Raw genomic sequence first — 41,891 nt, 5'->3', positions numbered from 1 at the left:
CTGGCGCGGAATCGGTTTCTTGGTGAGTGGGCGGTGTTGACGCGCCAGACGCTGCGGGCGGACACCCCCGTCCCGTCCCCTTGCCGCCGTGGGCGGGTGCGGCCACCACTGCGACATCGGTCCGGCGGTCGGCCGTTCTGATCTCCGTGCACTCGCGGGGGCCTCCGACGGCGGGGGTCTGGGGGCGGCAGCCCACAGGGCAAGGTCCGCTTCTTGTCCCACCGAGTCGGGTGGGTGTGCTGGGCGAGAACGGGGGTCTGGGGGCGGAGCCCCCAGGGCGCTCGCACCAGCGCGGGGTGCCTGGAAAAGCGGCGTCAGCGCAGCGCAGCGTTCCGCTCTCGAACATCCGCGCGTCACGAGATAGCCTCCGCCCATGGCAAACGGGCAGTGGTATCCCCGGGACTGGCCTGACCTCATCCGCGCTCTCGCGGACGGCACGCTCGCCCCGGTCACCCCCAGGCGCGCGGCCACGGTGATGCTCCTGAAGGACGCGGAGACCGGCCCCGCGGTCCACATGCTGCGCAGACGGGCCTCCATGGCCTTCGCGGGCGGCGCGTACGCGTACCCGGGCGGCGGTGTGGATCCCCGCGACGACGACCACCACGTCCGCTGGGCGGGCCCCACGCGCGCGTGGTGGGCGGACAGGCTGGGCGTGGCGGAGGCCGAGGCCCAGGCGATCGTCTGCGCGGCCGTACGGGAGACGTACGAGGAGGCGGGCGTCCTGCTCGCCGGCCCGGCCCGCGACTGCGTGGTCGGCGACACCACGGGCCCCGACTGGGAGGCCGACCGTGCCGCCCTGGTCGCCCGGGACCTCTCCTTCGCGGAGTTCCTGGAGCGCCGCGGCCTGGTCCTCCGCTCGGACCTGCTGGGTGCCTGGACCCGCTGGATCACCCCGGAGTTCGAACCCCGCCGCTACGACACCTGGTTCTTCGTGGCCGCGCTCCCCGAGGGCCAGCGCACCCGGAACGCCTCCACGGAAGCGGACCGTACGGTGTGGATCCGACCGGCCGAGGCGGCGGCGTCGTACGACAAGGGCGAGCTGCTGATGATGCCGCCCACCATCGCGACCCTGCGCCAGCTGACGCCGTACGCCACGGCCGCCGAGGCGCTCGTCGCGGCGCCCGAGCGCGACCTGACGCCCGTGCTGGCCCAGGCGCGCCTCGCGGACGGCGAGATCGTGCTCTCCTGGCCGGGGCACGACGAGTTCACCAAGCACATCCCGACCGACCTGCCGACCGGTGGAGCCCCCGCATGACGGACGCAGCAGCACTTCCCGGCCAGCCACGGGGCGGGGTCCTCTCGGGCACCGCCACCCCGCGGGCCGTCAACGTCCTCGCGCCCAACGCCTCCGCCATGACCCTGGACGGGACGAACACCTGGGTCCTGTCCGAGCCCGGCTCCGAGCTGGCCGTGGTGGTCGACCCCGGGCCGCTGGACGAGGGACACCTGCGCGCCGTCGTAGACGTGGCCGAGAAGGCCGGCAAGCGGATCGCCTTCACCCTCCTCACCCACGGCCACCCGGACCACGCCGAGGGAGCCGCCCTCTTCGCCGAGCTGACCGGCACGAAGGTGCGGGCCCTGGACCCGGCGCTGCGGCTGGGGGACGAGGGGCTGGGCGCCGGGGACGTGGTCGAGGTCGGCGGTCTGGAGCTGAGGGTCGTAGGGACACCCGGGCACACCGCGGACTCCCTGTGCTTCCATCTCCCGGCCGACCAAGCGGTCCTGACCGGCGACACCGTCCTGGGGCGCGGTACGACTGTCGTGGCGCATCCTGACGGCCGTCTCGGGGACTACCTGGACTCGCTGCGGCGGCTCAGGTCCCTCACGGTCGACGACGGGGTGCACACGGTGCTTCCGGGGCATGGGCCGGTCCTGGAGGACGCCCAGGGTGCCGTCGAGTTCTATCTCGCCCACCGTGCCCACCGCCTCGCCCAGGTCGAGACGGCCGTGGAGGATGGCTACGGGGCCCCTGCCGAGGTGGTTGCCCACGTGTACGCCGACGTGGACCGGTCCCTGTGGCCGGCGGCCGAGCTGTCGGTACGGGCACAGCTGGAGTACCTGGAGGAGCACGGGCTCATCTGAGGAGACGAGCACGTCGATGAGGTCCCGTCTCGCTGGGAGACGGGACCTCATCGACGTACGGTCAGGGGCGGTGTCAGCGCGAGCGCTTGGCGAGTCGCTCCACGTCCAGCAGGATCACGGCCCGTGCCTCCAGGCGGAGCCAGCCGCGGCCCGCGAAGTCGGCCAGTGCCTTGTTCACGGTCTCTCGGGACGCGCCGACCAGCTGGGCCAGCTCCTCCTGCGTGAGGTCGTGGACGACGTGGATGCCCTCCTCGGACTGCACGCCGAAGCGGCGGGAGAGATCGAGCAGTGCGCGAGCGACACGGCCGGGGACGTCCGAGAAGACCAAATCGGACATCGCGTCGTTGGTGCGGCGCAGGCGGCGGGCCACGGCGCGCAGGAGTGCGCCGGCCACCTCGGGGCGCACGTTCAGCCAGGGCTGGAGGTCGCCGTGGCCGAGGCCGAGCAGCTTGACCTCGGTCAGCGCGGTGGCGGTCGCCGTGCGTGGGCCGGGGTCGAAGAGGGACAGTTCGCCGATGAGCTCACCGGGGCCGACCACGGCCAGCATGTTCTCGCGGCCGTCGGGGGAGGTGCGGTGAAGTTTGACCTTGCCCTCGGTGACGACATAGAGGCGGTCTCCGGGGTCGCCTTCGTGGAAGAGCGAGTCACCGCGCGCGAGGGTCACCTCACTCATGGAGGCGCGGAGCTCGGCGGCCTGCTCGTCGTCGAGAGCCGCGAAGAGCGGGTTGCGCCGCAGAACATCGTCCACGAGTTCTCTCCTTGTCGACCTGCTCAGGGGATCTTGCTCCCCCTGTCTACCAGGGGTCCGTGTTCCCCATTTTGCCGGACGGTCCAAACAGTGTGATCTGTCACAAGGATGCCGCACAGGTGTGCCGGGGTATGCGGCAGGGGTCCAATTGGGGGCCGATCTTCCAGGTCCGGGGCGGATGTCAGTGCCGGGCTCTAGGCTGGCCGGGTGTCCAAATCGCCGGTGAGAGCACAGGCCAAGGGGGCTGTACGGGTGGTGGGGCATCGAGATTCCGCTGTGGGCGAACAGGGCTCCGGCGGCGGTAAGGAAAAGGCAAAAGCGACAAAGAAGGCTCCGGTGAAGAAGGCGACTTCCAAGAAGACTTCCCCGGCGGAGAAGGTCACGGACGTGGAGAAGGCCGCCGAGGCGGAGAAGGCCGACGAGGCGGAGAAGGTCGTCCCGGCGAAGCGGGCTGCTCCGGCGAAGAGGAGGGCTCCGGCGAAGAAGGGGGCTCTGGCGAAGAAGGCCGCCCCGCTGAAGCAGGGTGCCTCTTTGAAGAAGGCGGTTGTCGCGCCCGAGAAGGCCGCCGTCTCGGTCAAGAAGGCGGCCCGGGTGAAGACCGTCGCGGCCGAGCCGCCGAGTGGCGAGTCGCGCACCGCTCTCGTCCGCCGTGCCCGCCGGATCAACCGCGAACTCGCCGAGGTCTATCCGTACGCCCACCCGGAGCTGGACTTCGAGAACCCCTTCCAGCTGATCGTCGCCACGGTCCTGTCCGCCCAGACCACCGACCTGAGGGTCAATCAGACGACTCCCGCCCTCTTCGCCAAGTACCCCACGCCGGAGGAGCTGGCCGCGGCCAACCCGGAAGAGGTCGAGGAGATCCTGAGGCCCACCGGCTTCTTCCGGGCCAAGACCAGATCGGTCATAGGGCTGTCCAAGGCCCTCGTGGAGGACTTCGGGGGAGAGGTCCCCGGGCGGCTCGAAGACCTCGTCAAGCTGCCCGGCGTGGGCCGCAAGACCGCCTTCGTCGTGCTCGGTAACGCCTTCGGGCGGCCTGGCGTGACCGTGGACACGCACTTCCAGCGGCTGGTGCGGCGCTGGCAGTGGACCGCCGAGACCGACCCCGACAAGATCGAGGCCGCCGTCGGCGCGCTCTTCCCCAAGAGCGAGTGGACGATGCTGTCGCACCACGTGATCTTCCACGGCCGCCGCATCTGCCACGCCCGCAAGCCCGCCTGCGGCGCCTGCCCCATCGCGCCGCTCTGCCCGGCGTACGGCGAGGGCGAGACGGACCCGGAGAAGGCCAGGAAGCTGCTCAAGTACGAGAAGGGCGGCTTCCCGGGCCAGCGCTTGAAGCCCCCGCAGGCCTATCTGGACGCCGGTGGGAAACCCGCGCCGCCACTGGGGGCCGGATGACACGGCTCCGGATCCACCCTTGTGCACGTTCCCAGGAACGATCCGGGGACCGTGGGGCGTTGGACCGGGCAGGACGACGGGGGTGGCGATGACGCGCGCGAGCAATACGCGGGGCGGTCCGGTGACGGTCAGCAAGGAAGGCCTGCCGGGCTGGCTCGCTCCGGTGGTGCACGCCGTGGAGACGGTCGAGCCCCTGCAGCTCAGCCGCTTCCTGCCGCCCGCGGACGGCGCGGGGCGGCAGTCCGCCGTCCTGATCCTGTTCGGCGAGGGTGAGCGCGGGCCCGAGCTGCTCCTCATGGAGCGGGCGAGCTCGCTGCGGTCACACGCCGGACAGCCGTCCTTCCCCGGAGGCGCGCTGGATCCGGAGGACGGCGATCCGAAGGGCGACGGGCCCCTCAGGGCCGCCCTGCGCGAGGCCGAGGAGGAGACGGGGCTCGATCCGGCCGGCGTCCAGCTCTTCGGCGTGCTGCCCAGCGTGTACATCCCGGTCAGCGGCTTCGTCGTGACGCCCGTACTGGGCTGGTGGCGCGAGCCGTCCCCGGTGGGAGTAGTCGACCCGAACGAGACGGCGAGGGTTTTCACCGTCCCCGTGGCGGATCTCACGGACGCCGGCAACCGCGCCACGGCCGTTCACCCCAGAGGGCACGCGGGTCCGGCATTTCTGGTCGAATCGGCCCTGGTGTGGGGCTTCACCGCCGGGATCATCGACCGTCTGCTCCACTACTCGGGCTGGGAGCGCCCCTGGGACCCGGAGAAGCAGGTCCCTCTCGACTGGCACGCATGACAGGGTGTCTGCCGTGCTGTGCAAAGTGACGAGGCGAGGCTCGAACCGGTGAATGTGCTGGACATCCTGTTGCTGGTCGCCGCCGTGTGGTTCGCGATCGTCGGCTATCGCCAGGGTTTCGTCGTCGGCATCCTGTCGGTGATCGGGTTCCTGGGCGGCGGTCTCGTCGCGGTCTACCTGCTGCCCGTCATCTGGGACGCGCTGACCGACAACGCCGAGGTCGGCACCACAGCCGCCGTCGTCGCCGTCGTCGTCGTCATCGTCTGTGCCTCCGTCGGCCAGGCCCTGACCACTCACCTCGGCAACAAACTGCGCCGGTACATCACCTGGTCCCCGGCCCGCGCCCTGGACGCCACCGGCGGCGTCCTGGTCAACGTGGTCGCGATGCTGCTGGTCGCCTGGCTGATCGGCTCCGCCCTCGCCGGCACCACCCTGCCGACACTCGGCAAGGAGGTCCGCGACTCCAAGGTGCTCCTCGGGGTCGCCCGGGCGCTGCCCGACCGGGCGGACACCTGGTTCGCGGACTTCTCCTCCGTCCTCGCGCAGAACGGCTTCCCGCAGGTCTTCAGCCCGTTCTCGGACGAGCAGATCACCGACGTCCAGCCGCCCGACCCGGCCCTCGCGAACAGCGCGGTCGCCACCCGCGCCCAGCGCTCCATCGTGAAGGTCATGGGCACCGCCCAGAGCTGCGGCAAGGTCCTGGAGGGCACCGGTTTCGTCTTCGGCGACCGCCGCGTCATGACCAACGCGCACGTGGTCGGAGGCGTCGACGAGCCCACCGTCCAGATAGGCGGCGAGGGCAGGAAGTACGACGCCACGGTCGTCCTGTACGACTGGGAGCGCGACATCGCCGTACTCGACGTACCGGACCTGAGCGCGCCCGCGCTGAAGTTCACCTCGCAGGACGCGACCCGCGGGGACGGCGCGATCGTGGCGGGCTTCCCGGAGAACGGGTCGTACGACGTTCGGGCCGCGCGCGTGCGCGGACGCATAGAGGCCAACGGCCCGGACATCTACCACCGCGGCACCGTCCGCCGCGATGTCTACTCCCTCTTCGCGACCGTCCGCCAGGGCAACTCGGGCGGCCCGCTGCTCACCCCCGAAGGGAAGGTGTACGGCGTGGTCTTCGCGAAGTCCCTCGACAGCGCCGAGACCGGCTACGCGCTCACCGCCGACGAGATCCAGCAGGACATCGTCAAGGGGCGCACCGCGAACCAGCAGGTGGACAGCGACAGCTGCGCACTCTGAGACCGGAGTTCGAGGAACGCGGCCCCAGAGCGGGAGGTCAAAAAAAGGGGGGCGTCAGCCTCGCGGATGACGCAGCCGTACCGAAACCCAGCGGGCTCGGCGGCGCAGGATGCGCGGAATGCCCACCCGCAGGTCCGTGCCGCCCGGCATCGCCGGGGCACCGCCTCGCTGGTGGGAGCTCAGGCTCGAGGCCGAGCGTCGATTGCGTGCTGCGTCACTGTAGTCGTGCGTCCAGCCCATACCTCGACCTTTGCCCCCGCCCCAAGGTCGATAACCGCCCCCAGGGCCCCCAATTGGCCTATGCGCCAGGCAATTGGCTGTTCGTCGGACAGGTGTTCAGGCTCCGGATACCGGGCGCAGCGGCCCGGTCACCGATCGGGTTCGGGATCCTTCAGCCAGTTGACCAGTTCGGTGGAGAAGGCGACCGGGTCCTCCTCGTGCGGGCTGTGCTGTCCCGGGGGATGACCCCCGGACCCCCAGCCGGGCCAGGCGCAGCCGTGCTTCACCGATCGGGTTCGGGATCCTTCAGCCAGTTGACCAGTTCGGTGGAGAAGGCGACCGGGTCCTCCTCGTGCGGGAAGTGCCCCAGCCCGTCGAACAGCCGCCAACGGTACGGCGCTTCGACGTACTCCCCGGAACCGGCCGCGCTGCGCGTACGCATCACGGGGTCGAGGGAGCCGTGCAGATGCAGCGTCGGCACCCGCACCGGACGCTTCATGCGCCGGTTGAACTGGATGCCGTCCGGGCGGGCCAGGGAGCGGACCATCCAGCGGTAGGGCTCGATCGAACAGTGCGCGGTCGACGGGATGCAGATCGCGCGACGATACGTCTCCACCGCCTCGTCGTCCGGCAGCCGAGGGCCCGACCAGTCCCGGATGAGACGGGCGACGAGCGCGCCGTCGTCCGCGGTGAGCTGCCGCTCGGGGACCCAGGGGCGCTGGAATCCCCAGATGTAGGAGCCGGCGCGCGTCTGCTTGACGTCCGCGAGCATCGCCGAGCGCCAGCGCCGGGGGTGCGGCATCGAGGAGACCGCGAGCCGCCGTACGAGTTTCGGGCGCATCGCGGCCGCCGTCCACGCCAGATAGCCGCCGAGGTCATGGCCGACCAGCGCGGCGTCCGGCTCGCCGAGGGAGCGGATCACGCCGGTGATGTCGAGGGCGAGGTTGGCGGGGTCGTAGCCGCGGGGGGTCCGGTCGCTGCCGCCGACGCCGCGCAGGTCCATGGCGACGGCCCGGTAGCCCGCGTCGGCGAGCGCGGTCAGCTGGTGCCGCCAGGTCCACCAGAACTGGGGGAAGCCGTGCAGCAGCAGCACCAGCGGCCCGTCACCCAGCTCGGCGATGTGGAAGCGCGCGCCGTTGGCGGCGACGTCCCGGTGGATCACCTCTTGCCCGCCGGGGATGTCGACACGTACGACCGAGGCTGGTTGCGCCGAAGAGCCGGCGGGGTCCGTCATGAGGATGAGCGTGTCACAGCCTCGACGGCCTTCGTGCCGGAGACCCGGTCCTCCAGCGCCGGCCGCGGGTGCGGCTTGGCCTTCTGCAGGACGCCCGCCGTCTCCTTCATCGACGCGGCGACCTTCTGCGGTCCCTTGCTCTTCTTGGCCTTCTTCGCGAAGACCACGCCGATCAGGGCGAGGAGGCCGGCCACCAGCACGTTGGCCGCGAAGGACAGCAGGAAGCAGACCGCGAGGTTCCAGCCGCTCCAGGTCCGGATGCCGTACGCCAGCGCGAAGTTCAGCATCGGCAGCGAGAACACCAGCACCGCTCCGGCCACCATGAAGGCGCCGCCGCTGGTCGCGCCGCGCTTGACGTCGTGCTTGAGCTGGGCCTTCGCCAGTGCGATCTCGTCGTGCACCAACGCGGACATCTCGGTCGTCGCCGAGGCGAACAATTGGCCGACGCTGCGTTCGGCGCCGACCGGGCTGCCGTCGGGTGCGCTCATCGCGGTCTCCCTCTTCTGCCTGACGTCCGTCGGGCTGGTGCCCGACCTCCGCCCGGCTTGTGCCTGACTGGGAACGGTCCTTTTGTACTGTCCTTTTGTACCGTCCCGTCAGATCATGCCGGACGGCCGTTCTCCTCGCCTGCCCCGCCCGTCACTTCGGCAAGCCCACGTCGCTGGGCGGCCGTCCGTTCGGCTGCCTTCTGTTCGGCGATCCGGCGGTGCTCGGCGGCCTTGCGGTCGTAGATGTCGGCCATCCGCAGGTGGTAGGCCGGGTCGTCCTCCTCGTAGATGTCCGGGATGCCGTCGAGGTCGTCGTCGCGCTCCTCGGCCTCCCACAGCCTGCGGTACTTGGCGTTCCGTATCTTCAGCAGCACCGTCGCCAGCAGGGCCGCGATGACGGACGAGGTCAGGACGGCGGCCTTGACCTCGTCCGTCAGCGCCGCGTCGCCCTCGAAGGCCAGCTCGCCGATGAGCAGCGACACGGTGAAGCCGATGCCGGCCAGTGTCGCCACCGCGAACACGTCCGCCCACTGGAGGTCGTCGCTGAGCGAGGCCCGGGTGAAGCGGGCCGTCAGCCAGGTTCCCCCGAAGATGCCGACCGTCTTGCCGACGATCAGCCCGAGGACCACACCTAGTGTCTCCGGCCGGCCGAACACCTCGCCGAGCGCCCCGCCGGAGAGGGCGACACCTGCGCTGAACAGCGCGAACAGCGGCACGGCCAAGCCCGCCGACAGCGGCCGTACGAGGTGCTCGATGTGCCCGCCGGGGGAGTGCGCCTCGCCCTCGCGGGTCGTGCAGCGCAGCATCAGCCCCATCGCGACGCCCGCGATGGTGGCGTGGACGCCGCTGTTGTACATGAGCGCCCAGTTGACCAGCGCGAGCGGGACGTACACGTACCACCCGCGCACGCCCATCCTCAGCAGCAGCCAGAAGACGGCGAGGCCGACGGCCGCGCCGCCGAGTGCGGCGAAGTCGATCGTGTCGGTGAAAAAGACCGCGATGATCAGAATCGCGAACAGGTCGTCGACGACGGCGAGCGTCAGCAGGAACGCGCGCAGGGCGCTCGGCAGGGACGTACCGATGACGGCGAGCACCGCCAGCGCGAAGGCGATGTCGGTGGCGGTGGGGACGGCCCAGCCCTGGAGCGAGCCGCCGCCGGTGACGTTGGTGAGCGTGTAGGCGAGCGCCGGTACGGCCATCCCGCACAGGGCCGCCACGACGGGCAGGGCGGCCGCCCTGGGGTCGCGCAGATCACCGGCGACCAGCTCACGCTTGAGTTCGATGCCGGCGACGAAGAAGAAGATCGCGAGGAGTCCGTCGGCCGCCCAGTGCGCGATCGAGAGGTTCAGTCCAAGGGCCTCGGGGCCGAGGTGGAAGGTGCTGACGCTCTCGTAACTCTCGTGCAGCGCCGGGACGTTCGCCCAGGTCAGGGCGGCGACTGTGGCGATGAGCAGCAGCACACCACCGACGGTCTCGGTGCGCAGCGCATCCGCCACATAGGTCCGCTCGGGCAGGGACAGACGTCCGAGAACCTTGCGGGTGGGTGTGGTGCGGGGCGCGGCCACGGGGGAGACCTCCGGTCGACGGGCAGGGCGGAACACTTGCCGACCAGACTTCCCGGCGCACCTATATCGCCAATCTACCTAAGATGCGCGAGAAGGAATACGGCGATCCTTACATTAGGCGCGAAAGGGGCACCCGGCGCACTGGTCGCCGGGTGCCCCTCACCGCCGTACCTCTGCTCAGTCCTCGCTGGGCGCGGCCGGGAGCTTGGTCTGGATGAGGTCCATAACCGTCGAGTCCGTCAGGGTCGTCACGTCTCCGAGCTGGCGGTTCTCGGCGACATCCCGCAGCAGCCGACGCATGATCTTGCCGGAGCGGGTCTTCGGCAGCTCCGCGACCGGCAGGATCCGCCTGGGCTTGGCGATCGGGCCGAGGGTGGTACCGACATGGTTGCGCAGGTCGGCGACGAGACCCTCGTCATCGGCGTCGGCCGTGCCGCGCAGGATGACGAAGGCGACGATCGCCTGGCCCGTGGTCTCGTCGGCGGCCCCGACCACGGCCGCCTCGGCGACCGACGGGTGGGACACCAGGGCCGACTCGACCTCGGTGGTGGAGATGTTGTGCCCGGACACGAGCATCACGTCGTCCACCCGGCCCAGCAGCCAGATGTCGCCGTCGTCGTCCTTCTTCGCGCCGTCACCGGCGAAGTACTTGCCCTGGAAACGCGACCAGTACGTGTCGAGGAACCGCTGGTCGTCGCCCCAGATGGTGCGCAGCATCGACGGCCACGGCTCGGTGAGCACGAGGTAGCCACCGCCGCCGTTGGGCACTTCGTTCGCCTCGTCGTCGACGACGGTCGCGGAGATGCCCGGCAGCGGGGTCTGCGCGGAGCCGGGCTTGGTCGCGGTGACGCCGGGCAGCGGCGAGATCATCATCGCGCCGGTCTCGGTCTGCCACCAGGTGTCGACGATCGGAGTCCGGTCGGCGCCGATGTGCTTGCGGTACCAGATCCAGGCCTCGGGGTTGATGGGCTCGCCGACCGAGCCGAGCACCCTGAGGCTGCTGAGATCGAACTTCGCGGGGATGTCGTCGCCCCACTTCATGAACGTACGGATCGCGGTCGGCGCGGTGTACAGGATGGTGACCCCGTACTTCTGCACGATCTCCCAGAAGCGGCCCTGGTGCGGGGTGTCCGGGGTGCCCTCGTACATGACCTGGGTCGCGCCGTTCGCCAGCGGCCCGTAGACGATGTACGAGTGCCCGGTGACCCAGCCGACGTCGGCGGTGCACCAGTAGACGTCGGTCTCCGGCTTCAGGTCGAAGACCGCGTGGTGGGTGTAAGCGGTCTGGGTGAGGTAGCCGCCGGAGGTGTGCAGGATGCCCTTCGGCTTACCCGTCGTACCGGACGTGTACAGGATGAACAGCGGGTGCTCGGCCCCGAACGCCTCGGGGGTGTGCTCGGCGGACTGCCGCTCGACGATCTCGTGCCACCAGACGTCGTGGCTGTCGTTCCAGGCGACCTCCTGGCCGGTGCGGCGGACCACCAGTACGTGCTCGACGTTGCCGGCCTTCTCGACCGCCTCGTCGACGGCGGGCTTCAGCGCGGTCGGCTTGCCGCGCCGCCAGCCGCCGTCGGTGGTGATGACGACCTTGGCGTCGGCGTCCTGGATACGGGTCGCGAGGGCATCGGCCGAGAAACCGCCGAAGACGACGGAGTGCGCGGCACCGATCCGGGCGCACGCGAGCATCGCGATGGCCGTCTCGGGGATCATCGGCATGTAGACGGCGATCCGGTCGCCCTTCTGAACTCCCAGCTCCAGCAAGGCATTCGCGGCCTTGGAGACCTCGTCCTTGAGCTCGGCGTAGGTGATCGCGCGGCTGTCGCCGGGCTCCCCCTCGAAGTGGATGGCGACCCGGTCGCCGTTTCCGGCCTCCACATGCCGGTCCACGCAGTTGTACGCGACATTGAGCTCGCCGTCCTCGAACCACTTGGCGAACGGCGGGTTCGACCAGTCCAGTGTCTCGGTCGGCTCCTTGGCCCAGGTCAGCCGACGGGCCTGCTCGGCCCAGAAGCCCAGCCTGTCAGCCTTGGCCTGCTCATACGCCTCCGCAGTGACGTTGGCGTTCGCGGCCAGGTCGGCGGGGGGTGCGAACCTGCGCTCCTCACGGAGCAGGTTGGCCAGGCTTTCGTTGCTCACGACTTCTCCCGTTCTCAGGGTTGTCCGTTGTGTCCCAGGCCACAGCTCATCAGACCTGGAGGTCCGGTGACAAGGGGCGACGGACAATTGGTTTAGACCTGTGGGGTGGCGATTTCGATGGCCGGGGTCATCCGTACCCACGGACGCCGATCAGGCAGAGTTCAGCGCCTGTAACGCCTTTCACACTCCGGCTCCCTAGGTCCAGTGCCGTGACCGAGGCGTGGGGTGACGGAGGACGTGGGGTGACCGAGTCGTGGGGTGACCGTGACCGAACGGCGGTCATGGTCACCCCGGTTCTCCTCACACCGACAGGTCCGCCGCCCGCACATGGTGGAAGACGCCGTCTCCGTCCGTCCCGGTGAGCAGATACGCCTGGGCCTCGCCCACGTGGAAGTACATCCCCTGCAGTTCCAGCACCCCGTCCCGCAGGGCTCGGGTCACCGACTCGTGGGCGCGCAGGTGTTCCAACTGCTGGACCACGTTGGTCAGACAGAGCTGTTCCACCGCGTCCGCGGGGGCCCGTCCGGCCAGCCGGGCCCACGGCCGGCTGTCGTCGGCCATGCGCTCCAGGCTCGGCAGCCCGTGCCGCAGCCACCGCTTGAGCGGGGTCCGGGCGCCGCCGGGCTCGGAGTTGATCAGCGCCTGCACGGCCCCGCACCCGGAGTGCCCGCACACCGTGATGGAACGCACCCGCAGCACGTCCACCGCGTACTCGATCGCGGCCGCCACCGAGTCGTCCCCGCTCTCCTCGCCGGGCGGGGGGACGAGGTTGCCCACGTTGCGCACCACGAAGAGGTCGCCGGGACCACTGGAGGTGATCATCGAGGTGACCAGTCGTGAGTCGGCGCAGGTGAGAAACAGCTGGGACGGCCGCTGCCCCTCGCGTGCCAGCCGGGCCAGCTCACCCCGCACGAGCGGTGCGGTGTCGCGCTGGAACGCGCTGATGCCGCGCGCCAGGTCATGCCCGCTCGACTCTGCGGACGGGCCCGGCCCGCCCGGGTGTCCGTCATGGGTCGGCGAGGAGGCGGACCGCGGACGGTCGCACTGGTGGTTGCGCCAGGGTGTCCACGGGCGGCAACGGCACCCGGCGGTGTTGGCCGCCGCCAGAACGCTCCCGTCCTCAACGAGCCGGCCGGCCCTGCTTCCGGGCTCGCCGATCCGGACTCCGGCGCGGCGGCCGGTGAGTTCGACGGAGCCGCCCTGCGCGGTGTGTGTCTTCTGCCAGTCCTGCAGTGACTCGTATGCGGCGTGGTCCATGAACGAACCGTCCAACTCCACGACGGCGTGGGTGCCTTGGGGTACGAGATGCAGGGCCCGGCTGAGCCGGGGCACCGCGAGGAACGTCAACTGGCCTCGTACGTGGACGTAGTGGACTCCTTCCTTCTCGTCGTGTGCGATGCGGGTGCGGGTCAGGCGGTGCAGGGCGACGGCGACTGCGACGGCGACGCCGAGGGCCACGCCCTCCAGAACGCCGAGCATGACCACGCCGAGTGTGGTGACGGCGTACACCAGCACCTCTCGGTGGCGCGTCACCGTGCGGATGTGGTGCAGGGACACCATCTGGATGCCGACGGCCATCACCAGGGCGGCGAGCGAGGCGAGCGGGATGAGCTCCAGGATCGGGACCATCAGCAGCGCGGCGACTACTACGAGAACGCCGTGCAGCATCGTGGAGTTCCGGCTGACGGCACCGGCGTTCACATTCGCGGAACTCCGGACGGCGACCCCTGCGACCGGAAGTCCGCCGAGCGAGCCGGAGACGATGTTGGCGGCGCCCTGTCCGAGCAGTTCGCGGTTCAGGTCGCAGCGACCGACGCGAGCGGGCAAGCCGGGGCGACCGGCCACCAGCTTGTCCACGGCGACCGCGCCGAGCAGCGACTGCACGCTGCATACCAGCGTGGTGGTGAGTACGGCGGCGACCAGGCCGAGCACCGGGCCCTCGGGCAGTCCGGCCAGTGCGTGGCTGCTCCAGGACGGCAGGTCGACCCTGGGCAGGGCGATCCCGGCGAGGGAGGCGGTGATGGTGGCCCCGCTGACGGCGACGAGCGCCGCGGGGACCTTGCGCAGCAGACGCCCCGCCCGGCCGGGAATCCGCGGCCAGAGCAGCAGCAGGGCCAGAGTCAGCGTGCTCACCGACGCGGCGGCCGGATGCAGGTTCGCCAACTGGGCCGGCAATGCACGGAGGTTGTCGAGGACGACGCTCTGCGGGGTCCCGCCGAGGACGATGTGCAGTTGGGCGACGGCGATGGTGACGCCGATACCGGCGAGCATGCCGTGCACGATGGCGGGGCTGACTGCCAGGGCCGTGCGGGCCACGCGCAGGCAGCCGAGGCCGAGTTGGGTGAGACCGGCGAGCACGGTGATCGCGCAGGTCGTCCGCCAGCCGTAGCGGTGGATGAGGTCGGCGGTGACCACGGTGAGCCCGGCGGCGGGGCCGCTGACCTGGAGCGGGGAGCCGCCGAGCCGTCCGGCGACGATCCCGCCGACGGCGGCGGCGACGAGGCCGGCCTGGAGCGGCGCGCCGGTGGCGAGCGCGATGCCGAGGGACAGGGGGAGGGCGATCAGGAAGACCGCGACGGATGCGGACACGTCGGCTCCCGCGATGCGGAAGCGGCGTGGTGGGGTCGGCGGCGGGCTGTGGGGTGGATGGACGTGCTTCGTTGGACTCGGGTCGTTGGTGCGGGTGGGGACGCAGGCTGACATGTTCCCGTCTCCTCCGGGGCGGCGCGGTCGCGGGTGTGCGGCCGTGGGCGGCGTACAGCGGCGGGATGGATCAACTCTTGGTAAACGAATCGTAATGCAGAGTAAAGGTCAAGCATGGACTTTACCGGCAAATGGGTTAACCAATCACTTCGATGAGTGAACCGAGCTTTTTATCGGCTTGTCATATTAATTCGCCTTCTTTCCTATGCGACCTTGGCGGCGCATCACACCGCACACGCCCTCATCGGCGTCGGCCCGAGAGAAGGAAGAAGGTGGGCGGACATGGCCGCCACCCAGAGGATCATCGCGGGCACCGTGGTCACAGCGGCCTGTGCCGCGTCGCTCGCCGGTTGCGCGATCGGTACCGACGGCGCCGAGGCGGGGGCGCAGGGCGTGCGGAAGGCGAAGCCGGCCCAGGCGCCGCCCAAGAGCATGGTCCGCCTGATCGGCGACGGCTCCACCGCGTACACCGGAGCGCAGCCGCATCTGCCCAGACCCGAACGCCTCAAGTCCGGCCAGAAGCCCCCGCAGTTCGTGGTGTTCTCCTGGGACGGCGCCGGCGAGGACAGCCAGCGGCTGTTCTCCCACTTCCGCCAGGTCGCCAAGGCGAACAAGGCGACGATGACTTACTTCCTCAGCGGTGTGTACATGCTGCCGGAGGACAAGCGCGACCTCTACAGACCGCCGCAGCACTCCCCGGGTCGCTCGGACATCGGCTTCAACGACGAGCAGGGCATCGCCGACACCGTGAAGCAACTGCGTCTGGCGTGGCTGGAGGGCAACGAGATCGGCACCCACTTCAACGGCCACTTCTGCGGCAATGGCGGCGGGGTCGGCGAGTGGTCGGTGGAGGAGTGGAAGGACGAGATCGCCCAGGCGAAGCAGTTCGTGAAGTCCTGGAAGACCAACACCGGCACGAAGACGGCCGAGCCGCTGCCCTTCGACTACGACAAGGAGCTCGTCGGCGCCCGCACGCCCTGTCTGGAGGGCCAGGAGAACTTCATGAAGGCGGCCGGCGAACTGGGCTTCCGGTACGACACCAGCGGCGTCAACAGCCAGGTCTGGCCGAAGAAGAGAAATGGCCTGTGGGATCTGTCGATGCAGCTGGTGCCCTTTCCCGGGCACTCCTACGAGCAGTTGACCATGGACTACAACTTCATGGTCAACCAGTCCGGTACCAGTACCCAGGCTGACCCCGGCAAGTACGCCTACTGGGGCGACCAGATGCGCGACGGCCTGCTCAGCGGCTTCGGTCGGGCCTACCACGGCAACCGCGCGCCCCTGATCATCGGCAACCACTTCGAGTCCTGGAACGGCGGTACCTACATGCGGGCCGTCGAGGAGGTCGTCGAGCGGATCTGCAACAAGGCGGACGTGCGCTGTGTGTCCTTCCGGCAACTCGCCGACTGGTTGGACGCCCAGGACCCGAAGACCCTGCACAAGCTGCGCGCCCTGAACGTCGGCGAGGCCCCGACGCAGGGCTGGACGTCCTTCCTGTCGGGCCGCCCTGCCCCGGCGCCGAAGGGCGTGCCCGGGGCGCCGGCGGCCAAGCAGCGGTAGCCCACGAGGCGTTGCCGCGAGCGGCTGCGGCCGTCAGGCCGTCGCCGCGACGCTCTCGCCGAGCACGAAGGAGGGGTCGACCTGCGCCGCCAGGTCGACCCCGGTGCGCTCGTTGCCCCACGACTGGGCGTTCTTCAGGTGGAAGTGCACCATCTGGCGCGTGTAGCGCTCCCCGTCGCGCAGTTCGTACGTCGCGTCGGCGGCCGTCCGCAGCCGGTGCAGGGCACGGCGGTTGACGTCCTCCAGGAGCTCGAACCGGGGCGGCCGGCCCTTCTCCAGTGCGCGCACCCAGTCCGAGTGCCCGACCGTCACGAGGAGGTCGTCCCCGACTTCGGCGCGGAGGAAGTCGAGGTCGTCCTGGCCGTGGACCTTGTTGCCGACGACTTTCAGGACGACACCGAAGTCGCGGGCGTACTCCTTGTACTGGCGATAGACGGAGACCCCCTTCCGGGTCGGCTCGGCGACGAGGAACGTGATGTCGAAGCGGGTGAACATGCCGGAGGCGAAGGAGTCCGAACCGGCCGTCATGTCGACCACGACATACTCGTCGGGGCCGTCCACCAGGTGGTTCAGGAACAGCTCCACCGCTCCCGTCTTGGAGTGGTAGCAGGCGACCCCCAGGTCGGCGTCCGTGAAGGGGCCCGTGACCATCAAACGGACGGTGCCACCGTCGAGTTCCACCGGCCGCGCGCAGGAGTCGTAGACCGGATTGTCTCCCCCCACCCGCAGCAGCCGGGAGCCCTCACCGGGCGGAGTCGTCTTGATCATCGTGTCGGCGGAGGCGATGCGCGGGTTCGATCCGCGCAGGTAGTCCTTGATCAGCGGCAGCCGTTCACCCATGGCGGGCAGCGCCGCAGCCTGCGCCTCGTCCAGTCCGAGAGCCGGCCCCAGATGCTGGTTGATGTCGGCGTCGACGGCGACGACCGGCGCGCCGGCGGTCGCGAGGTGGCGGATGAACAGGGAGGACAGAGTGGTCTTGCCACTGCCGCCCTTCCCGACGAAAGCAATTTTCATGTTCACCAAGAGTAGTCGCGCGATAGCTTTACGTGGTGGGCTGGCGTGAAGAAGACCACTCCTTCGTGGGGTGCGACGCTGGGATGCGTAGGGTCGTACTTATGAGTACGACAGGCGCGGCCGCCGATCCGCTCGCGGCCCTGGGCTCGCTGCCCGGTGTGGACGAATCCGTGGAATCCATGCGCAAGTCCGTGGACCGGGTCTACGGACACCGGGTCATGCGGCGCCGCAGCAACGAGATCACTTCCGAGGCGGCCTTGCGCGGAGCTCGCGGCTCGGCAGCGCTGTCCGGTGCGGACTGGGCCCTCGAAGAGGTGCGTCGGCGCACCGACTTCAGCGGTGACGACGAGGCGCGCGTCGTTGGCGCGGCCCTGCGGCTGACCGCCGAGGCGGGTCAGCTGCTGTCCATCTGGCGGCAGTCGCCGCTGCGGGTGCTGGCCCGGCTGCACCTGGTGGCGGCCGCGGGCAAGGGTGACGAGGTCGGGCGTCCGCGGCAGGAGGGCGAGCCGGTCGACGAGCCGCTCATCGAACTGCCGCCGCCGAGCGCCGCGGAGGTGTCCGGCCGCCTGGAGGGGCTCGCCGCGCTGATCATCGCGGGCAGTTCGGCCCCCGCGCTGGTCACGGCCGCCGTCGTACACGGCGAACTCCTCGCGATCAGGCCCTTCACCTCCCACAACGGCCTGGTCGCGCGCGCGGCCGAGCGCATTGTCCTGATCGGCAGTGGTCTGGATCCCAAGTCCGCGTGTCCGGCGGAGGTGGGCCACGCCGAACTGGGGCGCGCCGCCTATCTCGCGGCTCTCGACGGTTATGTCTCCGGCACTCCGGAGGGCATGGCCCTTTGGATCGCCCACTGCGGTCGGTCGATCGAACTCGGCGCGCGCGAGTCGACGGCGGTGTGCGAGGCACTGCAACGCGGGGCGGCGTAGGGGAAGTCCGGGAAAAGGGTTGCGGCGGTACGAGGATTCGTACCGCCGCTGGCATGTTCACCGTGTTACCAGGCGTCCTCGATGTATTGCCCATCAGGTCGGGAACTTTGCCCGTCACCTGGTGTGGCTGGCCCGTAATCGACGGGTCGACGTCGCGTGGGTGCTCGGTGTTCATGCTCGGTCCGTGGGGCCGTGTGCGTGTTTGAAGGTGATCCTCTCGGATGCCTCGGTCTCGCGGGCCGTTAACTTCTTTGTACTCCAGGGCCGGAGCAAGCGGAAGCCCTGACTGTGGTTCTTTACTTTCAGGTTCGAAAAGCCGCTAAACGGGCGCGAACGCGGGCGTGGGTGCGGGCAATGGTGCGGGCACCGTCAGGCCGGAGCCGAACGGCGCCGGTTCGCATACCAGACGAGCCCCGCGGTGGCCGCCGCGGCACCTATCGCGGCGACCGCGACCAGTGCCGGACGGGGCGGTACGGAGAAGGTGGGGAACCGCTGCTTGAGCCGGACCGGCCGGTGGAAGTCCAGAATCGGCCACCCGCGCGCGAGTGCCTCGCGGCGCAGCGCACGGTCCGGGTTCACCGCATGGGGGTGGCCGACGGCCTCCAGCATGGGCAGGTCGGTCGCCGAATCGCTGTAGGCGTAGCAGCGGTCGAGGTCGTAGCCCTCGGACTCGGCCAGCTCCTTGACCGCCTCGGCCTTCGTCGGGCCGTACGCGTAGTACTCCACCTCTCCGGTGAAGCAGCCGTCGTCGCCCACCACCATGCGGGTCGCCACCACGCGGTCCGCGCCGAGCAGTTCGCCGATCGGCTCGACCACCTCGGTGCCCGACGTGGACACGATCACCACGTCCCGGCCGGCCGTGTGGTGCTCCTCGATGAGGGAGGCGGCCTCGTCGTAGATGATCGGGTCGATGAGGTCGTGCAGGGTCTCGGCGACGATCTCCTTGACCTGCTGGACGTTCCAGCCACGCACCATCGCGGACAGATACTCGCGGGTGCGTTCCATCTGGTCGTGGTCCATACCGCCCACGAGGAAGACGAACTGGGCGTAGGCGGTGCGCAGGGCGACCCTGCGGTTGATCAGTCCGCCTTGGTAGAACGACTTGCTGAAGGTGAGCGTGCTCGACTTCGCAATGACCGTCTTGTCCAGGTCAAAGAAGGCCGCTGTGCGGGGCAAGGAGTGGTTTTCCACAACCCCGAGCATAGGCGCAGCCCATTCGGCGTAAGGTGGGCGCGTTGGTTTGCCTGGGAGGGCTCTCGGGTACACCATGGAAGTCACGGATCGTTCGCGACCGTGCTAACGCGGTCCGACTCCTCCCCCCCCGAGTCGGCCGTGAAGGCGACCCCCGCTCTCCCCCCCGGCGGGGGTCGTCGCATGTCCGGGTGGGTTTTCCCCTTCTGTGCAGGGCCGTGAGGCCGGACCGAGGCGGCTGCGGCCGCCTCTTTCGCATGCCCATAATCCGTCACTGTGCGTAGTCGATGCGCTGCTCTGTGGAAGTCGCACAGGGGGTGGTACAGGGGTCACCGGTAGGGGTGAGGGCGATATTCACAACCATCTGGTTGTCCACAGTTATCGACCAAGATCCACACGATTTCCGGAAGCGCTGCACCGTGATTCCAGCGCGTCCCGCTCGTGCCGAGTTCATGGCTGGTTCTGGTTAGGCGGGCGGGTTTGGCCGGTTCGTATCGGCCGTTCATATGGAGGCCGGTTGCCGGTTCTTCACACGTTTGGGAATCGCGGGGCCGCAGGGGTTGCGCGAGTCAGACCGATGGCGGGGCCGAGGGGCTCCGGAACAGAGGCGGATCCCGGGGTCCTCGGGCCGCCGGAAAAGCAGCGAAGGGGGATGAGGGCCGTGGCCGCAGCCGTCACACACGAACCACCGTCCGCCGCCGGAGGGCGGCAGGGCAAACCGTTGATCCTCACGGAGGACACCGATCTGCTCGACGACCTGTTGCGCCTGTGCGCGGCGGCCGGTGCCACGCCCGAGGTCCAGCACGGGGTACCGGCGCGCAGAGGCGGCTGGGAGTCCGCGCCGCTCGTCCTGGTCGGCGACGACGCCGTACGGCGGGTGCGCGGGGCCGCCCGCAGAAACGGAGTGGTGCTGGTCGGTCGCGACCAGGACGACCCCGGGGTCTGGCGGCGGGCCGTCGAGATCGGCGCCGACCACGTCCTGATGCTGCCCGACGGTGAGCAGTGGCTGGTCGACCGCATCGCCGACGTGGCCGAGGGTGTCGGCCGACCCGCCCTCACCGTCGGCGTCATCGGCGGCCGAGGCGGGGCGGGAGCGTCCACGCTCGCGTGCGCCCTCGCCGTCACCTCCGCACGCGAAGGGCTGCGCACGCTCCTCGTGGACGCCGATCCGCTGGGTGGCGGACTCGACGTCCTCCTCGGCGGCGAGACGGTCGAGGGGCTGCGCTGGCCCGCCTTCGCCGCCTCACGCGGGAGGGTCGGCGGCGGCGCCCTGGAGGAGTCACTGCCCGAACTGCACTCGCTGCGGGTACTCAGCTGGGACCGCGGCGACTGCGTCGCCGTCCCGCCCCAGGCGGTCCGGGCGGTCCTCGCCGCGGCCCGACGGCGGGGCGGCACGGTCGTCGTCGACCTGCCCCGCCGGATGGACAACGGAGTCGCCGAGGTCCTCGCCCAGCTCGACGTGGGGCTCCTCGTGGTCCCCGCCGAACTGCGCGCCGTCGCGGCGGCCGGCCGGGTGGCCTCCGCCGTCGGCATGGTCCTGCGCGACCTGCGGGTCGCGGTACGCGGCCCGTACGCACCCGGACTCGACGACCGCGAGGTGGCCCGTCTGCTGGGGCTGCCGCTGGCCGGCGAGGTGCCCGTGGAGTCCACGCTGCTGCGTCCCCACTCAGGCAGGACGCCTCCCGGCGCGGCCGGCCGAGGGCCACTCGCGCGCTTCTGCAAGGAGTTCTGGGAGCGGGCGTTGCTGGAGGTGAGGGCGGCGTGAGCGCGAGTGCCGGACTTGGGCGGGGCGAACGGATCGGAGAAATCGGGGGGATCGGAGGAGTCGGAGGAATCCGGGGGACCGAGGGCTTCGCGGGGTTCGGAGGCTTCGAGCCGGGCGGAGGGGTTGGAGGGATCGGAGCGATCGGGGGACAGGGTGTCGGCGTGGTGAGTCGGGCAGTCGAGGGCGAGGGATGGAGGGCTGGTGGCGGGCCGTCAGGGCGATGGTCGTCCGGTGGTGCCGCTGTCCCGCCGGTGTCCGGTGTGGACACGACGCCGGGGCTGCTCGACGGTGTCCGGCAGTGGCTCGCCGAGAGCGGGGGCGAACCGACACCCGCGCGCGTGGCGCAGGCGCTGCGCGAACAGGGGCGGGTGCTCGGAGACGCCGAAGTCCTCGGCGCGGCCGAGCAGTTGCGGTCCGAGCTGATCGGCAGCGGCCCGCTGGAACCCCTGCTCGCCGACCCGTCCGTGACCGACGTACTGGTGTCCGCCCCCGACCGGGTCTGGGTGGACCGGGGCGGGGGACTGGAACTGACCGCCGTCTCCTTCCCGGACACCGCCGCCGTACGACGGCTGGCGCAGCGCCTGGCCGCGGTGGCCGGACGTCGACTCGACGACGCACGGCCCTGGGTCGACGCCCGGCTGCCCGACGGGACCCGGCTGCACGCGGTGCTGCCCCCGGTGGCCGTCGGCTGTGCCTGTCTGTCCCTGCGGGTCGTACGGCCGCGAGCGTTCACGCTCGACGAGTTGGTGGCGGCGGGCACGGTACCGCCAGGTGGGGACCGGGTGTTGCGCGCACTGCTCGACGCACGGCTGTCCTTCCTGATCAGCGGTGGTACCGGTAGCGGCAAGACGACGTTGTTGAGCGCGCTGCTGGGGCTGGTCGGGCCGGACGAGCGGATCGTGCTCGCCGAGGATTCCGCGGAACTCAGGCCGGAGCATCCACACGTCGTACGGCTGGAGAGCAGACCCGCCAACCAGGAGGGCGCCGGACTGGTCACCCTCCAGGACCTGGTGCGGCAGGCGTTGCGGATGCGGCCGGACCGGCTGGTCGTGGGCGAGGTGCGCGGGCCCGAAGTGGTCCATCTGCTGGCCGCGTTGAACACGGGCCACGAGGGCGGGTGCGGAACCGTGCACGCCAACGCCGCGGCCGATGTGCCGGCTCGGCTGGAAGCGCTCGGCACGGCCGCGGGACTGGACCGGGCCGCCCTGCACAGTCAGGTGGCCGCCGCCCTGGCGGTTGTCCTGCATCTCGTTCGCGACCGGGCCGGACGGCGGCGGATCGCCGAGGTGCACGTGTTGGAGCGGGACCCGTCGGGGCTGGTGCGGACGGTGCCGGCGCTGAGGTGGGGCGCGGAGGCGTTCGCGTACGAGCGGGGCTGGGAGCGGCTACGGGGGCTGCTCCGTACCGAGTCCTTCGGGGAGGGGCGGCGAGGTGAGCGGGATGGGTGAGGTTGAGATGTCGGTGGTGGCGGCCGCGGTGTGTGGCGGGGCGGCTGTCTGGCTGATGGGAGAACGGCGCTCCGGGGCGCGGCGGGCGCAGTTGTTGCTTGCCGGAGGCGAAGCGGTGGGTGTCGGACCGCCCTCGTGGCGGAACCTCGCGGGTGAGTTGCGGCGGATCCGTGAGCGACTGCGGGCCGAGTGGTGGTCGGCGGTCGTCGGGTTGGTGCTGTCGTTGCTGGGCGCCTCGGTGGTGCCGGTGGTCGCGGGACTGGCCGGGGTGCCGTTGCTGCGGCGGATGCGGCTGGCCCGGGAGGCGAGGCGCGCGCGGGAACGCCGGGGGCACGCGGTGATCGCGCTGTGCGGGGCGCTCGCCGGGGAGGTGCGCTCGGGGCGGCAGCCGGGCGAGGCGTTGCTGCGGGCCGCTCACGACTCCGGTGGGCTCGGTGACACGCAGGCGGCCGTACTGGCGGCGGCGAGGTTCGGCGGGGACGTCCCGGGCGCCCTCGCGACGGCGGCGCGGCAACCGGGCGCCGAGGGGCTGCGTGGACTCGCCGCGTGCTGGCGGGTGGCCGTGGACCAGGGGGCGGGCCTCGCGGCCGGACTCGACCGACTCGAAGGCGCGTTGCGTGCCGACCGGGACCAACGGGCCGATCTTCGCGCCCAGTTGGCGGGCGCCCGGTCGACAGCGGTGATGCTCGCGGGCCTGCCCGCCCTGGGTCTCCTCCTCGGCACCGCTCTTGGCGCCGACCCGCTCCACGTACTGCTGCACACCGGGCCCGGTCTGGGGTGCCTGCTGGTCGGGGCGGTGCTGGAGGGCCTGGGGATGTGGTGGGCGACACGGATCGTGCGAGGAGCGGAGGCGACGTGAGCGCGGAAGTTGTCCACAGGCTGGGGGTAGTTGTGGGGACGGTGTTCGCTCTCGGCTGGCTGGCGCGGTGGGCGGGAGTGGCGCGGCGCGAGCGGAGGGTACGGCGGCGGCTGGCCGCGGTGTTGCCCGTAGCTGAGGAAACCGCAGCCGTCGGATCGCGCTTCGACGTGCGGGAGTTCGCGCGACGGTGGCTTCCCGTGACAGGCGTGGCAGGAGCCGTGTGGGTTCTGGTCGGCGGGGTCGCGGGTGCCGTGGCCGGGCTGGCTGCCGGGGCGGGGCTGTGGCGGTGGCGTATTCGGCAGGCGGCTGTCGTCGGGGCTGGTCCCGGGGTGGACATCGAAGCCCGCAAAGCGGCTCGACAACTGCCTCTGGCCGCCGATCTGTTGGCGGCATGTATCGCGGCGGGCGCCGGGCCGGTGATCGCGGCGCAGGCCGTCGGTGAGGCCCTCGGCGGCTCGGTCGGGGAAGCGTTGGCGCGCGGTGCTGCGGAGGTACGGCTCGGCGGTGAACCTGGCGAGGCCTGGCGCCGGCTCGCCGCGACACCGGGAGCGGGTGCCCTGGCTCGGCTGCTGGAACGGGCCGACGTCTCCGGGCTGCCGGCCGCCGCACCGGTCGCCAGGCTCGCTGCCGACGCCCGAGCCGACTGGACGCGCACCGCGACGGCACGGGCCAGGCGGGCGGCCGTGATGGTCACCGCACCGGTGGGGCTGTGCTTCCTGCCCGCGTTCATCACGGTCGGAGTCCTGCCCGTGGTGATCGGGCTGGCGGGCGGGGCGCTGGGAGGGGGTGGTGGATGAGGTGACACGGCGCGGACGTGGTGGCAGGCAGCCGATGACGAACAGCGGGCAGTCGGCGGCGAACGGCAGGTAGTCAACGAAACGGATCCTCACGGGGGTTGAGATGTACAAGACGGTATGGGCGCGGATGTGTGCCCTGGTGTGCAGGGCGCGTGCGGCGCGGAGGGACGCGGGAATGGTCACCTCGGAGTACGCGATGGGAATCGTCGCGGCAGTGGCGTTCGCGGTGGTGCTCTACAAGGTCGTCTCCAGCGGAGAGGTCAGTGCGGAGTTGCAGAGCATCGTGAAGCGGGCCCTCAGTGCGCAGATGTGAACGAGGGGCGGACAGGGGGTTCGTCACGGCGGAGGCGGCCGTGGTGCTTCCGGTGCTGGTGATGTTCGCGATGGCGTTGGTGTGGGTGCTGCTGGCCGTGGCCGCGCAGATCCAGTGCGTGGACGCGGCGCGGACGGGCGCTCGCGCGGCGGCTCGCCAGGACCCGGTCGACGCGGTCGTCGAGGTGGTCCGCGGGGTGGCGCCGCGCGATGCGAAGGTCACGGTCAGTCGGGAGGGCGATCAGGTTCGTGTCGCGGTCGTGGCGAGGCCACCGGCACTGCACGGCCTGCCCTTCGAAGTACGGGAGGAAGCCGTGGCCTCGGTGGAGGAGACAGTGGGGGAGGGGAGGTGAGCGCCGGCTGCTCGGGCCGCCTGCGGCAAGGAGTCCGGCAGGTGACCGCCAGGCGTGCGGTCGCCCGAGGCGGGGGCGGGGATCGAGGCTCCGCCACCGTGTGGAGCGTCGCCGCGATCGCCGTCCTGTGTGTGGTGGTCGGTGTGGTGCTCGCCATGGGACAGGCCGTCGTGGCCCGGCACCGCGCGGCCGGCGGCGCCGATCTCGCGGCGCTCGCGGCGGCGGACCACTGGGCGGACGGCGGTACGGCGGCCTGCGCCCGGGCGGACCGCCTGGCACGGGCCCAGAGTGCCCGGCTGGTGAGGTGCGTGCTCGTGGGCGAGATCTCGGACGTGACGGCGGCGTCGGGACGGGGGCCGTTCACGGCGGAAGTCAGGGCGCGGGCGGGTCCTGCGGAGGCGGATCCGGGGCCTGTAGCGGGGCCTGCGGGGCCTGCGGGACGTGTGCCGGGGCCGGGGCCGGGGCCTGTGCCGGCCTCGCCGGTGGCCCCTGCGGAGCCTGCCCCTCAGCCGGCTCCGGCTCCGGCTCCGTAGCCGGCCCTTCCTCAGCCCGAGCCCGAGCCTGAGCCCGAGCCCGAACCTGTGCCGGCCCGATCGGGGCCCTCTGCGGACCCACTCGGGGTCGCCTCCTCCGCGGGCGGAACCTCCGTACGCCAGCCCTCCGGCGGAGGCGGAGGCCCTGCCGGCCGGGGCCCGGTCTCCGCCTCCCCGGTCTCCCCCGCCTTCTCCCCCGCCTTCTCCTCCGGCGCCCCCCGCAACAGCACCGTGAGCAGCCCTACCGCTCCCCTCTTGTGCAGCGGGTCGTTGCCGTTGCCGCACTTGGGGGACTGGATGCAGGACGGGCAGCCGGCCTCGCACTCGCAGGACGCGATGGCCTGGTGAGTGGCGGTGAGCCAGGCGCGGGCGGTGTGGAAGGCGCGCTCCGCGAAGCCCGCGCCGCCGGGGTGGCCGTCGTAGACGAAGACCGTGGGCAGCAACGTGTCGGGGTGCAGCGGGATGGACACGCCGCCGATGTCCCAGCGGTCGCAGGTGGCGAAGAGGGGCAGCATGCCGATCGACGCGTGCTCGGCGGCGTGCAGGGCGCCGCCGAGGATCTCCGGATTGATCCGGGCCTCGTCCAACTGGTCCTCGGTGACCGTCCACCACACCGCGCGGGTGCGCAGCGTACGAGGAGGGAGGTCGAGCTTCGTCTCGCCCAGCACTTCACCGGTGATGAGCCGTCGACGCAGGAAGGAGACCACTTGGTTGGTGACCTCGACGGAGCCGTAGCACAGGCGTCCGTCGCCCCAGGGGACCTCGACATCCGTCTCCAGGACGGAGATGGCCGTGGTGTCGCGGGCGACCGTGGAGTACGTCGGGCTGGCCTGCTCGACCAGGGCGACCGAGTCCTCCAGGTCGAGTGAGCGCACCAGGTAGGTGCGGCCCTGGTGCAGGTGGACCGCGCCCTCGTGCACGGTCGTGTGCGCGGCACCCGCGTCGACCGTGCCCAGGAGTCGGCCCGTGCCGGCCTCGACGACCTGGACCGGCCGGCCGCCCTCCCCGCGGATGTCGGCGAGGTCGGCGGCCCGCTCCCGGCGGGTCCAGTGCCAGGCCTTCGTGCGGCGGCGCAGCAGCTTCGCGGCCTCCAGTTGCGGAAGCAGCTCCTCGCACGCCGGGCCGAACAACTCCAGGTCGTCGTCCGTCAACGGCAGTTCCGCGGCGGCCGCGCACAGATGCGGGGCGAGTACGTACGGGTTGTCGGGGTCGAGGACCGTGGACTCCACGGGCTGGTCGAAGAGGGCCTCGGGATGGTGGACGAGGAAGGTGTCCAGGGGGTCGTCGCGGGCGATCAGGATGGCGAGGGCGCCCTGGCCGGAGCGGCCCGCGCGGCCTGCCTGCTGCCACAGGGAGGCACGCGTGCCCGGGTAGCCGGCGATCAGGACGGCGTCGAGGCCGGAGACGTCGATGCCGAGTTCCAGCGCGGTCGTCGCGGCGAGGCCGAGGAGTTCGCCGGAGTGGAGCGCCTGTTCGAGGGCGCGGCGCTCCTCGGGGAGGTAGCCGCCGCGATACGCCGCGACACGCCGGGCCAGGGAGCGGTCGACCTCGGCGAGGCGTTCCTGGGCGATCACCGAGATCAGTTCGGCGCCGCGCCGCGAGCGTACGAAGGCGACCGAGCGCACGCCCTGCACGGTGAGGTCGGTCAGCAGGTCGGCCGTCTCGGCGGTGGCCGTGCGGCGGACCGGTGCGCCCTTCTCGCCCTGCATCTCGGTGAGTGGCGGCTCCCACAGGGCGAACACCAGTTCACCGCGCGGGGAGGCGTCGTCGGCGACCTCGACGACCCGGAGGCCGGTGAGGCGCCCCGCGGCCTCCGAGGGCTCCGCGGCGGTCGCGGAGGCCAGCAGGAACACGGGAGAGGCTCCGTAGCGGGCGCAGAGGCGGCGCAGGCGGCGCAGCACCTGGGCGACGTGCGAGCCGAACACACCTCGGTAGGTGTGGCACTCGTCGATCACGACGTACTTCAGGGCGCGCAGGAAGGAGGACCAGCGGGGGTGGGACGGGAGGATGCCGCGATGCAGCATGTCGGGGTTGGTCAGGACGTAGTTGGCGTACTGACGGACCCATTCGCGTTCTTCCACCGGCGTGTCGCCGTCGTACACCGCGGGACGTACCGAATGGCCCAGAGGTTGTGAAAATTCCTTCACTGATCGACACTGATCCGCCGCGAGTGCCTTCGTGGGAGCCAGGTAGAGGGCGGTGGCGCCGCGGCCGTTCGGGGCCTCGGATCCGTCCAGGAGTGTGGAAAGGACCGGGACCAGGTACGCGAGGGACTTGCCGGACGCCGTGCCGGTGGCGACGACCACCGACTCGCCGTCCAGGGCGTGCTCGGCCGCACGTGCCTGGTGGGCCCAGGGATGATCGATTCCACAGGCCTGCACCGCGGCGATGACCTCGGAGCGGATCCGGTCCGGCCAGACGGCATGGCGGCCCTCACGTGGGGGCAAGTGCTCCGTATGAGTGATGCGCGAAGCCCGGCTCGGCCCCGCGGCGAGCCGGTCCAGGATCATGCCCGGCGAGAGCCGGGAGGCGGGCTGCGCCGAGGGTCGATCGGATCGGTGATTCTTGGCCATCGGCACCGAGTGTGTCACTGGCGTGACGGACAATGGGACCAAGGCGTCGTGCACGCCTGCCGGTAAGTGATTGAATGCCATCGCGGCTGGCGAACCGTGCTGGGGGCTTCAAGCCGAGGTGCCCCGACGGGCGACCGCTCGATAGCAAGGTGCTGGAGGATCCGTGGACCTGTCCCTGTCGACCGAGACCATCGGCGATCGCACGATCGTCAGGGTCGGTGGCGAAATCGACGTATATACCGCGCCCAAGCTGCGCGAGCAGCTGGTCGAGCTGGTGAACGACGGCAGTTTCCACCTTGTCGTCGACATGGAGGGCGTGGACTTCCTCGACTCCACCGGACTCGGCGTGCTGGTCGGCGGACTGAAGCGGGTGCGGGCCCATGAGGGCTCGCTGCGCCTCGTCTGCAACCAGGAGCGCATTCTGAAAATTTTCCGTATCACCGGCCTCACCAAGGTGTTCCCGATCCACACCTCGGTCGAGGAAGCGGTTGCGGCAACCGACTGACCACCGGTCCGGGCGCGACTCGAACGGGTCCGCGCCCGGGACGGCCGAAGTTGAACGAGGGGTCCGGGCTCTCGGCAGCCCGGTCCCCCCACCGCACGCCCGTAGTTCCGAGGGGGATGCATGGCCACCGTTGAACTCCGCTTCAGCGCGCTGCCCGAGCACGTCAGGACCGCCCGACTGGTGGCGGCAGCGGTGGCGCGCAGGGCCGGAGTGGACGAGGCCGTTCTCGACGAGGTCAGACTCGCGGTAGGCGAGGCCTGTTCCCGTGCCGTCGGACTGCACCAGAGCGGCGGCATCACGGCGCCGGTGAAGGTGCTGCTGGTCGAGGAGGAGAAGCAGTTCTCCATCGAGGTCGGCGACGAGGCGCCGCGGCACGCCCCCGGCGATCGGGCACCCGGCGCCGCCGGTGAGGATCCAGACGCCGATACCGAGGAGGACGAGATGGGCCTCGCGGTCATCAGCGGCCTCGTCGACGACGTGGAGGTCAGCGCCGGCGAACACGGCGGCTCCATTCGGATGACCTGGCCGAGCACACCTTCCGTCGCGGTGCTTCCCTGACGCCACCGACGTCGGCCGACGTCACTGACGCACCCTGAATCACTACCGAGGGCCCTGCTGAGCAGGGCCCTCGGTTGTTTTTCCAAGAGCATTTCCGAATTCGTGAAAGTATTCACGATCAATTTCCCGATCATTGGATCGGATGAAAATGCTTTCGAGGGGTTACCGCGTGTCGGCCGGGTGTGGCAGATTCCGGTTACCGCGTACTGTTTTGATCAGCAACAGATCTCTAGAATCCGTCCACATCTTGAGCTCAGCCCCAGCGTCAAGGAGGACGAATGGCGGGGCTTTCTTCCCCAGATCAGCTGGACCACTCCACAGCCCTCGCGGCAGCGGTCCTGACCGACGGCAACCGGGTCATGGTGTCGGTCATCGGCGTCGTGGCCCTGGCAGCCCTCGTGGTGGCGGGCGTCCTGGTACGCCAGGTACTCGCGGCGGGCGAGGGCACCGACAGCATGAAGAAGATCGCGACGGCGATCCAGGAAGGAGCGAACGCCTATCTGGCCCGGCAGTTGCGCACGCTCGGCGTATTCGCCGTCGTCGTGTTCTTCCTGCTCATGCTGCTGCCCGCGGACGACTGGAATCAGCGCGCCGGACGGTCGGTGTTCTTCTTGATCGGCGCGGGATTCTCGGCCGCTACCGGCTATATCGGCATGTGGCTCGCCGTACGGAGCAATGTGCGGGTGGCCGCCGCCGCACGCGAGGCGACACCGGCGGAGGGTGAACCGGAAAAGGATCTCACCGACGTCTCGCACAAAGCCATGAAGATCGCTTTCCGTACCGGCGGCGTCGTCGGCATGTTCACGGTGGGGCTCGGTCTGCTGGGCGCCTCCTGCGTGGTGCTGGTGTACGCGGCCGACGCGCCGAAGGTCCTTGAGGGCTTCGGTCTCGGCGCGGCGCTCATCGCGATGTTCATGAGGGTCGGCGGAGGCATCTTCACCAAGGCCGCCGACGTCGGCGCCGACCTGGTCGGCAAGGTCGAGCAGGGCATTCCGGAGGACGATCCGCGCAATGCCGCGACCATCGCCGACAATGTGGGCGACAACGTCGGCGACTGCGCGGGCATGGCGGCCGACCTGTTCGAGTCGTACGCCGTGACGCTGGTCGCCGCGCTGATCCTCGGCAAGGCCGCCTTCGGTGACGCCGGACTCGGCTTCCCGCTGCTCGTCCCCGCGATCGGCGTGATCACGGCGATGATCGGCATCTTCGCGGTGGCCCCGCGCCGCACCGACCGCAGTGGCATGTCCGCGATCAACCGCGGGTTCTTCATCTCCGCGGTGATCTCGCTGGTGCTCGTGGCGGTGGCCGTCTTCGTCTACCTCCCCGGGAAGTACTCCGACCTGGACGGCGTCACCGACGTGGCGATCCAGGGCAGGGACGGCGACCCGCGGGTCCTCGCCCTGGTCGCGGTGGCGATCGGCATCCTGCTCGCCGCCGTGATCCAGCAGTTGACGGGCTACTTCACCGAGACCAGCCGCCGTCCGGTCAAGGACATCGGCAAGTCATCGCTGACCGGTCCGGCCACGGTCATCCTCGCCGGAATCTCCATCGGTCTGGAATCGGCCGTCTACACCGCCCTGTTGATCGGCCTCGGTGTCTACGGGGCGTTCCTTCTGGGCGGTACGTCCATCATGCTGGCGCTGTTCGCGGTGGCCCTGGCCGGCACCGGCCTGCTCACCACGGTCGGCGTGATCGTCGCGATGGACACCTTCGGGCCTGTCTCCGACAACGCGCAGGGCATCGCCGAGATGTCCGGCGATGTCGAGGGCGCGGGCGCCCAGGTGCTCACCAACCTGGACGCGGTCGGCAACACCACCAAGGCCATCACCAAGGGGATCGCCATCGCCACCGCCGTCCTGGCGGCGTCGGCGCTCTTCGGGTCGTACCGTGACGCCATCACCACCGGCGCACAGGACGTGGGCGAGAAACTGTCCGGCGACGGCGCGCCGATGAGCCTGATGATGGACATCTCCCAGCCCAACAACCTCGTCGGTCTCATCGCCGGCGCGGCGGTCGTGTTCCTCTTCTCGGGACTCGCCATCAACGCCGTGTCGCGGTCGGCGGGTTCCGTCGTCTACGAGGTGCGGCGGCAGTTCCGCGAGCGGCCCGGGATCATGGACTACAGCGAGCAGCCGGAGTACGGCAAGGTCGTCGACATCTGTACCAGGGACGCCCTGCGCGAGCTCGCCACGCCCGGGCTGCTCGCCGTGTTGGCGCCGATCTTCATCGGGTTCACGCTCGGTGTCGGCGCCTTGGGGTCGTTCCTCGCCGGCGCGATCGGCGCGGGCACCCTGATGGCGGTGTTCCTCGCCAACTCCGGTGGCGCGTGGGACAACGCGAAGAAACTCGTCGAGGACGGCCATCACGGCGGCAAGGGCAGCGAGGCCCATGCCGCCACGGTGATCGGTGACACGGTCGGTGACCCCTTCAAGGACACCGCCGGGCCGGCGATCAACCCCTTGCTGAAGGTGATGAACCTGGTGGCGCTGCTCATCGCGCCCGCGGTCATCAAGTTCAGTTACGGCGACGACGAGAACCTCGGCGTACGGATCGCGATCGCGGTTCTGGCGTTCCTCGTGATCGCGGGCTCGGTCTACGTCTCCAAGCGGCGCGGGATCGCCATGGGTGACGAAGACGACGTCGAAGAACCATCCAAGTCGGCCGATCCGGCGGTGGTTTCGTAGTCGGGCATCCTCAGTCCCAGCTCAAGGGGCGGGCGGGCGGCGCGTGTTGACGTGCCGCCCGCCCGCCTTTTGTGTGGGCGCGCTTCCTTCGTCGTGAGCCTTGTCTCGATGGTGCAAATGGCTTTAATTAGGGTCTTAAAGGACGTTCAGCATATGGGTGTCGCCCACTTGGCGTGTATGTTCCGGGGCCGAGAGCCATGGAAGGGACCAATCCGGTGAACAAGAAGCTCGCGGCCGCACTGTCCGGCGGTGCGGTACTGGTACTCGCGCTGTCGGGATGCAGTAGTGACGACAGCAGCGACAAGCTGAACTCCTGGGCGAAGCAGGTCTGCGACGCCGTGCAGCCGCAGGCCAAGAAGATCGAGGCCGCCAACGCCGCGATCCAGAAGCAGACCTCGGACAACAGCACGCCGGCAGAGGTCCAGAAGACCGATGCCCAGGCATTCCAGGACATGTCGGACGCCTACAAGGCGATCGGGACGGCCGTGACCAAGGCCGGGGCGCCGGACGTCGACAACGGCCAGAAGAAGCAGCAGGACGCGGTCAAGGAACTCAACGGCATCTCCACCCAGTACGGGTCCCTGCAGAAGCAGGTCGCCGATCTCGACACCAAGGATCAGGCGAAGTTCGCGGACGGTCTCAAGGACATCGCGACCGAGCTGGACAAGCTCAGCAAGAGCGGGAACGACGCGCTGAAGACCCTTGAGGAGGGCGATGTCGGCAAGGCGATGGCCGAGCAGCAGAGCTGCAAGTCGGCGTCCACCCCGGGTTCGGCGACCACGGGCTGAGGCGGGCCGGGTCCCACGGGGCGCGACGAGCTGAGATCCGCGGGCGCCCAGGGTCACAATGGGGGCGTGAGTATCTCCAGCCTGCCCGCGCTGCCCGCGTCCGACCGTCCCGATGTCACCGCCCGGCTGCGGGATGCCCTGCTAGGGGCCTCCTTCACCGCCGACGGGCTGCTCGAACTGCTCGGCGCCCCCGCGTACGCGGCGCTGGCCCGCAGTGAGACCGTGCCCGCACTCCGGGCGACACGCGGGGACACGCCGCTGGAGACGCTCGTACGCCTGTTCCTGTTGCAGCAGCCTGTGCCGCACGCGCGCGTGGCGGACGTTCTGCCCGTCGAGGCGTGTCTGGAGAGCGGGTGGCTGGTCCCTGTCGGCGAAGCGCCCGAGAGCGGTCTCGCGGGTGCCCTCGCGGCGGCCGTGGACGTACGGCCGTACGGCGGGCCCGATGGCGAGGACTGGTTCATCGTGTCCGACCTGGGGTGCGCGGTCGGTGGGGCGGGTGGCATCGGCAGCCGAGGCCGTCAGGCGGACACAGCCGTCGTCCTCGGCGTGGGCGGCGCGTCCACGACCCTCGCGGGCATCACCGTCCGTACGCCCGTCCCCGCCGCCCTCGATCTCGGCACCGGCTCCGGGATCCAGGCGCTGCACGCCGCCCAGCACGCCACGCGGGTGACGGCGACCGATCTCAACCCGCGCGCGCTGCACATCACCGCGCTCACGCTGGCCCTGTCCGGGGCGCCCGCCGCCGATCTGCGCGAGGGCTCGCTGTTCGAGCCGGTCCGCGACGACGAGACCTTCGACCTGATCGTGTCCAACCCGCCCTTCGTGATCTCGCCGGGCGCCCGGCTGACGTATCGGGACGGCGGAATGGGCGGGGACGATCTGTGCCGCTCGCTCGTTCAAGGGGCGGGGGAACGACTGCGGGAGGGCGGATTCGCGCAGTTCCTCGCCAACTGGCAGCACGTGGAGGGGGAGGACTGGCAGGACAGGCTCAGGTCGTGGGTGCCGCGCGGGTGCGACGCCTGGATCGTGCAGCGCGAGGTGCAGGACGTCACGCAGTACGCCGAGCTGTGGCTCAGGGACGCCGGCGACCATCGCGGCGACCCGGCCGAGTACCAGGCGCGGTACGACGCCTGGCTGGACGAGTTCGAGGCGCGCAAGGTGAGGGCCGTCGGCTTCGGCTGGATCAGCCTGCGGAAGACCGGGGCCACTGTGCCCTCGGTCACCGTCGAGGAGTGGCCGCACCCGGTCGAGCAGCCGCTCGGCGACACGGTCCGGGCACACTTCGACCGCCTCGACTACCTGCGGGCGCATGACGACGCGGCCCTGCTCGCGGGCCATTTCAAGCTGACCGCCGAGATCGTCCAGGAGCAGGTCGGGCTGCCCGGCGCCGAGGATCCCGAGCATGTCGTGCTGCGGCAGAACCGGGGGATGCGTCGGGCCACCAAGGTGGACACGGTCGGCGCGGGCTTCGCGGGTGTGTGCGACGGCTCGCTTAGCGCGGGCCGCATCCTGGACGCGATCGCCCAACTGGTGGGCGAGGACCCGGTGTTGCTGCGTGACCGCACGCCGACGCAGATCCGGCTGCTGGTGGAGCAGGGGTTCATCGAACCGGCGTGATCCACCCGTGGCGCGTCACTTCTGAGGGCGGCGGACTTCTCAGGGCGCCGGACTTCTGAGGGCGCCGGACTGCTGAGGGCGCCGGCAACGCGACGCAGCTGTGCGACAACCAGTTCGAGCCGACCTGGGCGCCGGGTCCGCGGTGGACCGCGCACGGTCGCCATCCCGACGACAAGAGGCCGACAGTAAAAATATTCGCGCCCTTGTGCGGTCCGAGCCCTGCCGAGAACGGTCGGGGCGGGAGGAGCCCACAGTCGCGTCGGCCCCGCGTTCACCCGGGGTTCGCCTGTGCGCCGTTCGCGCGTGTCAGCCTCCACGGACTGGACACGCGCGGACTGGGAAAAGGGGCACGGGGTAGCCATGGAGAGCGGACCGGCGATCTTCGCGGGAGTTGTGTTCGCCCTGTTCGGAGGCGGGCTGCTGGTCTGGACCGCGGCCCGGGTACGGCACCGGGAACCGGTCGCCCACGGTGTGAGTCCGGTCGCATCGGCGACCGTCGCGAGCGTCGTCGCCCTGCTCGCGCTCGCCCTCGGAACTTGGTGCTTCACCCAGGTATGAGCGCCCCGTTGCCGCTGCGGTACCAGTAATTGGGGGATCACCCTCCGGATAGCCTCGAAAAGGCCGGTGGGCACTCCGGGCGGCAGGAATGGCGGTAGTCGGGTTACCGTTCGAGTGGCCGTTGCGGGCTTTTCCCGTTTGACACGGGGGCGGGATGTACCGTCACACTCCGCAGCGTCAGCATGACCCGACCCCGGGACCAAGGCCTGGGGAGAGACCCCAGCGTCGACCGGAGAGAAGAGCGAAGTTGTCCCCGACCAGCGAGACCGCACACGGCGGCCGCCGACTCGTCATCGTCGAGTCGCCCGCCAAGGCGAAGACGATCAAGGGCTACCTCGGCCCCGGCTACGTCGTCGAAGCGAGCGTCGGGCACATCCGCGACCTCCCCAACGGCGCCGCGGAGGTGCCCGAGAAGTACACCGGCGAGGTCCGCCGCCTCGGCGTGGACGTCGATCACGACTTCCAGCCCGTCTATGTCGTCAACGCCGACAAGAAGGCCCAGGTCAAGAAGCTCAAGGACCTGCTGAAGGACTCCGACGAGCTCTTCCTCGCCACCGATGAGGACCGCGAGGGCGAGGCGATCGCCTGGCACCTCCAGGAGGTGCTCAAGCCCAAGGTCCCGGTCAAGAGGATGGTCTTCCACGAGATCACCAAGGCCGCGATCCAGGCCGCCGTCGCCAACCCGCGCGAGCTGAACCAGAAGCTGGTCGACGCCCAGGAGACCCGCCGCATCCTCGACCGTCTCTACGGCTACGAGGTCTCGCCGGTCCTGTGGAAGAAGGTCATGCCGCGCCTGTCGGCCGGCCGTGTCCAGTCCGTCGCCACCCGACTCGTGGTGGAGCGGGAACGCGAGCGCATCGCGTTTCGTTCTGCTGAGTACTGGGACCTGACGGGCACCTTCGCGACCGGCCGCGCCGGAGACTCGTCGGACCCGTCGTCGCTGGTCGCCCGCCTCCAGACCGTCGACGGCAGGCGGGTCGCGCAGGGCCGAGACTTCGACTCGCTGGGACAGATCAAGAGCGCGAACACCCTCCACCTCGACGAGGCGAGCGCCCGCGCGCTGGCCGCCGCCGTGGAGAGCACCCAGTTCTCGGTGCGGTCCGTCGAATCGAAGCCGTACCGCCGCTCGCCGTACGCCCCGTTCCGTACGACGACGCTCCAGCAGGAGGCCTCGCGCAAGCTCGGCTTCGGCGCGAAGGCGACCATGCAGGTGGCCCAGAAGCTGTACGAGAACGGCTTCATCACCTACATGCGTACGGACTCCACGACGCTGTCCGACACGGCGATCACCGCCGCCCGCGCCCAGGTCACGCAGCTGTACGGCGCCGACTACCTGCCGGCCTCGCCGCGTACGTACGCCGGGAAGGTCAAGAACGCGCAGGAGGCGCACGAGGCGATCCGCCCCTCGGGTGACCGCTTCCGCACCCCGGCCGAGACGGGCCTGACCGGCGACCAGTTCAGGCTCTACGAGCTGATCTGGAAGCGGACCGTCGCCTCCCAGATGAAGGACGCGACCGGAAACTCCGTCACGGTGAAGATCGGTGGCGCCGCCGCCGACGGCAGGGATGTCGAGTTCAGCGCCTCCGGCAAGACGATCACCTTCCACGGCTTCCTGAAGGCGTACGTCGAGGGCGCAGACGACCCGAACGCCGAGCTGGACGACCGCGAGCGCCGGCTGCCCCAGGTCAACGAGGGCGATCCGCTGCGCGCCGAGGAGATCACGGTCGACGGGCACGCCACCAAGCCCCCGGCCCGCTATACCGAGGCCAGCCTGGTCAAGGAGCTCGAAGAGCGCGAGATCGGCCGCCCGTCGACGTACGCGTCGATCATCGGCACGATCCTCGACCGAGGCTATGTCTTCAAGAAGGGCACGGCCCTCGTGCCGTCCTTCCTGTCCTTCGCCGTGGTCAACCTCCTGGAGAAGCACTTCGGGCGGCTCGTCGACTACGACTTCACCGCCAGGATGGAGGACGACCTCGACCGCATCGCCCGCGGTGAGGCGCAGGCCGTGCCGTGGCTCAGGCGCTTCTACTTCGGCGAAGGCGCGGGTGCGGCTGCCGGTGCGGGCGCTGCCGCCGACGCCGGCAACGGCGACGGGGACCACCTCGGCGGCCTCAAGGAGCTGGTGACCGACCTGGGCGCGATCGACGCACGCGAGGTGTCGTCGTTCCCGGTGGGCAACGACATCGTGCTGCGGGTCGGGCGCTACGGCCCGTACGTCGAGCGCGGCGAGAAGGACTCCGAGAACCACCAGCGCGCGGACGTGCCCGAGGATCTCGCCCCGGACGAGCTGTCCGTCGAGCTCGCGGAGGAGCTGCTCGCCAAGCCGAGCGGCGACTTCGAGCTGGGTGCCGACCCGGAGACGGGCCGCCAGATCATCGCTCGCGACGGCCGCTACGGCCCGTACGTCACCGAGGTGCTCCCCGAGGGCACCCCGAAGACCGGCAAGAACGCCGTCAAGCCGCGTACGGCCTCCCTGTTCAAGTCGATGTCGCTGGACACGGTGACGCTCGCGGACGCGCTGAAGCTGATGTCGCTGCCGCGCGTGGTCGGCAAGGACGCCGAGGGCGTGGAGATCACCGCGCAGAACGGCCGCTACGGTCCGTACCTGAAGAAGGGCACGGACTCGCGGTCCCTTCAGACCGAGGACCAGCTCTTCACGATCACCCTCGAAGAGACGCTGGAGATCTACTCCCAGCCCAAGCAGCGTGGCCGGGCCGCCGCCAAGCCGCCGCTGAAGGAGCTGGGTGAGGACCCGGTCAGCAAGAAGCCGGTTGTGGTGAAGGACGGCCGCTTCGGGCCGTACGTCACCGACGGGGAGACCAACGCGACCCTGCGCTCCGACGACAGTGTCGACGAGATCACCCCGGAGCGCGGCTTCGAACTGCTCGCCGAGAAGCGGGCGAAGGGGCCCGTCAAGAAGACGGCGAAGAAGGCGCCCGCGAAGAGGGCGCCGGCCAAGAAGGCGACGGCGGCCAAGAAGACCGCGGCGAAGAAGACGACGACGGCCGCGAAGAAGACGACCGCCAAGAAGACGACCACGACGGCGAAGAAGGCGACGGCCTCGAAGACGGCGTCCGAGGACTGAGCGGTTGAGGTCCGTCGCGGAGGCTTGAGCTCAGGCCTGAGCTCAGGCTGAGTGGTTGAGGCCGGCCGCTGAGAACGAGCAGCAGTGGTCGCTTCCCCGCCGTTTCTTCACGGCGGCTTCGCGATACATCTCCATGGCGGCTTCGCGAAAAGAACGCCCCGGCATCACTTTGGTGTCGGGGCGTGCGCACGTTCGGACGGGCTCGCCGGGTTGTCGGTGCGTCCCGATAGGCTGAAAGCATGACCCCAGCCGAGCAGCCAACGGCCCCTCACCCGGCCCCCGACGACGCCCTGGTCGCGGACTCCCGCGAGCGCGCCGTCCGCGCCCTGCTGCGGCGACCACAGCTGAAACGGCTGTGGAGCGCGCAACTCGTGGGCGGTGTCGGCGACACCCTCGCCCTTCTCGTTCTCGTCGTTCTCGCCCTCCAGGCGGCGATCGCCGAGGGCTCGTTCGGCGGTGGCTACCGAGGCGTCGCGTTCGCAGTGGCGACCGTTTTCGGGGCGCGCGTCCTCGCGACGCTGCTCTTCGGAGCCGTGCTCCTGGGCCCGCTCACTTCGCTCACCTCCCAGGAGGGTCCGCTCGACCGCCGCTGGACGATGGTCGGCGCGGACGGGCTGCGGGCCGCGGTGCTCATCGTGGCGCCCCTGTGGATCGACTGGACCCCCAAGGACGCGCTGGCGATCCTCCTGGTCACCGCCTTCGTGACCGGTGTCGCCGAGCGCTTTTGGACGGTGTGCCGCGAGAGCGCGGCGCCCGCCCTGCTGCCGGCCCCGCCGCCGGAGGGCGCGACGGTACGACCGCTGCCGGACCACATGGACGCCCTGCGCCGCCTGTCGCTGCGGACGAGCTTCGTGGCGATCCCGCTCGCGGCCGCCGCGCTCGTCGTCGCGAGTCTGCTCAACAACCTGCTGGGCTCGGGGATCGCCTGGTTCGCCCAGCACCAGGCCGCCCTCGCGTCGTACGTCGCCGCCGGTCTGTTCGCCGCGTCCCTGTCGGTGCTGACCTACCTGGAACTGCCCGACACCCGCACCCCGCGCGCGCGTTCGCCGCTGGAGGGACTGCGCCGCCCCAAGACGGGCACCGGCGTCGACAAGGGCCGCACCGGCGTGATCCCGCTGTTGGTGCCGGCCTGCGCGGCCGTCGCGGGAGCGGTCGCGGCCGCCGTGGGCGTCGCCGTACTGCACGCCAAGGACCTGGGCGGCGGCCCGGTGCTCTACGGCCTGCTGGTGGGCGCGCTGACCGGCGGAGTGGTCGTCGGCATCCGCACGGCCCCCGCCCTGCTGCCGACACTGTCGCGGCGCCGCCTGATGGCGCTGGCGATCGCCTTCACCGGCGTCGCCCTGCTGGCCGCGGGGCTCGTCCCGGACGTCACCAGCGTGCTGCTGATCGTCGCGCTGGCGGGGGTCGGCGCGGGCGTGGCCGCCAACACCGGACACATCCTGCTGGACCAGGAGGCCGAGGAGTACCGGCGGGCCCGTACGACCGAGCACCTGCACGCGGTCGTCCGCGTCTGCGTGGCGCTCGGCGCGGTGATCGCGCCCCTGGTGGCTGCGGCGATCGGCCCGCACCGCCTGGAGAACGGCAAGTTCGTGTTCGCGCACGGCGGCGCCGCCTTCACCCTGATGCTGGTCGGCGCGCTGCTCCTGCCGGTGGCCGCGCTGGTGCTGGCCAAGGTCGACGACCGTTCCGGCGTACCGCTGCGCCACGACCTGCGGGACGCGCTGCTCGGCGGCGACGACCCGGAGACGGCGCCCGCCTCAGCCGGTTTCTTCATCGCCCTGGAGGGCGGCGACGGGGCCGGGAAGTCCACCCAGGCCGAGGCGCTCGCCGAGTGGGTCCGGGCCAAGGGCCACGAGGTCGTCCTCACGCGCGAGCCGGGAGCGACGCCCGTCGGCAAGCGGCTGCGGTCGATCCTGCTGGACGTGTCGAGCGACGGGCTCTCGCACCGCGCGGAGGCGCTGCTGTACGCGGCGGACCGCGCGGAGCACGTGGACACGGTGGTGCGGCCCGCCCTGGAGCGGGGCGCGATCGTGATCTCCGACCGGTACATCGACTCCTCCGTCGCCTACCAGGGGGCGGGCCGTGACCTGTCCCCGACCGAGATCGCCCGCATCAACCGCTGGGCGACGAACGGGCTTGTGCCTCATCTCACGGTGTTGCTGGACGTCTCGCCGGAGATCGCCCGCGAGCGGTTCACCGAGGCGCCGGACCGGCTGGAGTCCGAGCCGGCCGAGTTCCACGCGCGCGTGCGGTCCGGTTTCCTGACGCTGGCCGCCGCCGACCCCGGGCGTTACCTGGTGGTGGACGCGGGCCAGGAGCCCGAGGCCGTCACGACCGTCCTACGGCACCGGCTCGACCAGATGCTGCCGCTGTCCGAGGCCGAGGTGAAGGCCCAGGAGGAGGCGCGGAAGAAGGCCGAGGAAGAGGCCCGCCGGAAGGCCGAGGAAGAGGCTGCCCGCAAGGCCGAGGAGGAGCGCCTGGAGCGCGAGCGCCAGGAGCAGCTCGAACGGCTTCGCGCCGAGGAGGAGGAGCGCAAGCGGCGCGAGTTGGAGGAGGCGCAGCGGCGCGAGGCCGAGCGGCAGGCGGAGGAAGCCCGGCTGCGGGCCGAGGAAGCGCAACGCCGTGCCGAGGAGGAACGGCAGCGGCTGATCGCCGAGGAGAAGGTGCGGGCCGAGGAAGAGGCCCGGAGGAAGGCTGACGAGGAGCGGCGCCGCAAGCAGGCCGAGGACGAGGCCCGGCTGCACGCCGAGGCCGAGACGCGGCGCCTGGAGAAGCAGCGGAAGGCCGAGGAGGCCCTGCTGCGGGCCGAGGAGGCGCGACGCCTGGCCGAGCAGGCGGCGGCCGCGGCGGAGGTGCGGCCCCGGCCGACGGCGTCGCAGGGGAGGGCTGCGGGGCCGGCTGCGGGAGCGGACGCGTCTGGGCAGTCGGAACAGGCGGAACAGTCTGGTCAGGCAGAGCAGTCCGGTCAGGCGGGACAGCTTGGGCAGTGGCGGCGGTCGGCGCCCGATGCCAATGCCACGCAGGACGCGGTGACCGTGGCGACGCCGATGGTGACGCCGACGAACGCGTCGGGCGGGCCGGTGGACGAGACGGCGGTCCTGCCGAGGGTGCGGGACGACAAGAGTGGGCGTGAGCGGGGCTCCGGTTCCGGTGGTTCCCGTGGTTCCGACTCCGAGGTGACGGCCGAGTTGCCGCAACCGCCGGTTCCTCCGGGGGCCGCGGACGAGACCGCGGTGCTGCCGCCGGTCGCGCCTCCCGGTGCGGCGGACGAGACGGCCGTACTGCCTCCCGTCCGGGACGACAGTCCCTCGGACCGGGTGCCGCCGGGCTTCTTCAGGGACGAGCAGGGTGCGGTGCGGCCGAACGCGGGCGAGGACCGTACGCGCGAGCTGCCGCAGATCGGCGAGGACGGGACGCCTCGTCGGCGGACCCGGTCGGACTGGGCCGAGGAGACGCCTTTGGACGACCTGCCGACGTTGGCGGACGAACTTCTGGGCCCGCCTGAGGACGAGGAGCCCGACGAGGGACGCGGCCGACGCGGTCGGGGACGGCGGGGCTGAACTCCGCCCGCTCGCCGACTTCGGGGCGGGCGCCAGGGGTGACGGGTGGGCATGGGCGGTAGCTCGGCGGTTGCCGGGTGGCGCCTGTGGCCGCCTGAGCCCACCCCTCCCCGCTGTTCCCCGCTGTCGGCGCCCATTGTCAGTGGTCGCCCGCACAATGGACCCCGTACAGCGAACGTGACGAAAGGGCGGGGTGACGTATGACCGTCTGGGACGACCTGGTCGGCCAGGAGAAGGTGAGCGGGCAACTCGATGCCGCTGCCCGGGACGCCGACGCCCTGGTCACCGCGGCCGCCACGAACGCGCCGCCGCCCGAGGCGTCGAAGATGACACACGCCTGGCTGTTCACGGGACCGCCCGGAGCGGGGCGCAACCAGGCGGCACGGGCCTTCGCCGCCGCGCTGCAGTGCGTCAGCCCCGACCGGGCTCTCGGCGGATCCCCCGGCTGTGGGTTCTGCGACGGCTGTCACACGGCGCTCGTCGGTACCCACGCCGACGTCAGCACCGTCGCCGCCGTCGGCTCGCAGATCCTGGCGGACGACATGCGTGACACGGTCCGCAAGTCGTTCACCTCGCCCGCCACCGGCCGCTGGCAGATCA

33 protein-coding genes (1 of these 33 cut by a window edge) are annotated in these 41,891 nt (G+C 70.7%); 23 read left to right on the top strand and 10 right to left on the bottom strand.

Translation table 11 applies throughout. The features are described 5' to 3' along the window. Positions 1–373 precede the first annotated feature (373 nt). A complete protein-coding gene (locus AB0H86_RS36855; RefSeq protein WP_362449158.1) occupies positions 374–1,255 on the top strand; it encodes an NUDIX hydrolase in 882 nt (293 codons plus the stop codon). Beyond that, positions 1,252–2,082, top strand: coding sequence for an MBL fold metallo-hydrolase (locus AB0H86_RS36850; protein WP_362449156.1), 831 nt, complete (start codon positions 1,252–1,254; stop codon positions 2,080–2,082). The genes AB0H86_RS36855 and AB0H86_RS36850 overlap by 4 nt, the downstream gene beginning before the upstream one ends. A gap of 73 nt (positions 2,083–2,155) precedes the next feature. On the opposite strand, the gene AB0H86_RS36845 is transcribed toward AB0H86_RS36850, so the two are convergent. Further along, the gene (locus AB0H86_RS36845) at positions 2,156–2,830 is read right to left on the bottom strand and encodes a Crp/Fnr family transcriptional regulator (protein ID WP_356765753.1); all 675 of its coding nucleotides are present in this window, start codon (positions 2,828–2,830) and stop codon (positions 2,156–2,158) included. A gap of 276 nt (positions 2,831–3,106) precedes the next feature. Here AB0H86_RS36845 and nth point away from each other — a divergent pair, with 276 nt between their 5' ends. From nth to AB0H86_RS36830, 3 genes are all read left to right on the top strand, one after another. Then, the gene (gene nth, locus AB0H86_RS36840; RefSeq protein WP_362449171.1) at positions 3,107–4,225 is read left to right on the top strand and encodes an endonuclease III; all 1,119 of its coding nucleotides are present in this window, start codon (positions 3,107–3,109) and stop codon (positions 4,223–4,225) included. 88 nt (positions 4,226–4,313) lie between these two features. Beyond that, on the top strand, positions 4,314–5,009 hold the full coding sequence (locus tag AB0H86_RS36835) for a CoA pyrophosphatase (protein WP_362449154.1): 696 nt from the start codon (positions 4,314–4,316) through the stop codon (positions 5,007–5,009). Between the two features lie 48 nt (positions 5,010–5,057). Then, on the top strand, positions 5,058–6,257 hold the full coding sequence (locus AB0H86_RS36830; RefSeq protein ID WP_362449152.1) for a MarP family serine protease: 1,200 nt from the start codon (positions 5,058–5,060) through the stop codon (positions 6,255–6,257). Positions 6,258–6,311: 54 nt separating this feature from the next. On the opposite strand, the gene AB0H86_RS36825 is transcribed toward AB0H86_RS36830, so the two are convergent. The 6 genes from AB0H86_RS36825 to AB0H86_RS36800 form a co-directional block, all read right to left on the bottom strand. After that, entirely contained in the window at positions 6,312–6,497 is a 186-nt protein-coding gene (locus AB0H86_RS36825) for a hypothetical protein (protein ID WP_362449150.1), read from the bottom strand. 262 nt (positions 6,498–6,759) lie between these two features. Continuing rightward, positions 6,760–7,710 carry an alpha/beta hydrolase gene (locus tag AB0H86_RS36820; protein WP_362449148.1) on the bottom strand — a complete coding sequence of 317 codons (951 nt, stop codon included), beginning with the start codon at positions 7,708–7,710 and terminating at the stop codon, positions 6,760–6,762. Next, positions 7,707–8,198, bottom strand: coding sequence for a phage holin family protein (locus AB0H86_RS36815; RefSeq protein ID WP_362449146.1), 492 nt, complete (start codon positions 8,196–8,198; stop codon positions 7,707–7,709). The genes AB0H86_RS36820 and AB0H86_RS36815 overlap by 4 nt, the downstream gene beginning before the upstream one ends. Positions 8,199–8,311: 113 nt before the next feature. After that, positions 8,312–9,763, bottom strand: a complete 1,452-nt coding sequence (gene nhaA, locus AB0H86_RS36810) for a Na+/H+ antiporter NhaA (RefSeq protein WP_362449144.1) — start codon at positions 9,761–9,763, stop codon at positions 8,312–8,314. A gap of 177 nt (positions 9,764–9,940) precedes the next feature. Further along, positions 9,941–11,899, bottom strand: coding sequence for an acetate--CoA ligase (gene acs / locus AB0H86_RS36805; RefSeq protein ID WP_362449142.1), 1,959 nt, complete (start codon positions 11,897–11,899; stop codon positions 9,941–9,943). 300 nt (positions 11,900–12,199) lie between these two features. Continuing rightward, positions 12,200–14,602, bottom strand: a complete 2,403-nt coding sequence (locus AB0H86_RS36800; RefSeq protein ID WP_362449140.1) for a SulP family inorganic anion transporter — start codon at positions 14,600–14,602, stop codon at positions 12,200–12,202. A gap of 282 nt (positions 14,603–14,884) precedes the next feature. Between AB0H86_RS36800 and AB0H86_RS36795 the strand changes: the two genes are divergently transcribed. Beyond that, on the top strand, positions 14,885–16,162 hold the full coding sequence (locus tag AB0H86_RS36795) for a hypothetical protein (protein ID WP_362449139.1): 1,278 nt from the start codon (positions 14,885–14,887) through the stop codon (positions 16,160–16,162). A 33-nt stretch (positions 16,163–16,195) separates the two neighbouring features. Here the strand turns inward: AB0H86_RS36795 and AB0H86_RS36790 are convergent, their stop codons facing one another. Further along, positions 16,196–17,176, bottom strand: coding sequence for an ATP-binding protein (locus AB0H86_RS36790; RefSeq protein WP_362449137.1), 981 nt, complete (start codon positions 17,174–17,176; stop codon positions 16,196–16,198). A 101-nt stretch (positions 17,177–17,277) separates the two neighbouring features. Here AB0H86_RS36790 and AB0H86_RS36785 point away from each other — a divergent pair, with 101 nt between their 5' ends. Then, positions 17,278–18,102, top strand: coding sequence for a Fic family protein (locus AB0H86_RS36785; RefSeq protein WP_362449135.1), 825 nt, complete (start codon positions 17,278–17,280; stop codon positions 18,100–18,102). A gap of 369 nt (positions 18,103–18,471) precedes the next feature. On the opposite strand, the gene AB0H86_RS36780 is transcribed toward AB0H86_RS36785, so the two are convergent. Then, on the bottom strand, positions 18,472–19,305 hold the full coding sequence (locus AB0H86_RS36780; protein WP_362449133.1) for an HAD family hydrolase: 834 nt from the start codon (positions 19,303–19,305) through the stop codon (positions 18,472–18,474). 640 nt (positions 19,306–19,945) lie between these two features. On the opposite strand from AB0H86_RS36780, the gene ssd reads away from it, so the two are divergent. The 7 genes from ssd to AB0H86_RS36745 all read left to right on the top strand — a co-directional run bounded on the left by ssd (position 19,946) and on the right by AB0H86_RS36745 (position 25,360). Further along, the gene (gene ssd / locus AB0H86_RS36775; protein WP_362449131.1) at positions 19,946–21,058 is read left to right on the top strand and encodes a septum site-determining protein Ssd; all 1,113 of its coding nucleotides are present in this window, start codon (positions 19,946–19,948) and stop codon (positions 21,056–21,058) included. 251 nt (positions 21,059–21,309) lie between these two features. Further along, entirely contained in the window at positions 21,310–22,506 is a 1,197-nt protein-coding gene (locus AB0H86_RS36770; protein ID WP_362449129.1) for a TadA family conjugal transfer-associated ATPase, read from the top strand. Then, positions 22,499–23,365, top strand: coding sequence for a type II secretion system F family protein (locus tag AB0H86_RS36765; RefSeq protein WP_362449127.1), 867 nt, complete (start codon positions 22,499–22,501; stop codon positions 23,363–23,365). The genes AB0H86_RS36770 and AB0H86_RS36765 overlap by 8 nt, the downstream gene beginning before the upstream one ends. Further along, positions 23,362–24,162 carry a type II secretion system F family protein gene (locus AB0H86_RS36760; RefSeq protein WP_362449125.1) on the top strand — a complete coding sequence of 267 codons (801 nt, stop codon included), beginning with the start codon at positions 23,362–23,364 and terminating at the stop codon, positions 24,160–24,162. Before AB0H86_RS36765 ends, AB0H86_RS36760 begins: the two co-directional genes overlap by 4 nt. A 103-nt stretch (positions 24,163–24,265) precedes the next feature. After that, positions 24,266–24,475, top strand: coding sequence for a DUF4244 domain-containing protein (locus tag AB0H86_RS36755; protein ID WP_362449123.1), 210 nt, complete (start codon positions 24,266–24,268; stop codon positions 24,473–24,475). Further along, positions 24,462–24,827 (top strand): TadE family type IV pilus minor pilin, encoded by a 366-nt coding sequence (locus AB0H86_RS36750; RefSeq protein ID WP_362449121.1) that lies wholly within the window; start codon positions 24,462–24,464, stop codon positions 24,825–24,827. Before AB0H86_RS36755 ends, AB0H86_RS36750 begins: the two co-directional genes overlap by 14 nt. 41 nt (positions 24,828–24,868) lie before the next feature. Further along, positions 24,869–25,360, top strand: a complete 492-nt coding sequence (locus AB0H86_RS36745; RefSeq protein WP_362449119.1) for an Rv3654c family TadE-like protein — start codon at positions 24,869–24,871, stop codon at positions 25,358–25,360. A gap of 11 nt (positions 25,361–25,371) precedes the next feature. Here the strand turns inward: AB0H86_RS36745 and AB0H86_RS36740 are convergent, their stop codons facing one another. Beyond that, on the bottom strand, positions 25,372–28,014 hold the full coding sequence (locus AB0H86_RS36740) for a DEAD/DEAH box helicase (protein ID WP_362449117.1): 2,643 nt from the start codon (positions 28,012–28,014) through the stop codon (positions 25,372–25,374). Between the two features lie 82 nt (positions 28,015–28,096). Between AB0H86_RS36740 and bldG the strand changes: the two genes are divergently transcribed. The 9 genes from bldG to AB0H86_RS36695 all read left to right on the top strand — a co-directional run. Next, entirely contained in the window at positions 28,097–28,438 is a 342-nt protein-coding gene (bldG, locus tag AB0H86_RS36735; RefSeq protein WP_024885807.1) for an anti-sigma factor antagonist BldG, read from the top strand. Positions 28,439–28,558: 120 nt separating this feature from the next. Continuing rightward, the gene (locus AB0H86_RS36730; protein ID WP_362449115.1) at positions 28,559–28,996 is read left to right on the top strand and encodes an ATP-binding protein; all 438 of its coding nucleotides are present in this window, start codon (positions 28,559–28,561) and stop codon (positions 28,994–28,996) included. A 278-nt stretch (positions 28,997–29,274) separates the two neighbouring features. Continuing rightward, positions 29,275–31,680, top strand: a complete 2,406-nt coding sequence (locus AB0H86_RS36725) for a sodium-translocating pyrophosphatase (protein ID WP_362449113.1) — start codon at positions 29,275–29,277, stop codon at positions 31,678–31,680. Between the two features lie 197 nt (positions 31,681–31,877). Continuing rightward, the gene (locus AB0H86_RS36720) at positions 31,878–32,468 is read left to right on the top strand and encodes a small secreted protein (RefSeq protein WP_362449111.1); all 591 of its coding nucleotides are present in this window, start codon (positions 31,878–31,880) and stop codon (positions 32,466–32,468) included. A 66-nt stretch (positions 32,469–32,534) separates the two neighbouring features. Further along, positions 32,535–34,085, top strand: a complete 1,551-nt coding sequence (locus AB0H86_RS36715) for a class I SAM-dependent methyltransferase (protein WP_362449109.1) — start codon at positions 32,535–32,537, stop codon at positions 34,083–34,085. A 360-nt stretch (positions 34,086–34,445) separates the two neighbouring features. Beyond that, positions 34,446–34,643 carry a hypothetical protein gene (locus tag AB0H86_RS36710; protein ID WP_362449107.1) on the top strand — a complete coding sequence of 66 codons (198 nt, stop codon included), beginning with the start codon at positions 34,446–34,448 and terminating at the stop codon, positions 34,641–34,643. 247 nt (positions 34,644–34,890) lie between these two features. Next, complete coding sequence (gene topA / locus AB0H86_RS36705; protein WP_362449105.1) at positions 34,891–37,731, top strand: type I DNA topoisomerase; 2,841 nt, start codon at positions 34,891–34,893, stop codon at positions 37,729–37,731. Between the two features lie 239 nt (positions 37,732–37,970). Further along, positions 37,971–41,291, top strand: a complete 3,321-nt coding sequence (gene tmk, locus AB0H86_RS36700) for a dTMP kinase (RefSeq protein ID WP_362449103.1) — start codon at positions 37,971–37,973, stop codon at positions 41,289–41,291. A 200-nt stretch (positions 41,292–41,491) separates the two neighbouring features. After that, on the top strand, positions 41,492–41,891 hold the beginning of the coding sequence (locus AB0H86_RS36695; protein ID WP_362449101.1) for a DNA polymerase III subunit delta'. Its footprint extends 806 nt past the window's final position; 400 of the gene's 1,206 nt are visible here — the first part of the coding sequence; it begins with the start codon at positions 41,492–41,494; its stop codon lies off the right edge, out of view.

This window comes from Streptomyces sp. NPDC050997 (assembly GCF_040660135.1).
GTDB lineage: Bacteria > Actinomycetota > Actinomycetes > Streptomycetales > Streptomycetaceae > Streptomyces.
This window is presented reverse-complemented; position numbering and strand designations above follow the sequence as displayed.

Excerpts from the sequence above, each read along its gene's own strand:
- AB0H86_RS36765 (WP_362449127.1), top strand. The coding sequence starts at position 22,499 with ATGGGTGAGGTTGAGATGTCGGTGGTGGCGGCCGCGGTGTGTGGCGGG.
- AB0H86_RS36710 (WP_362449107.1), top strand. The coding sequence starts at position 34,446 with ATGGAGAGCGGACCGGCGATCTTCGCGGGAGTTGTGTTCGCCCTGTTC.
- AB0H86_RS36785 (WP_362449135.1), top strand. The coding sequence starts at position 17,278 with ATGAGTACGACAGGCGCGGCCGCCGATCCGCTCGCGGCCCTGGGCTCG.
- AB0H86_RS36825 (WP_362449150.1), bottom strand. The coding sequence starts at position 6,497 with ATGGGCTGGACGCACGACTACAGTGACGCAGCACGCAATCGACGCTCG.
- AB0H86_RS36725 (WP_362449113.1), top strand. The coding sequence starts at position 29,275 with ATGGCGGGGCTTTCTTCCCCAGATCAGCTGGACCACTCCACAGCCCTC.
- ssd (WP_362449131.1), top strand. The coding sequence starts at position 19,946 with ATGAGGGCCGTGGCCGCAGCCGTCACACACGAACCACCGTCCGCCGCC.
- AB0H86_RS36835 (WP_362449154.1), top strand. The coding sequence starts at position 4,314 with ATGACGCGCGCGAGCAATACGCGGGGCGGTCCGGTGACGGTCAGCAAG.
- AB0H86_RS36820 (WP_362449148.1), bottom strand. The coding sequence starts at position 7,710 with ATGACGGACCCCGCCGGCTCTTCGGCGCAACCAGCCTCGGTCGTACGT.
- AB0H86_RS36800 (WP_362449140.1), bottom strand. The coding sequence starts at position 14,602 with ATGTCAGCCTGCGTCCCCACCCGCACCAACGACCCGAGTCCAACGAAG.
- tmk (WP_362449103.1), top strand. The coding sequence starts at position 37,971 with ATGACCCCAGCCGAGCAGCCAACGGCCCCTCACCCGGCCCCCGACGAC.
- AB0H86_RS36780 (WP_362449133.1), bottom strand. The coding sequence starts at position 19,305 with ATGCTCGGGGTTGTGGAAAACCACTCCTTGCCCCGCACAGCGGCCTTC.
- AB0H86_RS36755 (WP_362449123.1), top strand. The coding sequence starts at position 24,266 with ATGTACAAGACGGTATGGGCGCGGATGTGTGCCCTGGTGTGCAGGGCG.
- AB0H86_RS36740 (WP_362449117.1), bottom strand. The coding sequence starts at position 28,014 with ATGGCATTCAATCACTTACCGGCAGGCGTGCACGACGCCTTGGTCCCA.
- AB0H86_RS36795 (WP_362449139.1), top strand. The coding sequence starts at position 14,885 with ATGGCCGCCACCCAGAGGATCATCGCGGGCACCGTGGTCACAGCGGCC.
- AB0H86_RS36790 (WP_362449137.1), bottom strand. The coding sequence starts at position 17,176 with ATGAAAATTGCTTTCGTCGGGAAGGGCGGCAGTGGCAAGACCACTCTG.
- AB0H86_RS36815 (WP_362449146.1), bottom strand. The coding sequence starts at position 8,198 with ATGAGCGCACCCGACGGCAGCCCGGTCGGCGCCGAACGCAGCGTCGGC.
- AB0H86_RS36720 (WP_362449111.1), top strand. The coding sequence starts at position 31,878 with ATGGAAGGGACCAATCCGGTGAACAAGAAGCTCGCGGCCGCACTGTCC.
- AB0H86_RS36855 (WP_362449158.1), top strand. The coding sequence starts at position 374 with ATGGCAAACGGGCAGTGGTATCCCCGGGACTGGCCTGACCTCATCCGC.
- AB0H86_RS36850 (WP_362449156.1), top strand. The coding sequence starts at position 1,252 with ATGACGGACGCAGCAGCACTTCCCGGCCAGCCACGGGGCGGGGTCCTC.
- AB0H86_RS36730 (WP_362449115.1), top strand. The coding sequence starts at position 28,559 with ATGGCCACCGTTGAACTCCGCTTCAGCGCGCTGCCCGAGCACGTCAGG.